This window comes from Paenibacillus sp. Y412MC10, from assembly GCF_000024685.1.
Lineage (GTDB): Bacteria > Bacillota > Bacilli > Paenibacillales > Paenibacillaceae > Paenibacillus_AQ > Paenibacillus_AQ lautus_A.
Genome location: NC_013406.1, coordinates 6,105,285 through 6,161,870, shown reverse-complemented (window position 1 = coordinate 6,161,870; position 56,586 = coordinate 6,105,285). Strand labels below are relative to the sequence as shown.

Here is a 56,586-nt window from a genome sequence, read left to right as displayed (position 1 = left end):
CCGATCGAGACCACAATCTCCGGAGATTCTGCATCCAGCACAAACCCCCGCTGTTCCGCCAGCTTGTGAAACTGCTGGGTCAGCTCGACAGACAATGGGTCACCGCGGTCCAGAACATAATATCTCAAGTTGATAAGCTCCTTTGTAAGGTTATATAAAGATGATAATCAATCTTGGAGAAGAACACAATGTTCACCTTGGGAATTAGCGGAATTTCTGCTGCAGTCCTCGAAGGATCTGAATAAACAACGCAACTGCAATCAGGAAACCGAGCAGGATGCAGAAAGCCGCCATAATATGGGTATACCCGTTTAGGGCGGAATCCGAAACAGACGGCACCGCCAGCGTCGGTATCGAAGACCCCATGACGCTTCTCCACAACAGCAACACGGCGGTGGCCGCAATAATGCCGTGGATCAGCCTGGCTACGACAAACGGAAAATACCTAAGGTTGGTAGAGTTCAGGATGCTGATGATCTGGGCATGAACGGACAGGCCGCCCCAAGACAAGATAAAGGCTGCCGCGGCCGCTTTGTATGGCAGAGGAATAGCGGCACCCGCTTCCCCGGCATAGCGTGCGCCCAGCGTCACTTCAAACAGTCCCCCCACGATGGCAGTGGATAAGGATTCGGGCATGCCAACGAGGGATAACAGCAAGCTGATGACCTCCGTTAGCGCGGGCATGACGCCGGCCCGGGTCCAGAGTTCAAGAAACACGGAGAAGAAAACCACAAGACCGCCGACAACGATAATCAGCTGAAGCGATGATTGAATCGCTTGTCTCAGCAGCGTGCCGAGATCACGGCCGTCCTGCTCCCGCGCAGCATGCATGGCCTGAAAGGCGGACTTGAGCCGGCTTGTCTTCGTTTGGGACAGGAGGAGCGAATCGGTTGATGTATTGGACTCGCGCTTGCCATGAAATCTCATTAACAGTCCTACGAGGAATCCTCCGCCATAGTGGGCCAGGGCCAGAATGAGACCTATTTTGGGATCGTGAAAGAAGCCGATGGATACCGCTCCTATCAGAAATATGGGATCCGAGGAGGTGGTAAAGGCAACAAGTCGTTCACCTTCCTCCCGATTTACCATTTTTTGCTCCCACAATTTGGCGGTTAATTTGGCTCCGACGGGGTAACCTGAAACATATCCCATCGCGGCCACGAATCCCCCTGCGCCCGGAATTCGGAACAACGGTCGCATCATGGGGTCCAGGAGCGTGCCGATCAGATGCACCACGCCAAACCCCAACAGCACCTCTGAAATGACAAAGAACGGGAACAGGGATGGAAACAGCACGTCCCACCATATCGCCAGGCCGCGGAGTGCGGATTGGAGCGCCGCTTCGGGAAACAAAGCCATCAGGACAATCACGCTGATCAGAGCCGATACGAGCATGAGCCAGCCCATTTTTTTCATGGTCATATAAGGAATACGCCCCCTGGCATCGTTGTGAATGATAGAATATGGTCCGATATTTAAAATCTATGCAGCATATAGGACAAACAGTATAAAAAACATGAGAAAGCGGTTACATTTGTGCTTTATTTTCGGGGATATTGTGCTATAATAAAAACCATCAAAGCACATCTTTCGTATTATGTTTGGATGGAGTGATGATCATGAGCATAGTCGCAGGTATCCTGGTATGCGCCTTCGTTTATGTTATACGTGCTTCTCTCGTCCAGAGTGAAGAGGACTGGCGCAGTTATTAATAAGTTCTAAAAGGTGCTAACCATCGCTTAGCGCCTTTTTTTGTTGTTTTTTGCTATAATGGACAGGTACATCCAATCGAAAGCGAATCATAAACAGATGGGAGAATTAGCGGATATGAATCCGAACTTAAGCATCTATGATAACCTCGGGGGTGCCGAGGGTGTACGATCGCTCGTCGAAGCTTTTTATCCGAGAGTGCAGCAAAATGAACTGCTTTCGCCATTGTTTCCGGAAGATATCTTGCCGGTGATGGAGAAGCAATATATGTTTTTGAGCCAGTTTTTCGGGGGGCCGGCCTTGTTCTCGGAAGCGTTCGGACATCCGATGATGCGGGCCAGGCACATGAAATTCCCGATTACCGACCGTCATGCCGAAGAATGGCTTGGCTGCATGGCCGGAGCCTTAATCGAAATCGGCGTGGAGGATGATTTACGTGATTTTGTGCTGCAGCGTCTTTCGGGTCCCGCCCACCATTTCGTGAATACTCCGTAGTGCCTTAGATCTAGAAACGGACAGGAATTAGACGCGAATGAAGGGATGGCGAATGGCGTGAAATTGGAACCCTTGTATTCCATCAAGGTGGCTTGTGCGCACTGTGAGCATGAATACTTAACGTCCAGGGTGAGACCAAGCTTTAAGAAAGCATTCCGTACGGATACGGATTTCTGCGCTTACTACAAATCGGAGAACCCCGATTTTTACGTGGTTCGGGTCTGTCCCGAATGCGGATTTGCTTCGACGGAACACTCGACCCTGAAATTGAATGAACGGCAGAAGACGCTCTTCTATGACCAGGTTGGATGCCGCTGGGAGAAGAGGGATATGGGAGGTCCCCGCAATCTGGAGGATGCCCTGGAGTCGTACAAGCTGGCTCTCCTCTGCGCCCAGGTGATCGGGGAGCGGGACCGCATCGTGGCCAGCCTGCTGCACCATATCGCATGGCTGTACCGGTATCAGGGCAACGAGGATCAAGAGAAGCGGTTTTTGGGGTATAGCCTGGAATCCTATATCCGGGTGTTTGAGTTGGAAGGGGTAGGGGCGAATGATGCCCGTCTGCTGTACCTGATCGGAGAGATTCATCGCAGGCTGGGACAGTTCCAGGAGGCGGTCCAGTGGTTCTCCAGAGTGGTCCAGGACGAGAAGATCATGGATGCTGCCATGATCCGAGCCTCCAGAGAGCAGTGGAAGCTGATAGCCGAACAGATCCGGGAGCAGAAGAACGCGGCGATTCAGGCGGAGTCATAAATGCAAACAGCCCGCTGAACGGTGGGCCAGCAGGCTGTTGATTTGCAATTTGCAGCGATGGCTTGCTTTAAGATAGAGTCAGCGCAATCGCTGATCCGTGAGCAAATAGTCGATGTCGCTGTCCAGCACGGTAACTTTGTTGTGGCAGCAGGGGAAGATGAGCAGCTTCTTTTTCCCTTCCCTAACGCTCACAAGCTCCTTAGGCTTCATGGGAAGCAAGACATTGTCTGTCCCGCAGAAGGGGCAGCTGTGTACATATACGTCGTTGCCAACGACATCATAAGGCCACGTATTCGAAAAAGGAATCATGAGTTCTCCGATGAATGGGACTCATCGTCTTTCGGGGTTGCTTTCGCTTCCTCATTCTTGGCAAGCTCGGCAATCTTCTGCATTAATATATGCTGAGGCATATGCATCAGCTGTTCCAGCGGAACGCCCAGCTGCTTGGACAGTGTAACCGCCGTCTCCGGTGAAATTTGCAAAGGTCTCATGGCTTCTAGCTCCTCCAGCAGTAATTTGTTTGATCAAGAGGGAAAACAGTATTTTAGTTATATATAGTTATACACTTTTCCCTAAGTCCACACAAATGGTATTCCGTTTGAATTCATATTTTATCTCGAAAGGTGATGAATGTTCGATGGCACTTCAACAAACTTGGGATTTGGAATCGATATTTCCAGGAGGCTCCTCCTCGCCGCAGCTCGGGAGCTTTATTGAGGCTTTGGAGCAGGATGTACATCAACTTCAGCAAGACGTCAAGGCATTGGCTGTTCCAGAGACCATCGAGAGCGCATCCAGTCTGGAGCGCTTCCTTGAGCAGTTCCAGAGCGCCTATGCAAGGATCCGCGAGGTTTCTGCCTTCGTAGGCTGCCTGACCGCACAGAACGTGAATGACAAGAAGGCGGTACAATTGTCCGGGCGGGTAACTACGATGTCTGCGGCCCTGCAGTCGGTGAAGAACCAGTTCGATAACGTGCTTCGCGGAATGAACGATGAGCTCTGGACCGCATGGACCGGTACGGATAAGGTGTCCGAGCTGGAATTCGTCCTGAACGAAAGCCGCAATCTCGCGAAGGATAAGATGAGTCCCGAGCTGGAAAGCCTGGCTCTGTCGCTGGGGGTAGACGGTTATCACGGATGGGGGGAGTTCTACGACACCATCGTGAAGAAAATCCAAATTCCGTATGAGGAAGACGGAGAGACGGTCATGCTGTCGGCAGGGCAAGCATTCAATAAAATGCATGATCCACGCCGGGAAGTGCGCCAATCCATGTTTGAGAAGTGGGAGAAGGCTTGGGGAGATTCCGCTGATTACTGCGCGGATACCTTGAACCATCTATCCGGCTACCGCCTGAAACTGTACGAGAACCGCGGCTGGAACGATGTCCTGAAAGAACCGCTGGCGATTGGCCGGATGAGCCGCGAGACGTTGGACACGATGTGGGCCGTCATCCAGGATACGAAGTCGGTGCTTGTGGAGTACCTGAACCGCAAAGCGAAGCTGCTCGGTCTGGACGGGTTGTCCTGGACCGATGTGGATGCTCCGCTCCGTACTTCGGCAACCAAGATCTCGTATGACGATGCCGCTGTTAACATCGTGGAGCAATTCCGTAAGTTTAGCCCGAGATTGGCTGATTTTTCGCAGATGGCGTTCGACAAGAGCTGGATTGAGGTCGAGGACCGATCCGGGAAGCGACCTGGCGGTTTCTGCACCTCCTTCCCGGCAAGCGGCCAGACGCGGATTTTCATGACGTTTGGCGGAACGGCCTCGAACGTCTCGACCCTGGCTCATGAGCTGGGTCATGCCTATCATCAGCATCTGATGGGCGGAATTCCGGTGCTTAACCAAAAGTATGCGATGAATGTCGCCGAGACGGCATCCACCTTCGCCGAGATGATTGTTTTTGATGCGATGGTGAAGGGGGCAGGCAGCGAAGAGGAGAAGCTGGCTCTGTTGGAAGAGAAAATTCAGAACAGCGTGGCCTTCTTTATGAACATTCATGCACGTTTCTTGTTCGAAACCCGCTTCTATGACAAGCGGAAGAACGGTCTGCTGAGCAGCGAGGAGATCTCCGATTTGATGGTGGAGGCACAGAAGGAAGCATACTGTGATGCCCTGACATCGTACCATCCGCATTTCTGGGCATCCAAGCTTCATTTCTATATCACGGGCACCCCGTTCTATAACTTCCCGTATACCTTCGGTTATATGTTCAGTACGGGCCTCTATGTTCGGGCATTGGAAGAAGGTCCGACCTTTGCGGACAAATATGATGCTTTGCTTCGAGACACAGGCGTAATGTCCGTGGAGAACCTGGCAAAGAAACATCTGAATGTAGATCTGACCCAGCGCGACTTCTGGCAAAGCGCGGCGGACTCCTGCGTAAGCGATATTAAGCAGTTCTTACAAATGACAGAGCATTTAGCATAAATTGTTGGTTATCCTCGAAAAAACAGTTAAAAATGCAGTTTCTGTTATGGCGTTTGATCTCCGACTGCAGATTTACTCCCATATTCGAAAGAAGCTCCTTCGGGGCTTCTTTTTTTGTCGTAAAAGAAAGAAAGTTGACGCAATAAAGGAGCGGAAAACTAAAATATTTGTGCAATTTTAGTAATAAATACCCAAATGTGTTGAATATTGTTGATCCAATGATTTCTATCCCCTATAATGAGTCATAAGCCCTAATAATAGGGAAGATTTACTAATAAAGGAGGGGAGAAGGGATGGTAAAACTAGATCAATTATCACTGGCTAGGCAGCTGGACATCGTGTTTAAAGAGCTGGAAGAAGAGTTGGGAGGTCTAAGCTCGGGGACGGTTTTTGTACAAATACGAAACAATGTAATTGGTAAATTTGGCATACGGCATAATCCATTGTCTGGGCGTAACGGGATCATAGCTCCGCAAGAGGAGGGGCTAAGTGAGGCTCAACAATTCTCTTTTCGTTCGATGGCGCTTGAAAGTCTGAAACATAAACGCCATTGGACACATGGCGAAATCAGTTATGAATTCATGGTACGACAAGGCATCGTCGTTGTGGATGCTGTGCTTGAATCCAACTATAACATGGCCAACTTGATGATACGGTACCCTCGTAATACATATGCCGAAGCTGCTTCGGAATCCTGAAATCATTTATTATATAGAACATATAACGAAAGAGGCGATCTTTGGGGAGAAGATCGCCTCTTTCTATTTACGGCTGGAGGGAAGAGATGCTAATTACAGGTTCGAACGACCCGATAATTGCTGCTCAGCCAATTGTACCAGACGTTTGGTGATGTAACCTCCCAAAGAACCGGTTTCACGGGAAGTATAGTTTCCGTAGTAACCGTCTTGTGGAATCGTTACGCCCAGTTCTTGAGCAGCTTCCATCTTCAATTGTTGAAGAGCTGCAGTTGCTTGAGGTACGACAAGATTGTTAGAAGAACGACCTTGAGCCATGTCATGTCACCTCCTTTGGTGTTGTATGAGGATATTATGACCTGATTGATAGGGATCTCATTCGTGCAGGAGGCAGATCGTCTGCTGGTAAAATTACCCGTAGGCATTGTTCATAGATCAAATAAAAGCAACCCTTTGATATTCAAAGGGCTGCTCTTGCTGAAAAGTTAAGTATATGAGGATGTTATGTGTCAATGGAGACACTGGCTTAGTCTTGCTCTGCCTCCGGTGACGTATTCTGAATGCTGATCTTGGTCGTCAGATTCACGGTCTGTCCCGGTTCCAAATGAATCAGCCCGGTTTCTTCGTTCGGGAGATTCAAATTGGGTGCGTTGGGAAGCCAGGTGTACGGTTCGATGCAGAGGAACTGCTCGGCAACACCTTTGGTATAGAGCACCCAATGCTTGAAGAAGGCACGGTCTGCCGAATAATGAATTTGGTAACCATCGTCCCGCTTCAGCAAGGCCTCGGCAGGTTTGCCCTCAGGGATCTTTAATATCGTATCCAGGTCGGCATCCTTCAGGTTTAGTCCCGAATTCAGTTGTTCCAAATGGCCGAGAGGTGAAAGATCGCCGGTCGGGATCAGTTCGTTATTCAAAGTATAAATGCCTTCAACTGGCAGATCCAGCGTCCAGCGATGCGGTTCGCCGTCCAGCAGGAACCACGTATGGTAACCCATGCCGAACGGAATGGGGCTAGCGCCAAGATTCGTTACGCGAAGGCTCTGCGTTAAGCGTGTCCCCTGAAGACGGAAGGTCATCTCCAGCTTCAGCGGCACAGGAAATTGGGCAATCCATTTCGGATCATCCGATGAGATGAACTCGGTCGAAACGGCGCAGCCGTCATCCTCCTCCTCTATGTCGCTGACACACCAAGCCTGTGATCGGTGGAGGCCGTGGATATGATTGTCGTTCGCGGTATTTTGGTCAAATTGATACGACGTTCCGCCATATTCGAAATGGCCCTTGGAAATCCGGCCTGGCGGTATGAGCATCGGAATGCCGAAGTGGTAAGGCTTCTGTAGATAGAATGCAAGCTCGCTTTCATCTGGTTTTCGGAGGATTTCGCGTGAGTTTTCATTGTCTTTAATCCCAATGACGTTATTACCTAGACGAGGAAGGAGAGTCACTTCAAGACGGCCGCTGTTTAAAATATAGGTGTCGTAACCATTCCACTGGCCTTTGGTCACTTGATTCATATCGATGCTCCTTTACTAACAGAAATCATGGTCTGGACGATTAACCACATCATAACAGATTTTTGTGGAAAGGGTAAAAGAAATGCTTCAAATAGGCCCGGACATCTTGATTCCAAATTGGAATTGACAAGGCAGAGCAAGAGTTTTATCATTGCATGTAATAGTGATCCATGATGATTGAAACACGATGACAAGGACAAGTAAGCAGGTGCGGCCCATCCTTCAGAAAGCCGGTGGTTGATGCGAACCGGCGGATCCGCTTTGCTGAATGGCCCTTCGAGTGCCGGGCTGAACGGGATAATGCTGTTATTCCTTAATATGCCGGCCGGGTATTCTCCGTTACAAGAATGGAAGGCTGCAGCCTGCGTAGGATGATGCTTGCAGCGAATAAGGGTGGCACCACGGTCTCACGTCCCTTGCGGATGTGAGGCTTTTTTGCGTTCCTATATGCTCCCGCAGGACGGGGCAGACTTGGATTAAATGACAATATAAATAAATGGAGGGCTAGTCATGAAAACCGTATTATCGGGAATTCAGCCAAGCGGTAATCTAACGCTCGGCAACTACATCGGAGCCATTAAAAATTTTGTGAAGCTGCAAAACGAGCATGACTGTTATTTTATGGTGGTCGATCTGCACGCAATAACGGTACCGCAGGAGCCTAGCTCGCTGCGGGATCGCTCGGAATCGGTCGCGGCCCTGTACGTTGCCGCCGGAATCGACCCGAACCGCGCCAATATCTTTTTGCAGTCCCATGTTCCTCAACACGCCGAGCTGGGATGGATCATGACCACCCTGGTGAATATGGGCGAGCTGGAACGGATGACCCAGTTCAAGGACAAATCGGAAGGCAAGGAATCGGTTGGGGCCGGCTTGTTCGTTTATCCTGCGCTCATGGCCGCAGACATTTTGCTGTATAATGCAAATCTTGTGCCGGTGGGAGACGACCAGAAGCAGCATTTGGAAATCACGCGCGATTTGGCTGCACGCTTCAATCATCGGTTCGGTCCGTATTTCAATATTCCGGAGCCGTTCATCCCTGAAGTCGGTGCGCGAATCATGTCGCTGGACGACGCCTCCAAAAAGATGAGCAAGAGCAATCCGGTTGAGGGCAGTTATATCGCGATGCTGGATACGCCGGATCAAATTCGCAAGAAAATCAGCCGGGCTACAACCGACTCCGGAGCCGAAGTGGTGTATGATCCTTCCGCTAAGCCTGAGGTGAGCAATCTGATGAGCATCTATTCGGAGTGTGCTGGGGTGTCTTTGCAGGAAGTGCAGTCTCGTTTCGAAGGAAAGATGTACGGGGCATTCAAGAAGGAGCTTGGCGAAGTTGTCGTAGCCGCTCTGGAGCCGCTTCAGAACAGATACCACGAAATTCGCCAAACCGGTGAAATTCATGACATTCTCGCCAAGGGAGCCGAGCAGGCGCAGAAGACCGCTGCCCAAATACTCGATGGCGTGAAGGACAAGATGGGATTTCTGGCTCCTAAATAAACAAGGGTCTTCTAGGAAGGCTTGCGCTTGGATTTAATAATGAATCCCCAGCCTATGTTGAGGATGGAGAGCAGCGCCAGACCGACGGCCAGAAATCCGTTGTAGCTGATGGATATGGCGGAGGCGGTCAACAGGACGATGGAAGAGACCGCAAACCATAGGGATAAGCCTTTACTCATTATGAAAAAAACCTCCAAAGATTAAAATTTTAAAAATACGTATAACGTTGCAAGAAGGAGCCATAATAAGTTTGCAAGCTTGCACTGGAAAACAGACATTCAGTGAAGGGAGATTTTTAATATGGCACGTCGCAGCAACAATTTGGTTGTACCTCAAGCTACTGCAGCATTACAACGTTTGAAACTCGAGGCTGCTCAAGAACTAGGCGTAACGATTCCTCAGGACGGTTACTATGGTAACTATACTTCCCGTGAAACAGGATCCCTGGGCGGATACATTACTAAACGTTTGGTACAGCAAGCTGAACAGGCTCTTTCGGGGTCTGGCCGCACGCTGTAATTTCTCTCTCATAACGTGAGTATGGAAGCCCGGAGCGCTATGTCAGCGCTCCGGGCTTTGTATTCATATCAGGGGCCCGACAGGCATCCTGCTACATAGACAAATTGTGCCTTAAACAACGGCGAAACGTCAAGGTGATATCCCTTCCAAATGTCACTGAATTGTCATATAGATGGAATGAATTCCGAAGGATTGCTAAACACTTTTTACTAATGATATGATAAACTTTATAGCGGAGGCAGTACTTCCTCCATAACGACAGATACAAGGAGGAACGTTAACACGTGGATAATCACTTGAGATACCAGGCTCCTTCAGAATCCGCAGCACTGGCCTCGGCAGCGCCTGCACCTCCCGATAAGGCGGGGACTTGGAAAGATTTTATCACGGTGACGAAACCCGGAATCATCCGGTCAAATTTGATAGCGGCTTTTGCCGGATTTTGGCTGGCATCGCGTTGGGATATCCAATTTGGATTGATGATTATGACACTTCTCGGAACTGTGCTTGTCATGGCTTCGTCCTGTGTTTTCAATAACTATTTCGACCGGGAGCTCGACATGAAGATGGAGCGTACCCGGAATCGCTCCCTTCCAACCGGGCGTTTGACACCCAAGGTTGTTCTTTGGTATGCCGTCATTCTGGGGGTCGTGGGACTAGCCGTGCTGTTCCTGTTCTCAGGCGTGCTGGCAGGCCTATTCGGAGCCGTCGGAATGTTCGTTTACGTTGTGGTGTACACTCTCTGGCTTAAACGTTCTTCTACATGGAGCACGTCGGTCGGAGCGATCTCCGGTGCCATGCCTCCGGTAATCGGCTATGTGGCCGTAACCGGAAGCGTAGATATGGCAGCCGTCCTGCTCTTCGCCCTGCTGTTTCTCTGGCAGCCGCCGCATTTCTGGGCGCTGGGCATTCGCCGGGTGGAAGAATACCGTGCAGCGGGATTCCCTTTGTTGCCGGTTGTCAAAGGAATTAAACGCACGAAGTATCAGATGATTCCTTACCTGGTGCTTCTCATACCGATCCCCATCCTGATGTATGCATACGGATATGCCGGTATATTCTTTCTGGTCATCGGACTCCTTCTGGCTATTTGGTGGCTCTACGCCGCACTCCAAGGTTTCCGTGCCAAGGACGATGAAGCTTGGTCCAAAAAAGTATTCATTATCTCCATCAACTACTTGACCTTGAGCCTGATCGTTCTCATACTCAATACCACCTTTTAACAGGTGGCTGGGCTTTTAGCGATACACTAAAACCTGATAGAACAGGGATTGCCTGAGACGAAGGGAGAACGGGGAAGGTCATGAATGCATTCAAACGTTACAAATGGACTTGGGTACTGCTCGCTATATGCGTAATAGCAGCCATCTACCTGGTATACAACTCGCTTGGATTCGGAAAGGAGAAGTTTCCGATCGTTCGTGAGGTTGCTGCCTATTCCATGGAGAATGTAGATGGGAAAACGATCACGTCGGAGGATACCAAAGGCAAGGTGAAGCTTATGTACTTCTATTTCACCAGCTGCCCGGATGTGTGCCCGATTACGACGCTGGTTCTGTCTCAGATCCAGGAGGACTTGAAAAAAGAAGGTTTATTCGGTAAAGAAGTTAACTTTGTGTCCATCTCCTTTGATCCGGAGACCGATACGAAAGAGAAGATTAAGGAGTTCGGAGACCGATTCTATGCCGATTACAGCGGCTGGTACTTCCTGCGTGGAGACCAGGAGGAAACGCGGAAGCTGATGCAGGAGTCTTTCAAAATTCCGCTGCTGGGCAACAATTCGACGAATTTCACGCATGGCAATTCCATTGCCTTGGTGGACCGGGACAATAATATCCGGAAGACCTATAATGCTGCGGATCCATCCGAAGTGAAGACCGAGGATATCGTGAAGGACATCAAGGCTTTGATTAAGGAATAAATTGCAGGTAAAACCAAAAGGCGCGCTCTATCGTTAAAGATGGAGGACGCCTTTTTTATTTAAATAGCGAAAATTGAAGCCATTCAAGATGCTCTTGTGATCCTTGACAATAGACACGGTTCATCAAAATACGTCAGGGGGCGGGTAGATGATGAATTCCTCCAGCCCTGCCTTCTCCAGCTGGGCAATCAAGTATTCGTCGGGAGTTCCTTCAACGCCGGCATATCCCCGGCGGGTATAGATTTGTTCGGCATCTGGAAAGACGTCGCGCAGAGCCCCGCGAATTTTTTTGCCGGAGCTGTCGTTATCCATAAAAAGGTACACCTCTTGATCCTTCACCTGTTTATGCAGACTCTCAAGCTTGGCGGTGTTTAACGTTCCGAATGTGCACAGGATGGTTATATCCGAAGTCAGCAGCCGACGCAGCCGGCTCCGGTCGTTCTTGCCCTCTACAATAAGAAATATCGGCATCTTTTTATCACCTCTGTCATGATACGGAGATCCTTGGCAGCATTCCCCGGGAAATGTTGATCTGCCGTCGAATGATGTAGGTATAGTGTAACTTGTTTTCTGCCGATCATGCAAAAGGAGGCATAATAAACGGCCATCCAGTGGATGGCCGCAATAAGATTAATCCATGTATTCTAGTTAGAAACAGCTCAGAATGATGACGAGCAGAATGTACAATACAAGAATCATTCCTACGGAATTTCCATGGCCCCCATGGCAATGTTTATGATGAACATGACTCATGATTACTTCACCCCTTGGTTAAATGTTCGTGGTCATTTGCCACACTGTATCTTATGTGGGTTTACCCATATGGACTGTGTATTGGCCCATCCGCGTTGATTTGGGCGCTGTTTTTAGCATGGTACAAATTCATCAGACGGTTGAGATTGGGGTTTCGGGCGAGATGGCTGTCAAAGGTGCTTCACGATTGCGTTTGGGGAGCAGCAGCAGGACCGTCATCAGCATAAGAAACGCAACAAAATAAGGGGATATCACCGTGCGCAGTTGTCCAGCCGCGATCGGGCCGACAAAGGATCCCAGCGACATGGCGATGGACTGAAATGAGAACACTTTGCCAAGCCTGCCTCCGCCGCTGAGCTGAATGAACAAAGAGGATAAAGCCGGGAATAGCAAACCTTTGGCAAGTCCGAGCGTAAACAGGATAATCATAATCGGTACATGGTCTGCTGCAGCGAGGGCGTAGAAGCATATGGCCAGCCCGAATACGCCGATGGTCACCCTGATATGAGGCGCATAACGGTTGAGGAACAGCATGCTTAGCGTGACCAGGGCTCCAAGGCTAATGACGGAGAAGAGAAGCCCGGTGGACATAATGCTTGCCAGCCCGCTTTCCCGAAGCGGTATTTCAAAGAACAGGATTCCCTGAGAGCAAGCGATCGCAAAAGGAATCAAATATAAGCGCAAGCTAAACGGAAGCCGTGCCGGCTTCTCGTTGTTGATCGGTTCAGCCTGCTGATCCTTATGTTTAGCAGCGGCCGACATCGGCTTCGGGAGACTGAGAAACGCCATCAAGCCTGTGAAAATCAAAAGCCAGCCCAGACTCTGGAATGTGCCGGAAAATCCCGCATTGGCGACGATGAAAGCTCCTGCAGCCGGCGACAAGACAGAGGCAAGGGTGTGGATCACGCCATGACCGGACATATATTTGCCCTGCGTAACGGGATCCCGGGAGAGCGACGCCAGCAGCGCCAGGCAGGCCGGTGACAGAAAGGCCAGCACGAAGCCGCTGATCGAGCGGAGCACGAGCAGCTGCCAGGGCAATTGGACATGGGCCTGAAGAAGCAGAATGATACCGGCGGCGGTTAGGCTGAAAATAATGTAGCGTCTGCTGCCGTGACGATCGATCAGACTGCCCGCAAGCAGGTTGCCGGGCAGATGGGTTAGAGCATAAATGCCCATCATCCAGCCGATAAACGTAGGGGCTGCTCCAAGTGAAATGGCAAAGGGCGTCAGTACAGGATACTGAGCATGCAAATCAAAAAACGCCAGAAACAAAAACATATAGAGCCATAAAGCGGTTTTCAATATGGCACCCTCCTATCCGGCTAAAGTTGATATGGTACTACTACTTGTACGTACGAAAGGTCAAGCTTAGACCTTTTTGTGAAAAGACCCGGTTGGCTGACAGCTTTGCGGGGTATCATGTATAATTAACAAGACGGCCATAAACCGCCGCTTTTGAAACGATTGACGGGAGTGAAAACGAATTGGATACTCAGGTCTGGATTGAATTTCTTAAACAAAATTGGCTGGTCATCGCCATCGCCTTAATCATCTTGTTTATCGTGCTGAACGTGGTGAGAACCGTCATTAAGTGGGCACTTGCCGTGCTCATCATCGGGGGATTGTTGGTGTACAGCGGAATTTCCCTGGACAAAATCGGCGAGGTTGTAACCACGGTCAAGGAAGAGACGGTGGATACGATAAAAAAAGAAGCGCTGAACATGATGATGAAGGAAGCGAAGGAAGCACAATATACTTCGAATGGAGACGGCACGTACTCCATTAAAGCGCCCAATCTCGAGTTGAAAGGAAGCGCCGGTTCGAAAGAGGTGGAAGTCACCTTCCGCGGTGTTTCGGTAGGGAAGTGGGACATCAACGATACGATTCAGAGCTTTATCGATGATGCCAAGAGCAATTCGGCATCGAAATAACAAATGATGAACGCAATCGGATGCGGATGTAAGCTGGCAGCATGTCCATGAGCGGTTAAGCTTACGTCCGTTGACAAGACATCATGGGATAGGAGGGGATACCGTTTGATGTCGGCATGGAAGGAAAGTGTGCTGGATGGGAACGGAATCACCATCTTGCTGCTGCTGATTGTGGCTTTTTCACTCATTCAGGGATGGAGTCGCGGAGCCTCCCGCTCAGCCGGGAAGCTTGTTTTTTTTCTGGGGGACGCGGTGCTTCGCCTGGTCGGGCTTGCGATCTCCGTTCCTTTTACATTATGGCTGTCGCCTAAGGCAGGCGATTGGCTGGGCACGGTCTCCGGTTTACCGAATCGGGAGCTGCGCTTCTGGGAGCAGATTTATTATACGGCCGTAAAATCGCTGGCGGATTTCCCGCTGCTTCGGTTTGCGGTCCTCTTTATGCTGAGTTATGCCGTTATCGTGTTTATGCTGCGGCTGCTGGTTTCCCTGATCATGGGAGGCGGGCTGGGACTCTTCGGAACGAAAAAAGAAACCTCGGCATCGCTGCTGAGCCGGCTGACCGGTGCCGGAATCGGCGTCGTCATGGGCGCAGCGCGGAGCATTATTGTGATTGCTATCTTATTCATCTTCGTCAGTCTGAATCCTGATCACGGCTTCAGCCGGTATGTCGAGGCTTCTCCGGTTTATCAGCAGGGGGCGCGGGCTGTGATCGAGCCCTTGTCGGGTTCTCTCGTCAAGGAAAAGCTGCCGGTGTTTACCCAGTCGGTTCAGGAAGAATTGAATGGGATCATTCAGCGAAAGTACGAGGTCATCGACCATCAAATCCCCGAGGGCATCGAGCAGACGGCTGCCCATGTCGTGAAGGGGGCATCAACCGATGAAGAGAAAGCGCGAAAGCTTTATGATTGGGTAGGCAGCCGGATCGCATACGACCACGACAAAGTGACGCTGTATGAAGAGCAGCGGATATGGAAAGAGCAGACGCCGCAGAATACCTACGATACGAGGTTAGGGGTATGCATTGATTACGCCCGGTTGTATGCCATGATGGCGAGGTCGCAGGATCTTAAAGTCAGAGTGGTTACCGGCAGGGGATATAACGGACAAGGCGGTTATGGTCCGCACGCATGGAATGAAGTCTACTTGAGCGAAGAGAAGCGCTGGATCCCTCTTGACCCGACCTGGGCACAGAGCGGCAACTGGTTTAATCCGCCGCGATTTAATGAGACGCATATTAAAGAGCAGGTATTTTAATAGAGTGATAGAGGCAGGGGCGGCTTTCTAGCAAGGAAGTCCGCCCTTGCCTATCCGATGTGCCTTCAGATGAAGTGGGGGGGCGTTTATGTTAATATGGGTTTATGTGATTGTGGATAAAGGGGAGAAGCTTACGTGAAAGGGTTTAGGCCGGACAAGCGCAAACAAGAAGAACAAGATGCCGGCAGTCAGTTTAACTTGCGGGTTAATCTATTTTTTTTCAGCACGTTTATTATATTCTGCGTCATTATTATACGTCTTGCCATACTGCAGTTCGTGGAAGGTCCTGAGCTGAAAGAGCTCGAAACCGGCGGGCAGGTTAAAAATTTCCCGCTTCAGCCGATTCGGGGCAGCATCATCGATGCTTCCGGAACGCCGATTGCCTACTCGACACCCTCCCAAGCCCTGTATTTAACGCTGTTAAAGGATTACAGTTCATCCGAACGAGGGAAGAAGAACCGTCCGGAAATCGAAAAGCTGGCCGAGGAAATGGTCAGGGTCTTCGATCAATACGGTGATCCGAAAGCAGAGAAATTAACGGTGGATGATGTAATCAAAGCGATGGACCTGGAATTTAACAAGCAGCCGGGTTATGAGCCGAGACGCATCAAAGCGGATCTCTCGACTAAAGAAGTGGCTTACTTTATGGAGCATAAGAACGAGTATCCCGGAGTCGAGGTCGTGGAAGAGAGCCAGCGTCAATACAACCCGGACAAAATCGCCGTTCAAACGATTGGATATTTGAAAGAGTTCCGCGGCATTAAGACACTGGACAAATATAAAGAGATTGATGAGCAGAACAAGAAGCAAAAGGATCCGGGACTCATCTACACGGAGCAGGAGAAGGTCGGCGTAGACGGACTCGAAATGATGTTCCAAGATGAGCTGCGCGGCAAGAACGGATATATCGGCATTCCGATTAATCCGCAGAACATGGCGGACGGGGTACCGACCATGATTGCCCCGGAGAAGGGTTACAACATCCATACGACGATTCATAAGGATATCCAAAAAGCTACGCAGCAGGCGATCATCGATCAGCTGAAATGGCTGCACGCCAATCCGGTTTCCGGCAAAACGCATCCGAATGCGCTCACGGGTTATGCGGTAGCGATGGAAGTGGATACCGGCAACATTGTCGCCATGGCCAGTATGCCAGATTATGACCCCAATGTATGGGAGAATGGAACCGACGATTGGGAATCCGTCATGAAGTATTACGGTAACGGTACGATCTCTCCGTACAGTTCCGGGCGCTCCGGCAACAATCTGGAATCGGTCGTGCTGCTTGGCTCGACGATGAAACCTTTGTCGGTGCTGATCGGGCTTAACGAAAACTTGTTCGGGCCGAACGATTACTATTATGACGGCGGCGCGGCATTCTTCGGTAAGGATAATACGAGGGTTCGGAACTCCGGCGGTAAAGCCTACGGGTCCCTGAACGCAAGAAAAGCGATCGAGCATTCCTCCAATGCCTTTATGGTTGATTGGATCGGGGAAAAGCTGTACAACAAGTATGGCTCCGAATCCGTTGAGGTATGGGATAGATACATGAAGAAATTCGGGCTTGGGGTATCCACCGAATCCGGTCTGCCAAAGGAGCATAAAGGCATCATCGAATATACCAACATCGAGCAGGCGGGAAGTTATTTGGCTGCCATGGCGTACGCCTCCTTCGGACAGTCGGGCAAATATACGACGCTCCAATTGGCGCAGTATGCCAGCACGCTTGCCAATCGGGGAGAACGCATCCGTCCGCAGCTCGCCAGCAAGATTGTGGATCAGGACGGCAATGTGATCAAGGAGTTCAAGCGCGAAGTATTGAATAAAGAGGAATTCCCGCAGCAGTACTGGAATGAAGTCATTGCAGGGATGAACACGCAGGGACTTCGGGCTTTCGAGGATTTCAAATATGATTTTGCGCGGAAAACAGGAACATCCGAGCAGGATATTTATAAAAACGGCACTCGGATCCGGGTGGAAAACGGGGTGTTCATCGCCTTTGCACCGCGACAAAACCCGAAACTGGCCGTTGCCGTAGTCATTCCGGAAGCAGGCTTCGGTTCTCAGAGTGCCGCGCCGGTTGCACGTAAAATTTTCGACGCTTATGACGAGATTTACGGACTGGACGGTACGCCGCACCCTAAAAAAACCGAGGGTGAGAATGAGGACGGCAGTACGAACGAATAATCGACAAACGGCAGCCAATAGCCCTGCAGGGTTGGCTGCCGTTTTTTTGTCATACATGGGCGTCCGGGGCCTTGTCCGCCACGAGATTCAGAACAACGCCAAACTCCAGCAGCGCTTTGAGGCCGCAGAGCACCATGGTGTATCCTCCCATGGAATCAATGGCCCCATGCAACATCTCATCATCATTTCCTGTAAATCCGGAATGGGTAATGGCAACGAAGGTCTCATGTTCGCCCCGCGGGGTGAATATCCACTCGGTCCTGGTTTGATCGGAAGATTCGATGGCGATGCGGCGGTTCTCCTCGATATCGTGCACATACAAGTCATCAAACACGCCATACATTTCCCAATCCCAGCGGATATGCCGGCCCTTCTCAAGTCTGCCGCTGCTTTTGGTAAACCAGAACTTGGTTGTGATATCAGGGTCGATGAAAGCCTCGAAAACTTCTGAAACGGGTCTACGAATCAACATCTCTGCCGTGACGACGGGATTCTGATTGAGCTTGGTCATTGGGGTGCATAACTCCTTTCGGGGTTGTCTTCATACTCATCCTAGCATACCGTAATGAGTATTCTTTCTTTTACATTGCTTATTTATTTCAAGGGGCTTGTCGTTTGTTCGAGCACCCTCGAGGAAATCTTGCGTCAGGCCGGGTTCTGCCTGGTTTGGCATGCATCGAGGGGCTGCTCATTCAGGGGAATGTTTTGACGCCCGGCCTTTTGTGGTAAAATGTCGTTATGTTTGCTTTGATTCGTAAGGGGGTTAATACCATGAAACATAAATATCGGTTGTTGGCACTGGATATGGACGGTACGCTGCTTCAGGACGACCATGAAGTATCCGAGGAAACGGTGAAGTGGATCAAGGAGGCGGTGCGGCACGGCATTCACGTCTGCCTCTCGACGGGCCGGCCGTTTCAGGATGCTTATCCGTATGCCAAGCAGCTTGAACTGACGACGCCGATGGTAACGGTGAACGGCGGCGAAGTATGGCGTGCGCCGTATGAATTGCATCGCCGCGCGCTGCTCGACAGCAAGCTCGTGGAACAAATGCATGCACTCGCGGTTGAAACCGGATCGTGGTTCTGGGCGTATTCAGTAGATAGATTGTATAACTCTGAGAACTGGACCGACGATGTCGCGAATCAGGAGTGGCTGAAATTCGGATATAACACGAATGATCATGAGGTACGCCACAATATCATGATGCGACTGCAGGATATGGGCGGACTGGAGATCACGAACTCTTCGCCGGACAACCTGGAAATCAATCCGCAGGGCGTCAACAAAGCAACCGGGATCGGACAGGTGTGCGAGCTGCTCGGTATCAGCATGTCCGAGGTTGTAGCCGTAGGAGACAGCCTGAACGACCTGGCCGTCATCCAGCAGGCCGGCCTCGGCGTGGCCATGGGCAATGCCCAGCAGACCGTGAAGGATGAGGCGGATCTTGTGGTTTCCAGCAACAATGAGGACGGCATCGTCGAAGTCATCAGGGATCATATTTTGATCGAAGGGTGAGATGTTGATGGACGTATTGGGCTGGATTATCGTCATCGCTCTGTTTATCATTGGGATGGCCGGAGCGATATACCCTATTCTGCCGGGGGTTGTCGCCATTTACCTGGCGTTGTTCGTTTACGGCTGGTTCTTTACATTCGAGCATTACAATGCATGGTTCTGGATTATCCAGACCATCATTCTGGTGGTGCTCTTCATTGCCGATTATGCGGTTAATGCCTGGGGAGTCAAGAAGCTCGGCGGTTCCAAAGCCTCGATCTGGGGCAGCACGATCGGACTTATTATCGGACCGTTCGTGATACCGGCCTTCGGGTTGATTATCGGACCGTTCCTCGGCGCATTTTTGGGTGAAATGCTGGCAGGCTCGGGAGCAAGCAAATCCATGAAGGTTGGCTTCGGATCGGTAGTTGGATTGTTTAGCAGCATTGTGGTGAAGATTATATTGCAGCTTGCGATGATCATCATTTTCTTCATCTGGATTTTCTAATAGAGCATAGCAATCGCTGTAAGAGGCGCTTTGGAGGAGAAAGAAGGGTACGGTTTTGTCTAAGAAAGAGTCATTTATTAAAGGCACCATCATCTTGGCCGCTGCTGCGCTGGTAGCCCGGGTGCTGGGCCTTGCTCAGCGGGTGCCGCTGGAGCATATGCTGAATGATATCGGGGATGCCTCGTTTACGATCGCCAATAACGTATATCTAATGCTGTTAACGGTAGCAACGGCCGGCATTCCCAGCACGCTCAGTAAAATGGTATCGGAGCGCCATGCTTTGAACAAGCCTGCGGAGGCTCGGCGCGTCTATCATGCTGCGCTTATTTTTGCCGGGGCAGCGGGCGTTGTCATGACGCTGCTCCTTTACTTCGGAGCTCCTTTTTATGCCACTCATATAGCCAAGCAGCCGGAGGCCGCCGCTGCCATTCAAGCGCTCGCTCCGGCGCTGCTGCTGTTTCCGGCCATCGCCATGATGCGGGGATACTTCCAAGGGCGCAATAATATGACGGCTGGCGGCATATCGCAAATTATCGAGCAGATTGCACGGGTTCTGACAGCGATCGGCTTGGCCTATGTGCTGCTGCGTTTGGGATATGACGATACCTGGATCGCGGCAGGTGCCTCCTTCGGGGGCGTCCTCGGCAGTATCGGGGCATTTGCGGTCATGCTGTATTTTACGGTGAAGCTTCGCCGAAACGATCGTGAGCTCAAAATGCCGGCGGCGGACCGCTCGATTCCGCTTGGCGGGATATACCGGGATATATTCACGCTGTCTATACCGATTGTGCTGTCTTCCCTGGCTGTTCCGGCGGTCAACTTCATTGACAGCTCCATTGTGAAGCCGCTGTTGATCGGGCAGGTTGGTCTGGGAGAGGCTACTGCAGCCCTCGCGGTATTAGGAAACCGAGCGCAAAGCGTAGCGGGCATTCCGCCGATTCTAGCCATTGCCCTCAGCACCTCGCTCATTCCGATCATCTCTGCCGCTTTTGCGAGGAAAGATCAGGAACATTTGGAACAGCAAGTATCGCTGGCCATGCGAGTTGCCATATTGACGGGTATGCCGATGGTGATTGCGCTCTGCGTTGCATCCTATTCCATCAACGGATTGCTGTTTAGTTCCCTCGGCGGAAGCGGGATCATCGGGTTCCTGACATTCGGTACGATTTTTCAGATCACGATGATGACAACGAACTCCATTCTTCTTGGAATCGGCAAGGCCAAGCTCTCGATGGTTCACGTGATGATCGGGATAGCGGTCAAGCTTGTTGCCAGCTTCCTGCTTGCTCCGTTGTTTGGCATTTACGGCATCATCGGGAGCACGGCTCTCTGTTTCCTTGTCATTACGATGCTGAACGTCAGATCGATCAAGGCGATTGTATCCTTCTCGATCCTGGGCAAACGCTGGATGGGCTTCATACTAACGGTTGCTGCCGCAGGAGGGATCGGTTACGGCCTGAATCTGGCGGGTATTCAGATGGTCGATGTCATGCCGGCACGTTTGGCATTCCTGCTGACCTGTCTGGTTGTAGGCGTAGCCGTAGTCATTATATATCTTGTGCTGCTGGTGGTGTTTGGCGTACTGCGGCAATCGGAGCTTAGCAGTTACCCGCGTCCTTTGCAGAAGGTATTCCGTCCGCTGATGAGACTGCAGCCTGCGCGTATGCGGGAACGGGGATAAACCTATGATTCAAGAACAGCACATCTATTCATTCATCCGTTAGAGAAGAGACCATTCCGGCCGTATCGGAATGGTCTTCTTTTATTGCCGGTGGAACGGATCGGATACGTCATGGGCGATGGAGGTTTTCTCCAGAACGGCCCGATGGGCGTGGGTGATATCCGGCAACATCGGCGGTTTCGGTTTGCGAATAAACTTAAACATCGCGTGGCCCTGATACCAGTCGTACCGGGGAATCGGTTCCGGGGGTTCATCCTGCCAGATCTCCTCGAGACGGGGGCTATACAGACGACGGCCGTCCGGCAGCCATTCCGATTGGATAAGCTCAAGCCCCTCGTGGCCGTGATTCATGGCTTGATCCCGCGTCGGCGTAAATAACGCCGGCCAATATTCAGCGCGCGAGCCCTGATGCTTGGTGGAACGAGCGAATGCCAGCACGGCATGGTAGATATCCTCGTAACCGAACAGTAAAGCGTACAGCGAGCGGCCTGCCTTGATCCGGATGGACAGGTCGTCAAACTTGGGGATGGTGAGTCCGGCCAGCGGCCGGGTAGGGGAAACGGGATAATCGGCAGAGTCTGTGCTTGTCTGATGGCTTTGACCCAGCGGGAACACGATTTGATTCAACCGAGACAGCTCATGCACCCGGAAGAGGGGATCCTGCAAAATATGCTGACGGTAAAAAGGATGTCTTGCCACGCGCCCCTCAATATAGTTCTGTTCATTAATGATGAGGGCGACCGTAAGCAGCGAACTGCCTTGGTCGTGCCAGAACCGTTCCCAGAACGGCGTCATGAACGATGAAACATGGAAGCGGGGGAGCAAATGGAATAAGGGCTTTCCTATTTTTCGACTGTGCATATAGAGAAGCAGCTGCGGATAGGCATCCTGAAAAATCAGCGCATTGCAGCGCTCCAGGAAACTGTACAGATGGTTTTGGAATGGGGGGGCGATGAGATCCGACATCAGCCCGCCCTTCAGATCGCTCATATTCCATCCGGCATTGCGTGATACCATATGGGCGAGCAAGGCCCAATGCAGCTCCGGATGCGACTCGTAACAGTCCAAATAGGCCTCTGTTCGGGTCACGTTGCTTCGATTGGCGACGGCAGCGGCCTCCTGAATGCGATGAACCAGCTCTTGCTCCTCATCCGTTGGCTGCAGGTCCGGTTCATGACCGCGAATATCGCTGTGACCTTCTTGCAGAGGGAGAAACGAAGAAATGCCCTGCGGCAGATAGGGATGGGAGGAGAGAATGTTCTTGAGCTGCCTGCGAATGGCCCTAACGGCTGTAGGATCCCACTGCAATTCATGCCTGTTTGTCCGAAGCTTTAAGGAATATCGCCAAGCTGCCATCATACCCGACCACGATTCTGCCAGGGCCTGCGGAATGGCGGCCGTCCATGACTCGTAATTCCTGCCCCGATTTGGTTTGTCCTTGGCTCCGTGCGAGTGCATGCCGGTTGTCACCTGCACTTTCTGATGATAATTCCAGACCGTGAACCTCATACAGTCAGTATGCTCTAAAATTTGACTTCCACTCAACAATTTGATTCACTAGGGGGGAAGGAATTCGACGTAAAGGGGAGATAATCAATGGAAAAAATCACTTCAGAAGCAGAATTTCAGGTTGCAATCCAGTCTCCACGACTGACCGTTGCCGTATTTAAAGCGGACTGGTGCGGCGATTGCAAGTTTATCGATCCATTCATGCCGGAGGTTGAGACGAAGTTCTCCAACCAATTGACTCTGGTGGAAGTTGACGTCGATGCTGTCGGTGACGTGAGTCAGCAGCAAAATATTCTGGGCATCCCTAGCTTTGTTGCATACTCTGACGGACGCGAGCTGGTTCGCTACGTTAACAAACTCCGCAAATTGCGCGAGGAGATTGAAGATTTCCTGCAGCGTGCCGTGGACGTATACGGTACGATTCACAAGTGAGCAGTGACGATAGCACCGCCGCCTTTGAGCTATAACGGGCGGCGGTGTTGTTTTTAGCATTGGATATTATGGGGGAATTGCGGAGTCAAGTACCTTGAGCATGAAGGTTTTGTTCATTTTTGAACATTTTGTCACAATCGCTCAAGTGACCGGGGCTGCAGAATCAGGTATAATGAAATGTGGACTGTATATGATGCGATCCTGTATAGGTTTTGAATAGTGAATGATTATGAGCAGCAGGTGAGATAAGTGAACGATAAACAATTAAAGTGGCTGAGTTACATAACATGCTTAATTATGTTCTGCGCGACTTTCGGGGGCATGGTTGTGACAAAGACGGGGTCGGGGCTTGGCTGCGGCCAAGAGTGGCCGCTGTGCAACGGTAAATTTGTTCCCGCTTACACGGTGTCCTCGATGATCGAGTATTCCCACCGGGCCGTAAGCGGAATGGCCGGCTTGGCCGCCTTGGCTTCGCTGATCGCGTTCTGGAAGTACAAGCGGGACCGCCGGGATTTGATGGCTTACGTCATCGGAACCTCGATATTCGTCGTGGTACAAGCCATCATGGGGGCCCTCGCGGTGGTTAAACCTCAGTCGGCTGCGATCATGGCGCTGCATTTTGGCTTCTCGCTGATTGCTTTTGCCAGTTCGGTCATGCTGGCTTTGGGCATGCGCCGAATCGAACAAGCGAAGGGGCCCGTTGACCTGGAGCGTTTGCCGCGGGTGGGCAAGGGCTTCCGCAATTTGGTCTGGGGCACAACGTTGTACAGCTACATCGTGGTGTATATCGGTGCATTCGTCAGCCATACCGATTCCCGGGAAGGCTGCTCCGGCTGGCCGTTATGTAACGGAGAAGTGATACCGGAGCTGAGCGGAGGGGTCGGCATCGCCTTTATGCACCGCGTGGCCGCGCTTCTGCTGCTGATCGTGGTGGCGGTGATGGGACATTTTGCATATTGGCGCAATCGCGATAACCGTGAAATCCAGATGCTGGGCATTTCGGCAACCATGCTGTGCCTGCTGCAGGTGTTCAGCGGCGCTCTCATTATGGCTACGATGCATAACGAGGAAGTTTACGTATTCTCCGCACTGGGGCATACGCTGCTGATCTCGGCGCTGTTCGGCGTACTCTGTTATTTAAGCGTCCGGGTATGGCAGCTCAGCAAGCCGCTTGAAGCCGAAATACGGAAGGGCCACGACGTGCCCCGCGAAAAGATCGTATAAGGAAGAACGCCGATCATTCCGTAAAGAAAATCCAATATTCTATAGCATACATGCATGCAAAGTCCCCGGACCGGAGTTCGAGGGCTTTGTTGTATAGAAAGGAGCTGCCGGCAGCGGTATCGAAAAGGTTTGATAAGGCAACGAATTTGTTTATATTTAATAACACCGGAGAAATCACAAGTCGCTCCATGCTCCATGCTATGGAGTTGTCTTCCCGTTTCGGGGGCATCCTAACAGGACGAACCCAGATTGGCGCAGCAGATGATGGGTCATCTGATAGTCATGGGATGCCGAAGGGCCTGATGGCGATCCGGATGAGTTGCCCCCGCGCGAGGATATCGCCGTGAAGACGGCCGCTGAGCGCTGGAATGAGTATATTGGCATTAGCACAATCGAGATCAAGAACCAAGGTTAATCTGATGACGCGAGGGGGTACCGCCATGCTTCGAATGTTACTTGGGGAACAGCCCCGGCAGAATAACGGCCTGCTTGAGGAAGCCATCGAATCGATGGTGAAGACAACCCGGCTGCTGCAGAAGGAAATGGATAAAAATCAAGATCCGACGCATGATTTTCGCAAGCTGGAGATTTGGACCCGGGGACTGATCGTCTCCCTGGATGAGCTGGAGCAGAGCTGGAATGCGGCCAAGCATTTCAGTCAATCGGTCCAATCGGGTTACATCGATGATATGTCGATTCAGGAGCAAGGGGAATATCAACGATATGTGTATTTTTACAAAAACGGCTTCATCCGCGTATTCTCGATCCTTGACAAGCTGGGCACGGTGCTGAACGATTTGTTTGATCTGCATACCTCCAAGGTTAAGGCGCATTTTTCTTATTTTACGGTCCTGCGGCAGTTCAGATTTTTGAAGGCCCACGGTGAGCTGGCTGAAGAGCTGGAAGCGATCAAGGATCGCTACAAAGCACCGCTGAACGCGCTCAGGAAAAGGCGCAACGCTGAAATTCACTACATGAACTCCGAGATGCAGGATGATTTGTGGCAGCGCCATCAAGGGCTGTCCGACAAAATCGAGCTGGAGGATATCGACAAGCACCTGGACGATCTCCAACAGGGCATCGATATGGTATGCCGCAGCCTGGCCGCCTCGTATAAATATACGAACAAGCTGTGGACTGAAAATGGAGTGCGGGCTTAGGCACAAAATCGCCATGAAATTCCTTTTGACAAAAGCCTGAAAAGAATCTATACTAACTATTGCATTCATTAAATGTTATCAAATCAGATCAATTTAATCGGAAAAATTTCATATCGATGTTTTCTTATCGAGAGAGGCGGAGGGACAGGCCCGATGAAGCCCGGCAACCGACTTCTTGCGCACCATTGCTTAATGCGATGACGCTTGGAGTGACATGGTGCTAATTCCTTCAAAGCTATGGAATACCTTCAGCTTTGACAGATGAGAAAAGGCGTTGACTTTTACGTAAAGAGGGCCCTTTTTGATTCTACAAAAAGAGGCTCTTTTCTTTTGGGTAAATAGATATGAAGCTAAGGAAAAAGGAGGATTATCGGATTGATTGAGCTCAAGCAATTGACGAAGCAGTACGGAAAAGCCGGGTCATTAACAACTGCGTTGTCCGAATTGGATTTGTCGATTGAAAAAGGAGAAATTTTCGGAGTGATCGGACACTCCGGTGCAGGGAAAAGTACATTGATCCGCTGCATCAATTTACTGGAGCGTCCCACCTCGGGCGAGGTGTGGGTGAACGGCAAAAATTTGACGTCGCTCGGCAAGAAGCAGCTTCAGGCGGAGCGCCGTAGAATCGGCATGATCTTTCAGCACTTTAACCTGCTGTCTTCCGCGACGGTGTACGATAACATTGCGTTTCCGCTGCGTCTGATCAAGACGCCGAAGGCCGAACTGGAGCGCAAAGTATCCGAGCTGCTGGCTTTGGTCGGCTTGGAGGCGCATCGCGACAAATACCCGTCCCAGCTGTCAGGGGGCCAGAAGCAGCGGGTAGGCATCGCCAGGGCGCTCGCGAGCGATCCCGAAGTGCTGCTGTGCGACGAGGCCACTTCGGCCCTTGACCCGCAGACGACGGATTCGATTCTGCGCCTGCTGCTGGACATTAACAAAAAGTTTCATCTGACGATCGTACTGATTACCCATGAGATGCATGTAATCCAGAGCATTTGCGACCGGGTCGCCGTTATTCATCAGGGCGGCATCGTAGAGCAAGGACCGGTAGCGGAAGTGTTCCTGAAGCCGAAGCATGAAGTGACGCAGGAATTCATCCGCCAGGAGATGGACAGCGGCGAAGCGCTGCGGCTGGCTATGCAGGGTCAGGTAAACGGCCCTTCAAGAGCGGTTCAAATCACGTTCCTAGGGTCGAAAACGTACGAATCGATCCTGTCCCATACCGTTCATGAGACAGGCGTGAATTTTGCGATTCTGCAGGGTACGATCTCTACGATCAAAGATACGCCGTACGGCCAGCTCATCGTCCGTTTCGAAGGGGAAGAGCGCGCGATTGAAGATACGATCCGGAAGCTGCTTGAACAAGGACTAGACGTGGAGGTGATTCATTGATGTTCGGACTTGATTTTACCCAGATCGACTGGAAAGAGATATGGACGGCAACATTGGATACCCTGCGGATGCTGGGAGCTTCGGCCTTGTTCAGCTTCATCATCGGACTTCCTGTCGGCGTGCTGCTCTACATGGCCGCAAGGTCCACGTCCGGGTTGGTACGCTTCGGCTACACGATTCTGTCGTTCATTGTAAACATTCTGCGCTCGGTTCCGTTCATCATCCTGATCGTGGCGATGATCCCGATTACGAAGTCGATCGTAGGAGTTTCGTACGGCGTGCTGGGCACCATTCCGCCGCTCGTGATCGGCGCTGCTCCATTCTTTGCAAGGCTCGTGGAAACGGCTTTGAATGAAGTGGATAAAGGCGTGATTGAGGCGGCTCATGCCATGGGCTCTTCGACAAGCCAAATCGTATGGAGGGTGCTCCTTCCGGAGGCGCGTCCGGGTCTGCTGGCCGGGATGACCATCACGATTGTAACCCTGGTATCTTACACCGCGATGTCCGGTCAAGTCGGGGGCGGCGGTTTAGGGGATTTGGCCATTAAGTATGGCTATTACCGTTATGAGACCGAGATCATGATTCTGGCTGTCGTGCTGATGATTGTCCTGGTCCAGCTGCTGCAGATGGCAGGAGATCGTCTGGTGCGGCATTTTACAAGAAAATAACGGATTGATGAGGCTTCAAGAAAGACAATATATAAATAATATATTTTTCGGAGGGAGAGTTTTAGAATGAAAAAATGGACATTGGCATTGATCAGCTTGACCTTGGTTACGTTGCTGGCTGCATGCGGCAGCAAGCCTGCGGATAACGCATCCGAGCCAGGGGGAACAACGGGAGGCGGCGGTCAAGAGACCGTGACCTTGAAAGTAGGGGCTTCGCCATCACCGCATGCCAAGATTCTCGAGCATATCAAGCCTGCGCTTGAAAAAGAGGGCGTAAACCTGGAAATCGTAGAATTCACGGATTATGTGCTGCCGAATACGCAAGTGGATTCCAAAGAAATCGACGCGAATTTCTTCCAGCACAAGCCTTACCTGGATAACGAAATCAAAGAGCGCAAGCTGGACCTGGAGTCCGTGATCGCCGTGCACGTGGAGCCGCTGGGTGCGTACTCCAAAACCATTACATCTGTGGATGAGCTGAAGGATGGAGCGGTTGTAGCCATTCCGAATGATCCTTCTAATGCTGGCCGAGCATTGACGCTGCTGTCCAAGAACGGCGTGATTAAGCTGAACGACGAAAGCAAGCTGGAAGCAACCGCCAAGGATATCGTAGAAAATCCGAAGAACCTGGAGTTCAAGGAAGTTGAAGCCGCCATGCTGCCTCGTATGCTGGATGAGCTGGATCTGGCTGTCATCAACACGAACTACGCGCTGGAAGCGGGACTGGACCCAACGAAGGACGCGCTCTTCATCGAAGACAAGGACAATCCTTATGCCAACCTGCTGGTAGCCCGTCCGGACAACAAGGACTCCGACGCCATCCAAAAACTGGCGAAGGCGCTGACTTCCGAGGACGTGAAAACTTTCATTGAAGAAGAGTACAAAGGTGCCGTCATCCCGGCATTCTAATTCAGCAGTAAAGCTCGATATGCTGTATATGAATTCATCGTATATGTAAAGAAAGGGCATTATCCAAGAGACCCATCGGTCTTTGCGGATAGGCCCTTTTTTCTTTCTTTTTCTGTCGAAGGGCCATTCCTGGTCGGAAGCAAGTTGTTCGGCCTTATCAAATCTTTTATACTGAAGGAAGGATATCCATCTGAGGAGGGAAAGCCTTGAAGGGAAAAGTGGCGCTGATTACAGGCAGTGCGACAGGTTTGGGGAAAATGACGGCACTGTCGTTAGCCCGGCAGGGATGTCATATAGCCATAAATTATGTAAACAGCAAGGATGAAGCGGAGGCGCTTTCCCGTGAAATCGAGGGGTTTGGCGTGAAATCCATCGCGATTAAAGCCGATATCGCCAGCGAGCCTGAGCTGTATTCATTGGTGGATCAGACGGAGGAGCGGCTGGGCAGCGTCGATATCCTGGTTAACAATGCAGGACCGTTCATTCGGGAACGCCGTCTGTTCTCGGAGTACAGCCGCGACGAAATCGTACATATGGTGAATGGCAATTTAACCGGCGTCATGCTGCTGGACCATCGCGTTCTGCCTGCCATGCGGGAGAAAAAATGGGGGCGCATCATCCACTTTGGTTTCGGGCATGCCGGTGAAGCCCGCGCATGGCCTCAACGCTCCGCCTACGCGGCTGCGAAAGTGGGCCTGGTCTCCTTTACGAAGACGCTGGCCGTGGAAGAAGGGCCGTATGGGATCACCGTGAATATGATCTGTCCGGGGGATATCCGCGGGGCCAACAAAGAGAAAACCATCGATGAAGTATCCGGCATTCAGGACGGGTTGACTCCTCGTGGACGATCGGGCAGCGGCGAGGACGTTGCCAGGGTGATCGAATATTTATGCCTGGATAAATCGGATTTCATTACCGGCAATATTATGGATATATCCGGCGGGCTGGACCCGATTCGCCCGTTAATCAAGCCGGAATAAAACATCCCCACAAAGTGGAGTCTATGCTTCGATGCTTATTCCCAATACTTTGCGGAGACCCATAACATATAAATGCGACTCAAGAATTGCTAACGCTTCGCTGAAAACTTATACCTTCTTTAATCTCAAAAAAAGAGTCTTGGTCCCGCGAGGGAAACCAAGACTCTTTATAGTTAAAGAAGATTTAGAATACTTGAACTACTTCTTGGATGCCTTCTACTTCTTCAACCAGGGCGCGCTCGATCCCTGCTTTCAGAGTAATGGTGGAGCTTGGGCAGCTACCGCATGCACCCATCAATTTCAGCTTAACGATGCCGTCTTCAACGTCAACCAGTTCCACGTCACCGCCGTCGCGCTGCAGGAACGGACGAAGTTTATCAAGCACTTCAGCCACTTCATCATATACAGTGGTTTGCGTGTTTTCACTCATCTTGTTCAACTCCTTTCCTCCCTATATTATAGTACATAAACCGGCAAAATAAAATGCCAATCTTAAGGCAGGTCTAATAACAATGTCCATTATCATTGAGTTTTGCACAAGCAATTCCTATTTCGGCACGGATAAAGTGCTGCAGACGCTTGAAGGCAAGTACGATTGCCAAGTCATCGAATATGGCTGCCTGACCAGCTGCGGCCAGTGCTATTTGATGCCCTTCGCTTACGTGGATGGCGATTGGGTTGAAGCCCCTACGGCTGAAGAGCTGCTTGAGGTTGTCATCCGCAAGCTCGAAAGCTTTCGGGACGGCGGAGAGGAAAGCTGACTTTCCGATCTCCTCCACTGTCGTCCCCCTCCACAGGAGCATCATAAGCGCCCATAACCGTCCGACTAGTAATGACGCTTGGATTTCCAGAGCACGCCGCTCTTTAATATCCTTGGTACCCGGCCCATGACCGACGTGCTGCCCATGAGTCCAAAGCCCGCATGTTTGCCGAGGGAACCCAGCGTTCCCTTCAGCTTCAGCGGAGATACCTTAGGCGTATCGTCGCGCCATAAAGCTTTCATGACATGTCCCACTTGCTCGGCCTGAGCCCCTGCCGCTTGCGCGCTCGGGACGAAGGGGAGGCTGGCGCAGTCGCCGATCACATATACCTCGGGATGGGACGGAACCTGGTACCATTCGTTCAGCAGAATGCGTCCGCTGCGGTCTTTTGGCAGATCCAGATCCTGCACGACCTTTACGGGCTGAATGCCGGCCGTCCATACCGCCAGATCGGTTGCGATCGGCACATCCAGATTGTACACGGCGTCCTTCTCCACTCGGGATACGGATACGCCGCTGTGGATGTCCACGTGGTGCTCCTCAAACCAGCGATGAATATAAGCAGACAAACGGTTAGGAAAAGAAGAAAGCACCCGTTGTCCCCGGTCCAAAATGGCGATATTCAGGTCAGGCCGGCTTTCCCGAAGATCGGCAGCGAGCTCGATGCCGCTTAAGCCTCCGCCAATGATATGAACTTGACCATATGGTCTGAGGTTGTTCAGGTTCAAATAGGTTTCCCGGGATGCCGCAAAAGATTGCAGGCTGAACGTGAATTCTTCAGCGCCCGGTACCCCATGATAACGGTCCGTACATCCCAGGGCAATGGCCAGCTGATCGTATTCCACCGGATCGTTGTTCGTCAGGTTCACAAGCTTCTTCTCAAGATCAATGGATAGGACTTCACCGTATACAACATGGAGGCGGTCATACACCGGGAATTTAACACGAACAGCGGTATCGGCCACGGTACCTGCTGCCAGCGCGTAATATTCGGTTTTGAGTCCTTGGTACGGCATGCGGTCGATGAGCACGACCTCCACGTCCGGAGGAAGATAGCCGCTGAACAATTCTTGAATTAGGGCAAGACCACCATAGCCTCCGCCGAGAATGACGAGCTTTTTCATAAATTTCTTCCTTTCTCAAGAGATAAGAAGGTGAGCGCCGATTCGCAAGAAAAACGCCGCTGAAAGCGGCTTAGGTTACCCACGCTATATTATCTCTTTAACCTGTTTTCCGTTTTTTGGAACGTCTGCTTTGCTTGCGTCTTTGCTGGTATGACTTATTCGTAAACCTTGATCTCGTTATAGAAGGTATCGCGTTCGACCGGAATGCGGCCGGCGCCTTGGATGAGCCACACAAGCTCTTTGCGGGTCAGCCCTTCTGGCGTCAGCGCTCCTGCGGCATGGCTGATGCGTTCCTTCAGGATCGTGCCATGGACGTCCGATGCGCCGAAGCTGAGAGCGACCTGCGTCAATTGCGGCCCGATATTAATGAAGTAAGCCTTGATGTGGTCGATATTATCCAGCATCAATCGGCTGATGGCAATGGTTTTCAAATCTTCGTAAGCCGAATTGCGGCGCATGATGCCCGCATTCTTATTCTTCGGCTGCATGGACAGCGGAATGAATACCATGAATCCGTTCGTTTCATCTTGAAGATCCCGAATTTGCAGCATATGGCGGATCCGGTCCTCATGGCTCTCGATCGAGCCGTACAGCATGGTCGTGTGCGTCTTCATGCCGAGCTTATGCGCGGTACGATGAACGTCGAGGTATTGATCCACGTTGGCTTTATCCACTTTCATCTTCTGACGGTACTGGTCAGACAAGATTTCGGCTCCGCCGCCCGTCAAGGATTGAAGACCAGCCTTCTGCAGCTCCTGCAGCACTTCCTTCGTGCTGAGTCCGCTGATGCGGGTGAAGAATTCGATCTCCGCCGCGGTATAGGCTTTCAGGGTAACTTCAGGGAAACGTTCCTTCAATGCCTTCAGCGAATCTACATAGTACTGGAACGGGACATGGTTATTATGTCCGCCAACGATATGAAATTCACGGATGCCGGGGTGAATATGCTGTTCCACATACTCGATCATTTCCGCGCCGGAGAGGGTATAGGAGCCTTCCTCGCCTTGGTCTTTCCGGAAATTGCAAAAAGCGCAGCGGGATTCGCATACATTGGTAAAATAGAGACTCATGTTCTCAATGAAGTAAACTTTTTTCCCGTTCTTGCGCAAATTGGCTTCATTAGCCAGCTGCCCGAGGGTCAGCAGGTCATCGGTTTGATACAAATACACACCGTCTTCAAGATTCAGGCGTTCGCCGCGTTGGACTTTCGCAACGATCTCGGCCATTCTCTGATCGGTAAATGGTGTCACAATCGTGGACATGTTCAATCCTCCTGTTCACACTTTGATCTGCCGAATATTCGGCAGATCAAGTGATCATAAAGTGGATCACTCCCCGCGGGGAACGGTCCTTTTATAGTCGTGTAACAACGAAATCAATGAATGGGCTGAATAAATAAATAACTTTGTGAAAAAATATACAACTGTGGACCAGCCATAACCTTTGCCGCATTTTAGCCGGGGGATGTGACAATTATCCAACAGTTGCCGCCCATGTTCCTTCCCTATTATAAACCTGACCCCTCGGGGTAGCAATACATATAGAGGAATTGAAATAGGTTATTGACCATATGGTAAAATGGCCATCATCTCAACCTTGAGCGAATTCGCGAAGAGGAGTATACTTAAAGAATGAACGAAAAGGAGGGTGACCTATGATATCAATCAGCGAAACAGCTGCAGAACGTTTGAAAGAAATGCTTGCTGAACAGGAAACGCCCAATATGTTCCTTCGACTGGGTGTCACTGCCGGCGGATGCAGTGGTTTTTCATATGCAATGGGCTTCGACGATCAAGAAACGGAAGCGGACGTATATATGGACCTGCAGGATATGAAAGTCGTTGTCGAGAAGGACGATCTGAAATACCTGAACGGTCTCGAAATCGACTTCGAGGAATCCGGCATGACGGGCGGGTTCACCATCCACAACCCGAACGCGACCGTAACTTGCGGCTGCGGATCATCCTTCCGCACGGCAACGGATGCGGGCAAACCGAACGAAGAGCCTTGCTAAGCAGCGGGTTTTCGGGGAGTGAACTCTGAATCCAGCATATAAAAAGACCTCTGCGACCCTGTTGTCGCGGGGGTCCTTTTTTTGCTGCCGCCCATAAGAAAATGAAAAAATGCAGCGGACTCCCAAACGGGGCAGCTGCATTTTGTTGTTCTTCCTATCCGAATCAGACCGGGAAGAAGAAGGTATCGTTCAGCATCAGCACGATCATGCCGGCAGCTACGAGCGAGAACACGATGCAGCCGGCCCCGAGTCCGCGGCGCTTGTCTTTGATGAACTTGAAGCCCATGACAAAGATCAGAACGGTGATGGCTGCAAGGGCAACCGACATGCCGACAATGGCAATCCAGTACAAAACTTCAAACAATGCTGCCAAGGTGACAAAGCCTCCTTTATGGTTATCCATGGATGGATTTATTACGGACAAAGCTCTGCTCTTACTATACGATAGATCACCTCATTTGCAAAGGGAAGCTCGCTTCGCGGCCATGAATACGTCAAATTATTAGGCATAACGATCCCGGACAATCATCCAAGACAAAGTGCGGATAAGAGAATAGGATAACGTATGTCATGAATAAAAGGAGGCGAAAGCAGCATGGCGGGAAGACAATTGGCCAGCAAGTGGCTGAAGACGGAAGCGCTGCTGACCGATCCGCAGGTTGCTCCCTACATTCCGGCGACCCAGTCGTATGGAGGGGATACCCTGGTCTCAATGCTGGATGAACACGAAATGGTCGTGATCAAGCCGATTGTAGGCACCGGTGGTAACGGAGTCATCCGAATACAGAAAGACGGAACGGGATACTTGGTAACCCATAAGAGGCGTACTGTTCATGTAGATACATTGAATTCCCTGTTGCACGTATTGAACAGAATGAAACTGAAACGGCGCTACATGATACAACAGGGGATTCATCTGGCTAAAATTCAGGGACGTCCGCTGGATTACCGCGTCAAGGTAGTCAAGGAAAGAGGAAGATGGGAATTCCGGGCCATGCTAGGACGGCTCGCGAGTCCGGGGCTGTTTGTGACGAACATTTGCAAAGGGGGGACGCTGCTTCGTTGCCGCCATGCTCTGAGGCTGTCGCTGCCCCATATCAATGCCAGGGAGAAGCGTAATGAAATGCGCTACTTAACCAGACAGTGCATCACGATCCTGGAATCGCGCTTTCCCGGGATCGGGGAACTGGGATTCGATTACGGACTCGACGTCGAAGGAAAGATATGGATTTTGGAAGTAAATACAAGACCGAGCTGAATTTTTGTTTAATATTCCCAACAGAAGTCGTTTATATGATTTTTTAATAGGGTAATAAAAAAATAACCGTAATCTACCGATATAATAATTGATCAATTTTTTTTATGGTAGATTTACCCCATATCCTGTGTATAACATTTATCCCCATAATCCACTTTGATATGACCTTGTTTCTTACACTTACCAACAAATTATACACAGGATTTCCACAAGAGGTTGTGGATAAGCGAACAGTTGTTCCGTTTTCGCATGTCTGATATGATAGATTCAGGAAATATGAGGAAGGGGTGTGAGGGGATGGCTATGTTGACGGATGAGATGCTTCTCGATTCCTATCATATGGCTGTTGAATTGAAGTTGGAACGAGAGTTCATCACTCTACTGCTGGCCGAAATTCATAAACGGAACTTGGACACCGATTCCGGCAGCATCCTGCATTAATCAGATTTTCGTATATAGAATAGATAACTTACGACATGATACGCATATAATGTGGGAGCTTTCAACCAAGTTCTACATATGGTTTGAAGAAGAATTAGAAAAGGTATCTTCCGTTCTGAGCGGCGCATCGCCCTCTGGAACGTTAGATACCTTTTTTTCTGTATGTCGAAGTGTTAGGAAATTCCGAGTACCTCTACAATTTCATGTTGCTGCTGTGTCCCGGAGCCAATCTGGCTTCAGGATCAAAGTATACTTTGGCATTGTTGACGGCGGTTGGCGCTTCGCCGAATCCGACGGCAATGAGCTTGACCTTGCCAGGATAGGTCGTGATATCGCCCGCCGCAAAAATACCCGGGATGCTGGTTTCCATGCGGGAGTCCACGACGATGGAGTTGCTTTCGATGGCGATGCCCCACTCGGAGATCGGACCAAGGGAGGAAACGAAACCGAAATTGACAATGACATCGTCAACTTCAATCTCTTGCGTCTCTTTGGTCTTAATATGCGACAGCGTCACCTTCGTAATGGCATCTTCACCATGCAGTTCCGTGATTTCGGTTGGTGTCACGATGTTCACCTTCGAGGCCATCAGCTGCTCCACGCTATGCTCGTGGGCACGGAACTTGTCGCGGCGGTGAACCAGCGTAACCTGCTCGGCGATCGGTTCGATCATGAGCGCCCAGTCTACCGCGGAATCGCCGCCGCCGCTGATGAGAACCTTCTTGCCTTTAAAGCGGCTGAGATCGTTGACGAAATAATGAAGGTTCGCCTTCTCGTACTTCTCGGCACCTTCTATCTCCAGTCGGCGGGGTTGGAACGCCCCGACGCCGGCCGTAATGATGACGGCTTTGGCATGGTGTTCCCCCAGATTCGTTTTCACGACAAAATGGCGTTCTTCAAGCTTTTCCACAGCTTGGACTTTCTCTTCAAGACGGATGTCCGTTTTAAAGAGCTCCATTTGCGCGGACAGATTGTTCACAAGCTCCTGAGCGGTAACCTTTGGGAAGCCTGCTACGTCATAGATATATTTTTCGGGATACAGCGCAGCCAATTGGCCTCCGAGCTGGGGCATGCTCTCGATAAGTTTAACCGAGGCTTGGCGCATTCCGCCGTAAAAAGCGGCAAACATGCCTGCAGGTCCGCCACCGATAATCAAAAGATCCGTCATATTGTTGTCTTGTGGCATCGTTGTCATGCGGTAAGCACCTCCATAAAATGAGTTTATATTCGAATCAGACAGACGTTCTTGTCCGGATAAAGCTGATTCATGAATTCCTTACCTATTATAATCGTCCCGAACCGGCATGAAAAGACGAGAATTGAGTTAAAATACCTAACATTGGAATGGTTGCGCTTACTTAGCAAGCAGGGGGGGAAATGGCGGAATGATTTGCATATTTAATGGCAAAAAAATTCTTGATATTTGCATGGTTTATGCATATGATTAACGTGATAACTTGTGTTCATTGCAGGGTTCTCATATCGATTGGTTACGGCAGCAATCATAAGGAAACCGCAGGATTACAGCTGTTTTTGAACCGTAATGAACCATCAGGTCAAATGATGAAACGGGCTCTGATAAGGGCTCTTCTCTTTTTTTGGATGCAATTTCACAGAATGTTAACATGTGTACCATACTGTATATATAAAGAGTAAGCTGGAAGGAGCAGTAGAATGAGCAGCATACCGAAGATCGTAATCCTTGGCGCGGGTTACGGGGGCATATTGACAGCGCAGCGGCTGCAAAAAGAGCTGAATTATAATGAGGCCGATGTTACATTGGTGAATCGCCATGATTATCATTATATTACAACGCATTTGCATATGCCGGCAGCAGGAACCGACAGCATTGAGAATACCCGGGTATCCATATCCAAGTTGATAGACGAGTTCAAAATCGATTTGGTCAAATCCTCGGTTCAGGAAATCCGCCTTCACGATAAGAAGGTTATCCTTGAAGATGGAACGTTATCCTATGACTATCTTGTCATTGGACTCGGCGGCGAGCCGGAGACCTTCGGGATCCCGGGACTCGCAGAGCATGCGATGACGATCCGAAGCATCAACTCGGTACGATTGATTCGAGAGCATATTGAATATCAATTTGCTTTATATAAGAATGAACGCAGACCGCAAGAGCGCATCAACTTCGTGGTTGGCGGAGCCGGGTTCAGCGGCATCGAGTTTGTAGCCGAGCTGGCGGACCGCATTCCGAGACTGTGCAAGGAGTATGACGTCGATCCGACATTGGTGAACATTTATAACGTAGAAGCCGCGCCGTCGGCGCTGCCGGGGTTTGCCCCCGAGCTGGTGGAGTACGCCATGAACGTTCTCGAGAAGAAGGGCGTTACCTTCAAGATGGGCATTGCGATCAAGGAATGCCTGCCGGGCGGGGTCGTGCTGAACAACGGCGAAGAAATCCGGGCGGCAACGGTCGTATGGACCGGCGGCATCCGCGGGAACCGCCTGGTTGAGTCGGCCGGCTTCGAAACGATGAGGGGCCGCGTGAAAGTTGATGAATATTTACGCGCTCCGGGATACGAGAACATTTATATTATCGGCGATAACTCCCTCATTTTTAACGAAGAAGGCAGACCTTATCCGCCGACCGCCCAAATGGCGATGCAGCAGGGCGTATGTTGTGCCCAGAATATCGTTGCGGCGATCCGGGACAAGTCCATGCGCAAATTCGAGTTCCATAATAAAGGCACGGTCGCTTCCCTCGGCCGGGGCGAAGGCATTGCGGTTGTAGGGGATAAGAAATATCAGGGATGGAAAGCGGCCCAGCTGAAAAAATTGGTTGATCTTCGCTACCTCTTCATTATCGGAGGCATTCCGCTCGTCCTGAAAAAAGGCAGGTTCCTATAAATGAGACATTGCAGCGTTCAAGTACGGGGGCTGCTCACAAGAGATGAACTGGATCGCTACAACGCCCTGATGGAGGTCGGCTCCTACCTGGAGTCGCAAGAGCGGTACGATCTGGCTTATACCGTTCAGCAGGAAGTCGACATTCTCATTCTTCCTGCCATTGAGCGCCTCAAGGATAAAGGGCGGGCCCGGGACCGGGCCACCGCTGAATATCTTGAAACCTTGCGCAAGCAAGAGCAAGATGAGGAAGACGGCGAATAACAGAAGAAGGGATGCTCTCATTCGGAAGAGCATCCCTTTTTTTGATATGCCATTTATGTGCAGAAGGAATTATACCTTCATCAAGTCGGTGAAAGAAGCTTGGTCGAGCAGGTTGCCGACATAGAAAGGACCGAATTCGCCGAAGCGCGCGCTCACTTCGTCAAATCTCATTTCGTACACGAGCTTTTTGAATTGAAGCGCATCGTCGCTGAACAAGGTAACGCCCCATTCCCAATCGTCGAAGCCGACGGAACCGGTGATGATCTGCTTGACCTTGCCGGCATAACCGCGGCCGATCATTCCGTGGCTCTTCATCATGGATTTGCGGTCATCCATGCTCAGCATGTACCAGTTGTCCGCCAAATCCCTCTTTTTGTTCATCGGGTAGAAGCAGATATGCTTCGATTTTGGCAGGACCGGCTTCAAGCGGGCAATGACATGCGGGTTCTGCATCGGATCCTCATCGGAGGAGCCGGCCAAGTAATTGCTCAGCTCGACGATGCTGACATAGGAATAAGCCTTGGTGGTGAACTGGGCGAACGTCGTTTTGTTAAAAGCGTTCTCGATCGCGTTCAGCTCTTCCAGCGTCTCGCGCAAATGCATGAAAACAAAATCGGCTTTCTGGCCGACGATGGTATATACGGCGGTGCTGCCCTGCTTGGCGGTCTCGACGGCATCCCATTCCGCAAGGAACGCATTCAGCTCGTCCAGCGCAAATGCGCGTACTTCTTCGTCTGCAGCTTTCCAGGCCGGCCAATTGATGGTGCGGAAATCATGCAGCGCATACCAGCCCTCGAGCGTCATTGCAGCTTCGTTCATGTGATCACTCCTAAACATTATGTTCGTTATAATTGAAGCGGATGGCCGCTTGCATTAACTTCCTATATTGTACTGTAAGCGCAGTCGGAAGGGCAAACGCCGACACAATGTATTCACGATTGTTCGTTGATCTGTGACATGATTTTTAGTAAACTAGCTATTAGCTAAAGCTTGGTGTGCTGTTTCTTGCTGCAATAAAGTAGGATAGCTGCTATGCGTAGGTGATAAAGAAGAGGTGAAAACAGCGATCATGCTTCAATTTATTCCTGTGCTCGTGCTGATGATTTTGTTTTTTGTCATGATGTTCGGTATCGGTTTTATCCTAAATATGTTGATGAAGACGACCTGGTTTCCGTGCTTTCTGTTCGTGATTGTCATTCTGCCGGTCGTTGTATACAGCTTGTGGGATCGGGGCCAAATGTCGTTCTGGACTCACGTCGGATCGTTCCAGTTGGTGGATTACTTAACGGGAGTTGCGGGTCTGATCGGGGCTTACATGAGCGGATGGACCATTAAGACATTGCGTATTAAAGGGTTTAGAATGTTTTAATCGCGCTTGGCGCAAATTGAATGTAATGTTAATGGCGGCTCTTCGATACCTGGGGGCCGTCATTTATATTTATGGAAGCTCTGCCAAAAGGCAGATGCAAGAATTCCATAATTTTTGATGCGAAAGAACCGACTTCTGAGCATCGGATTTATGATAGAATAGAGGAAGTCTATTTTTGGGCGACAGGGGGAGCATAAACGATGCGCATGACTAATTTTTTACATTTTACAGAGAATCACCGTTACTGCGTATACCGTGACTTCTGCTTAAGCGGCCTGGACGACAAAATGCTTGGTTCGATATATCAACCGATGGTCGGCGCGTTTGCGGTCAGCTTGTACCGTCTTCTCGTATCGCATGTGCCGCTGGAGAAGGTGGGTTATTCGGCCATTGAACAGCAGCGAAGATTATTCTTGACATTAGGGCTTGAGCCCAGCGAAAAAGGACGCCGCTATCTCATTGAGCAAACCTCCAAGCTGGAAGCGGTAGGATTGCTGCAGACCAGCCGGATGTTCGTCCCGGAAACGGACGACCATGTCTATGAATATGAGCTGCAGGCGCCGCTCAGTCCGGCGGAGTTCTTCAATACCCAGCATCTGACGCTGCTGCTTCGCGACAAGGTGGGGAAATTCGCCGTCCTGTCGCTGAGGGAAGAGCTTTGGAGCAAGGAACCCCTGGAATGGTCCGGCATTTCCCTGAACAAGGAGAACATCTCGGTTCCCTTTTACGATATTTTCGAGTTGAACACGCATGTCATTGATTATGAACTGGAGCAGGCGCTGGAAGAGGTAGCGGTATCAAGGAAGTCGGTGCTGCCGCCGAATCCGCAGGGAGAAGGTCTGAACTACGCGGACATTATTCTGCGATTCCCGCGCGAATCCCGCAATCGCGTCTTTGTGGAGCGTCTTCGCTATGACCATGAACAGATGGGCATCGTGAATTACGTCGTACGCAAGTACGATCTCAGCACGCAGGATTTGTGCCGCCTGCTTGACGAGGACGGCATCTTTACCGAGCACGGCGAGGTTGTCCTGGACGATTTGCAGCACAAAGCCAGCCTTCACTTTAGGCAGGGAATGAAGATGCAGGAGAAGCGGCAGATTACGGCGGGCAAGGTGGTTGCCCTGCATCAGGAGATGACGGCCGATCCGGACGAGCCTGCGCAGGAGCATGCCGTACAGATGGAATATTATGTCGAGGTTCCGGCCCAGTTCCAATCCAAATGCGATATTCACCAATATAATATGATGCTTCGCAACGAGCCTTATACACGGCTCCTGCAGACGTTCTTCCCGGGCTCGGTTCCCGCGCAGTTTCTGGACATCTTCGAAAAGATTGACCTGAGCTACAAGCTGCCGGGCGAAGTCATCAACGTGCTCATTCATTATTTGATGTCGCTCATTGCCGCAGGCGGAGAGCAGCGGATCAACCGCAACTTTGTGGAAGCCATCGCTTCCAACATGCTGCTGAAGCAAGTAAACAGCTATGAGAAAGCCGTTCAGTATATACGGGATCAAGCCAAAATGAAAGGCAAGCAGAAGGCAGCCTCGCAGCGCACGCGTACATACGCTAAAGGCGGAAAGGCGAAGCCGGAAATTCCAGTGGCTTTGGAGACCGATCAGGCGGAGGCCGTATCGGATGAGGAGTTCGAAGAGATGATGCGGTTTGCGGCAGAAATGCAGGCTGGCAACAAGAAGGGCGGATAAGGAAAATCCCGCTTAAGAGAGGAGGGAACAGGTGATGGAGTCCCTTGGTGAACTGCTGGAAAGCATGAAAAGTACTGCGCTCCTGCGCAGAACCGAGCAGATTACGGAGGATTTGCTCAGGAATCCGCTGATTCAAGCACTGCGAAGCGAATATCCGGAGATCGATGACCGGGTCATACGATTGAATTTAAGCAAGCTGTATCAATATGCGGGAGACCAGGCCCACTGCCAGGCATGCCCGGGTCTGGACCGGTGTCCGAATGATTTCCAGGGACATTTCAGCAAGCTGGATATCCAGCGGATGAACGGCACGGTGGAGATCTATGAACGGAAGGCGCCGTGCTCCCTGCAGATTGCAAAAACCAATGAGGATCAGATCAAGAAGCGGATTCGCAGCTTTTATGTTGACGAGCATGCCTTGAGCGAAGGGTACGACAACATGGAGATTATGGCGAAGGACCGCTTGCGGGCACCTGCGGTGCACCAGGTCTTCAAATATATCCGGGATACGAAGGAGAACGGCTTGTCCCCGCGCGGCTTGTATCTGACCGGTTCGTTCGGTACCGGGAAAACGTACCTGATGGGCTACCTGATGCATGAGCTTGCCAAAGCGGGCCACTCCGGCGTGATCGTCTATATGCCCGATTTCGTGGAAGATCTGAAAACCATGATGCAGGACGGCCAGAAGCTGAAGGACATGGTCGAGACGATGAAGCATTGCGACCTGCTGATCTTTGACGACATTGGAGCGGAGAATTTGAATCCGTGGGTACGGGATCATGTCCTCGGCTCCATTCTGAATTTCAGGATGAACCGGCTGCCGACCTTTTATACGTCGAACTATCCGCTCGACGGGCTGGAGCAGCATCTCAGCTTCACGAGCAAGGACGGCGAGGAGCTTCACAAAGGGCAGCGGTTGATGAACCGGATCGCGCCTTTCGTGGATGTCGTTCATTTGTTCGGAGAGAACCAGAGAGGGAAGTTCTAGACGTTTGCAACGAGCACATGAACAGAGTGGACAAACGTCCCTTGAAGCGTAAAAAGTCTGATCCCGCTTGCGCATGGAGCGCGGCAGGATCAGACTTTTTATCTGTGCACAAGGAATCATCAAATATTAACCGACCAAGAACTTGATAATGACGAATCCGAAAAAGATGATGGTCATGAAACCGAACATCCCCACGAAGCCCATCATCAAATCGCCAAAGTCATTGCGTGGTTCTTCATTGATGTGCTCCCGTGGATCGTTAACGCGTACGTTTACATCCATGGTGCTTGCCTCCTCAAAAGGTGAACATGCCGTGCGAACGAAAAACTTGACAGTCACCCGACTTGTTACTAGTAGTATACCCAATGCGCAAATCATTTGTAAAGATTGCATAAAAATCCCGTGAAAACCTCTTTCTTTAGGTGAGTATATTTCACTTTTTCCGGCCGATTGTGGTATACTAAATTCGTCGACCCATTCGACAATTATGATTCGCACTTTACTCGATCTTATCCTGTGAGGAGGAGAATACAATGGCTATCGTCAATGTTACCGACCAAACCTTCGTCAATGAAGTAGAAGGACAAGGCACGGTTGTAGTTGATTTCTGGGCGCCATGGTGCGGCCCTTGTAAAATGCTTGCTCCGATTCTGGACGAATTGTCTTCAGAACTCGGCGATGATGTAAAAATTGCAAAGGTGAACGTGGATGAGAATCCGGAATCCGCAGCACGCTTCGGCGTCATGAGCATTCCGACCATGATCTTCTTTAAAGACGGCCAGCCTGTCGATAAAGTCGTAGGTCTGAACTCCAAAGAAGCCTTGAAGGGCATCATTGCAAAACATCAATAAGCAGGATTTGCCCATAGACTGCAATCCGCTTTCATACAGCGCCTTCGGTGTAACCCGGAGGCGCTTTGTGTGGTTCATTATCATGGTATATATTTATAACGTTAATATTATAAATCTCCTTGGAGAGGAGGAATAGCATGGACGATTCTGCCAAACGGCTTCAGGAGCAAGAGAAGGCGCAGGAGAATATTCGCCACAAGCTGGCATTGCTGCCGGATCAGCCGGGCTGCTACCTGATGAAGAACCATGAAGGCACGATTATTTACGTGGGCAAGGCCAAAGTGCTGAAGAACCGGGTGCGCTCGTATTTTACCGGGAGCCATAACGGGAAGACCCAGATGCTCGTTTCGGAAATCCGCGATTTCGAATACATCGTGACGGGCAGCAACATGGAAGCGTTAATTCTGGAGTGCAATCTGATCAAAACCCATCAGCCGAGATTCAATGTGCTGCTGAAGGACGATAAAACCTATCCCTACCTTAAAATAACGAATGAAGAGCATCCCCGCCTGGAAGTGACCAGAAGGGTGCTTAAAGATAAAGCCAAATACTTCGGTCCTTATCCGAACGCGTATGCGGCGCAGCAGACCAAAAAGCTACTGGACCGGATGTATCCACTGCGCAAATGCGGCGTTATGCCCAAAGAGGTCTGCTTGTATTACCATATGGGACAATGCTTGGCTCCATGCGTGAAGGAAGTGCCGAAATCCGCCTATGAACAGATTACAGGAGAGATTACTTCATTCCTGAGCGGCGGGCACGAAGAGATCAAGAAGGAACTGCAGCGAAAGATGCAGGAGGCCGCGGAGGATTTGTACTTCGAGCGTGCCAAGGAGCTGCGGGACCAAATCATCCATATCGATACCCTGATGGAGAAACAGAAGATCACGACAACGGATACCCGGGATCGCGACGTATTCGGTTATGCCGTGGACAAAGGCTGGATGTGCGTGCAGATTCTGTACATGCGCCAAGGCAAAATGGTGCAGCGCAACAAGTCCGTTTTTCCGTTCTACGGGGATGCGCACAGTGATTTCATGTCGTTCATAGCCCAGTATTACAGCGATAATCCCGCATTGCCGCAGGAAATTCTGCTGCCGGGGCCGCTGCTGGCAGAGGAGGCCGGCTCCGAGACGGCAACCGGAAGCGCCGGGGAACAAGGTGCCCGTAACGCAGGCGAAGCCGCGGAAACGGAGAAGAAGCTGACCACGGATATATCCGAAGAACAGCATGAAGTCCTTGTCCAAGCCCAGGCGGAGCAGGCGGAGGCCGCGGGTCTCGTGGATGCTGCCGGGGGCGCTGCTGCCTTGCAGGAATGGCTGGGCGTGAAGGTTCACGTGCCGCAGCGGGGCTTGAAGAAACAGATGGTCGGCATGGCGTCGGATAACGCGAAGGTGTCCCTGGACGAGAAATTCCGCTTGATTGAGCGCGATGAAGAACGGACCTCGGTTGCAGCGGCCAATCTGGGCGAGGTGATTGGCCTCCAGTCGCTTAACCGGATCGAGGCGTTTGATAACTCGAACATTCAGGGCTCCAACCCGGTATCGGCCATGGTGGTATTCACCAACGGAAAACCGGATAAGAAGGAATATCGCAAATATAAGATCCGTACCGTGCAGGGGCCGGACGATTACGATACGATGCGTGAAGTGATCCGGCGGCGGTATGAGCGTGTATTGAAGGAGAACCTGCCGCTTCCGGACCTCATTGTCGTCGATGGGGGGAAGGGACAGATCTCAGCAGCCATCGACGTGCTGGAGAATGAACTCGGGCTGTTCGTCCCGGTCTGCGGGCTTGTGAAGGATGCCAAGCATAAAACGGCGCAGCTGATGGTCGGAGATCCGCCGGAGCCGGTGTCGCTGCCTCGGGACAGTCAGGAGTTCTATTTGCTCCAGCGCATTCAGGATGAGGTTCACCGTTTCGCGATTTCCTTCCACCGCGAGCAGCGCGGGAAATCGATGGTGACGTCCAAGCTGGATTCGATTCCGGGCATCGGGGAGAAGCGCCGCAAAATGCTGTTGAAGCATTTTGGCTCGGTCAAAAAAATAAAAGAGGCTTCAGTCGAAGACTTCAAGCCCCTTTCCATCGGTGAAAAATTAGCAACGGATATTCTTAATGCACTTCGTGAGGAGGAGTCGTGACATACGGCTTCTCTTTTTTTGTCGGGTTGAAACGGTAAATCGCATAGGCGACAATCGCCGGAAGCACCATGTAAAAAGCGCCGGTCAGCAGGTTGGCGGCATCTTTGAGCATGATCAGGCTGATGCCCATCAGGATGCTGTTGAAGATGACATGGGAGAACATCGCAGCCAAATACCCGTATTTCAAAAAGATGTAGCTGAACAGCAAACCGATGATGACCAGCTCAATCGGCCGGGAGATCACGGGGTATATCGGATAGAGCGTATGTCCCAGCGCCCAGATGAGCGAGGTGATCAAGCTTGCGACAAAGGTATTGCGGACGATCTTTTTCACCATCTTGATGCCGAACAGCCGGTACACGGCCTCCTCGGATATGCCGGCCAGCCAGGCCATCAACGGAAACAGCCAAGGATACAGCATGTTGTAAGGCGATTGCGTCGCATCCGTGGTGGACCATGTATTCAGGGTCAGACCAAGACCGATAAAGATGACGGATTGGACGCCAAGCAGGATGAAGGCCCACATATACCCCAGCTTCATGCTGTCCAGCACGTAATGCCCGTATCCGGGTTCTTTGGCGCGCGGCCATGGATTGAGCCCGTCTTCTTTATGCCACAGCCCGCTGCCGCCGACAAGGGAGAAATAGAGCAGGGCGGAGAAGACGAGCGAATAGACGGCATAGAAAATCATCATCCCGAGCACGCCGGTTTGCGACATGCCTTCGGATTTGAAAACGGGAATCAGATTGTACGTATTCAGCATCTGAATGACGAACAGCAGCGCCGATAAGAACAGGCCGCGCTTAAACGAGGTGTAGGCCCTGGTCTTCACGCTGTACACAATCGCAAGAATGCCCAGGATTAGGGTGAACAGGCCGTACCCTGCGAGCGTCAGCAGGGTGGCATCCTGCGTCTGCTTGTTGACATAAGCAGAGTGGGCGGCTGGCACCGAGAAGGAGGGCTCATAAGAGCGCAATTTCCCCTGCTCGAAGGTGAAGCGGTGCTCCAGCCTGGAGTCCCCGATCCTGGATTCAGGGTCCACATATTTGAGACGGGGATCCCCCTCCTTCGTAACCAGCTCCAGATTCGACAGGTCATAACCCGCCCGCTGAAGCCATGGCTCCGCCAGCGCCTGCTTCTCGGCCAATGTCATGCCGTCCTCAACGACGAGCAGCATCTGCCTCTGAATCTCGCCCTTGTTTAGCTCGATCCGATCAAAGCTGGAACGGGCATAATCATACGAGAATCCGACGATGCCGGAATTTTGCATGTGAACGTCCACATTGAGGGCATCCCCTCCAGGCTCGCTGAAGCGAACGCGGTATACGTCATAGGGATATTTGGCTTCATAGGTTTTGTTATATTCCGAAAGTCTCTTCTCCTTCGCCAGATATCCGTAAAGTTCCGATTTGGATTGATATGTAACCAAGGTTTCGTCCGTGTCCGCAGCCGCAAACTGCAGATGCTCCTGAGCAAACCTTGAAGCTGCCTGCCGAGCCTGCTCCTTGGAAATGATATCCGGTGAGGCCATCTCGGTATCTTCCGGATTCGCCCACGGAAATACCTGAAATAATAGGAACAGAATCAGGCCGACTGCGGCAGGCGCGATGAGCTGCTTCAGATTGGGCTTCAGCTTCAAGGGCTCTCTTGCACGATTCATGAAATTCCTCCTCTAAGAAAGTTGATACTCCCACTGGTATTCGATATGCCTGATTAAGAACGCATAGAGTCAATATAACATAGTATGAAAGCCATAAGCAGCTTATCCCAATTATCGGAATATTGAAATAAATCGATGAAAATGAATGAAAGGTTTCGAAAACGTTAGAGAACCCTACGCTTGTATTCTTGAATATGCCCAATTCGCGCTCTTTTAAAGATATTTCGGGCGAAAAACAGCATTGGGTTACGTAACGGATTGAGTTATAATCACATCATGCTTGAAGGAACCGAATATTCCAGCCGAATTTCGTAATGAAAATGGGGGAACCATGTAATTGGGGTGAATTTCATTATTCCCGGAATAATGAATAGGGCGACCTGTGGAAATGCCCGAATCCGTCAGCTAACCTCGTAGGCTGTTGCACAGGAACCAGACCGAAAGGCACTGCGTTTTCCAGTGTCTTTTTTCGTTGATTTTTTTAAAGAAGGTGTCCGATTGAACGCTAAATTAAACTGGCTTACATTGTCTCCGCCCCAAATTCTCGTGCTTGGTTTTGCGGCCATCATCTTCATCGGGACCGGGCTGTTAATGCTGCCAATCTCGACGACGACGGGCGAACCGCTTGGATTTACTGACGCCTTGTTCACTTCGACCTCGGCAACGTGCGTAACGGGCCTGGTCGTAGTGGATACGGGAACGACATTCAGTTCCTTCGGAGAAGTCGTGATCATGCTGCTGATTCAAATCGGCGGGCTCGGATTCATGACGATGGCTACTTTATTCGCCTTGGTTCTGAAGAGACGCATATCGCTCAAAGACCGTCTAATCTTGCAGGAAGCGATGAATCAGTCCTCGATGGAAGGCATCGTAAGGCTGATACGCAGAGTATTGCTGTACTCGCTCGTCATCGAGGCCTGCGGCGCAGTCCTTTTATCGGTTCGTTGGGCGTTTGATATGCCGCTGGGCCGGGCGATCTATTACGGTGTTTTTCATGCGGTGACGATGTTTAACAACGCCGGCTTCGATTTGTTTGGCGATTTTCGGAGTTTGACCGGGTATGTATACGATCCGGTAGTCAACTTCGTTGTGATGTTCTTGATTGTTTCCGGGGGCATTGGATTTATTGTGCTGTCCGATCTGATCGATTATCGAAAACAGCGGAGGCTCTCCCTGCACTCCAAGGTGGTGCTCACGATGACGGCTGCCTTGCTTGCGGTCGGATTTATCGTCATTCTCATATTTGAATTTACCAATCCGAGAACGCTGGGTTCCCTGAACTGGGGCGGAAAATTCTTCGGCGCGTTATTCCAATCCGTAACGCCGCGTACGGCGGGCGCGAATACTATAGATATTACGGGGCTCAGACAGGCAACGCAATTTTTTATCGTCATCCTGATGTTTATCGGAGCATCTCCAGGGTCAACCGGCGGCGGCATCAAAACCACGACCTTTACCATTATGGTAGGGGCGGTCATTGCGATGATGCGCGGGCGGGAAGACATCGTTATGTTCCGTTATCGCCTGGCCCAGGAGCGGGTGCTGAAGGCACTGACCATTGCCTTGCTGGCCCTGCTGCTCGTTCTAACCGTCTCGATGATTCTGTCGACGACAGAGGAAGGGGACTTCCTGGAGATTCTATTCGAAACGACATCCGCCTTCGGTACGGTAGGTCTCTCCATGGGCTTAACGCCCGATTTGACCGTGTTCGGGAAGATCCTGATCAGCCTTACGATGTTTGCGGGTCGATTGGGGCCATTGACGCTTGCTTATGCATTGGGGCCGAAAAAGGGTAAAGAATTATATCGTCATCCGGAAGGCAAAATGATAATTGGATAAGGGGTATAGGAGAGACATGAAACCAAAGCAATTTGCAATCATCGGTTTGGGGCGATTTGGCGCCAGTCTGGCGCTGGAGCTGATGGAACAGGGATATGAGGTGCTCGGCATCGACCGGAACGAAGAGGTCGTCGAGGACATGAGCGAGCTGCTGACGCATACGGTGGTGGCGGACGCGACGGATGAGGAAGTGCTTAAATCGCTCGGCATCCGCAACTTCGACTGCGGGATCGTTGCGATCGGGAACGACATTCAGATGAGCATCCTCTCCGCCATCCTGTTGAAAGAGCTGGGTGTCGCGATGGTCGTTGCCAAGGCGATATCGGTGCTGCACGGCCGGGCGCTGGAGAAGCTTGGCGTGGACCGGGTCATCTTTCCCGAGCGGGATATGGGGATCCGGGTAGCGCACCAGCTCGTGACGCCGAACCTGCTTGATTATATCGAATTATCCAAGGATTATCTGATTGTGGAGATGACGGTCACGGACTGCATGGACGGAAAAACGCTGAGCGAGCTTAATACGAGGGTCCGGTACGGCGTCAGCGTGGTGGCGCTGAATAAACAGTCCGGCATTATCGTAGCTCCGACGGCCATGGACGTCGTGAACTCCGGCGACATTATGGTTGTGATCGGCTCCAATGACAATGTGGACCGCTTTGAGTCCGAAGTCGTGAATATGCTCGAAAAATAAATATAGTAGAAAAAAACTGACGATTGCGAAATATCGTCAGTTTTTTTTCGATTTATCTTCCTCCAGCTTGCGGAACAGGATCTCCGTTTCTTCGATCCAGCGGCTGGCCGCCTTGCTCAGCTCCGAGGCTTGACCGTAGATCAGCGAAGTCGTTCGCCGGGTTTCGATGAGTGCCGGAATATGAATGTCGACGAGCCCGTTATCGGACAGCAGCTGCGGCCTCAGATAGGATTTGGGCAGCAGTGCGGCCGCCTTGCAGGTCGGGATCAGCCTGACGATCGCTTCGAAGGAGTCGATCTCCATCCGGATATCGGGCATGATGCCCCAGCGGTGAAACAGATCGTCCGTCAGCTTGCGGTACCAGGTTCCGGTCGAAAATATGATCATCGGCAAGCCTTGAAGCTGTTCGATGCCCACATCCTCGATTTCCGCCAGCGGATGTGAAGACGGGATGACAAGCTCCAGGTGGTCATCGAACAGCGGGATGCAGTTCAAGCCCGGCTGGTTGATGGATGAAGCAACAATGCCGACATCCACCCGTTTATCCCTTACATAAGACACGATTTCGTGGGTCTTGCCGGTGATGAGCTTGATTTCGGCTGACGGATGACGTTCCATGAAGGCATTGACCAGCGGGGGCAGGGTGGTCTGCAGCGTGGTCAGACTGGCGCCCAGGTTAATCGAGATTTGGTCCCCTTCCCGGTAATGGGCCAAGGTCTGCAAGAATTTGATCTGCTGCTGGCGCTGCTCCAGGGCGAAGGTATACACAATCTGCCCGATGGAGGTAAGCTCCAGCCTTTTGCCGCGGCGGTTGAACAGCTGCAGTCCGAGCTGGTCCTCCAGTTTGGCTATTTTTCGGGACAGGGCCGGCTGTGACAGGTTGAGCAGCTTGGAGGCTTGATTGATGCTGGATTGCTCCACGACGACGGCGAACACGTCCAGTTCTTCGAACATGGAAATCCTCCTATTAAAATAGACATGCGTGCAAAACGTTGCTTATGCGTATAGATTATAACGATTAATAATTATATTGCAATTCCATTATAAGAAAAAAAGGAGTAACATGAAACATGACACAAGTTGTTCACACGATTGCTGAAATAGGCAACTTTTTGTCGTTGCAAGGCTTTTTGAACAACCTCTTTTAGGGCAGGGGAAGTGTAATTGTTCTGAAAATAGGAAAGATTGAAAATGAAAACGCTGTACATTGGAAAGGGGAACGTCAACTGATGAAAGGGTATTATTCCAGAAAGCTGCATTCTTTGCTCGGTGTCATACCGCTTGGGGCATTTTTGCTCAGCCATATGATTTCCAACTTTAAGGCTTTCGAGGGTGGAAAGGAAGGCTTCGCGAGCGCGGTGCATTTTTTGAACAGCATGCCGCTGATTTTTTTCCTGGAGCTGTTCCTGATCTGGCTGCCATTGCTATATCACGGCGTCTACGGGTTATACATCGCTTACCAGGCGAATAACAACGTGGGCAACTACAACTATGAACGGAACATCCGCTTCACCATCCAACGGATCACCGGCGTTATTACGTTCGTTTTTGTCATCTGGCATATGTACGATACGCGCTTCCAAATCATGATCGGCAAAATCACGCATGACGATTTGGGCGCCACGATGCACGGCATCATGAACAATCCGGTTCTGTTTATTCTGTACGTCATCGGCGTTGTTTCCGCTACCTTCCACTTCGCTAACGGCCTGTGGGCGTTCCTCGTCAGCTGGGGCATCACCGTCGGTCCGCGCGCGCAGAAGGTATCCACTTACATCTGCATGGGCTTGTTCGTATTGATGAGCGTGCTGTTCGTTCTTGCCATGACAGCATTCCGCGGTTCCGAATTCCAGGCGGCGACGGCAGCGATCGATGTAGTTAAGACAGTCTTAAGTTAAAGGGGAGTGAACGAAAAATGGCATCTAATATTATCGTAGTGGGCGGCGGCCTCGCCGGGCTGATGGCAACCATCAAAGCGGCGGAAGCAGGCGCTCACGTTCATCTATTCTCGCTTGTACCCGTTAAACGCTCTCACTCCGTGTGCGCGCAAGGCGGCATCAATGGAGCCGTAAATACGAAAGGTGAAGGTGACTCTCCTTGGGAACACTTTGACGATACCGTTTACGGCGGCGACTTCCTTGCGAATCAGCCTCCGGTCAAAGCGATGTGCGAGGCGGCGCCGGGCATCATCCACTTGATGGACCGCATGGGCGTTATGTTTAACCGCACGCCGGAAGGCCTGCTCGATTTCCGCCGCTTCGGCGGAACGAAGCGCCACCGTACCGCGTTTGCCGGCGCGACCACCGGCCAGCAGCTGCTGTACGCGCTTGACGAGCAGGTTCGCCGCTGGGAAACCGCGGGTCTTGTGACCAAATACGAGAACTGGGAGTTCCTGAATGCGGTCATCGACGACGAAGGCGTATGCCGCGGTATTGCCGCCCAGGATCTGCGCTCGATGGAGATCAAGTCGTTCAAGGCTGAAGCCGTCATTCTCGCCAGCGGCGGTCCCGGCATTATTTTCGGAAAAACAACCAACTCGGTGATCAATACGGGAACAGCGGCTAGTGCCGTGTATCAGCAAGGCGTTCATTATGCGAACGGCGAGTTCATCCAGATTCACCCGACGGCCATTCCGGGCGACGACAAGCTCCGCTTGATGTCCGAGTCGGCACGCGGCGAAGGCGGACGGATTTGGACCTATAAAGACGGCAAGCCTTGGTATTTCCTCGAAGAGAAATACCCTGCTTACGGAAACCTGGTGCCGCGCGATATCGCTACGCGCGAAATCTTCTCCGTCTGCGTTGATATGGGACTCGGCATCAACGGCGAGAACATGGTTTACCTGGACCTCTCCCATAAGGATCCGAAAGAGCTGGACGTCAAGCTCGGCGGCATCATCGAAATCTATGAGAAATTCATGGGCGACGATCCGCGCAAAATCCCGATGAAAATCTTCCCGGCAGTCCATTACTCCATGGGCGGCATGTGGGTCGATTACAACCAAATGACCAACATTCCTGGGCTGTTCGCAGCCGGCGAATGCGAGTATCAATATCACGGCGCGAACCGTCTGGGAGCCAACTCCCTGGTATCCGCCATTTACGGCGGCATGGTGGCCGGACCGAAAGCGATCGAATACGTCAAAGGACTGAAGAAATCCGCAGAGGATGTATCCTCCACGGTATTTGACCGCGCAGCGAAAGAGCAAACCACCAAGTACGAAGGCCTGCTCAAGATGGAAGGAACCGAGAATGCTTACGTGATCCATAAAGAGCTCGGTGAATGGATGACCAACAACATGACGGTTGTTCGTTACAATGACAAGCTTGAAGCAACCATCGGCAAAATCAAGGAATTGAAGCAGCGTTACCGCAATATCAATATGACGGATACCTCCCGCTGGAACAACCAGGGCGTGGCGTTCACGCGTCAGCTGTGGAACATGCTGGAGCTGTCCGAGGCCATGACGCTGGGTGCGCTTCTCCGGAACGAAAGCAGGGGCGCTCACTACAAGCCGGAATTCCCGGATCGTAACGATGAAGACTTCCTCAAGACAACCAAAGCAACCTGGACGCCGGATGGACCACAGATTTCATATGAAGAAGTGGATGTTTCCTTAATCCCGCCGCGGATTCGCGACTATTCGAAAGACAAGTAAGAAGGAAGGGGGATTTACGATGTCTCAAACGGCAGCTGCCTCAAAGAGCGTTAAATTTATCATTACACGTCAGGACAATCCGGAGACGAATTCCTATACCGAGGAATTCGAAATTCCGTACCGTCCCGGCATGAACGTCATTAGTGCGCTGATGGAAATTCAGCGCAATCCCAAAAATGCGCAGGGCCAAACCACCGCCCCCGTATGCTGGGACTCCAACTGCCTGGAAGAAGTGTGCGGAGCTTGCTCCATGGTCATCAACGGGAAGCCGCGCCAAGCATGCGCGGCCTTGATCGATAAGCTGGAGCAGCCGATTCGGATTCAGCCGATGAAGACGTTCCCGGTCGTGAGAGACTTGGTGATCGACCGCAGCCGCATGTTCACGGCCCTCAAGCGCGTGAAAGCGTGGATTCCGATCGACGGCACCTATGACCTTGGTCCCGGCCCCAAAATGGCGGAGAAGAAGCGTCAGTGGGCTTACGAGCTGTCCAAATGCATGACCTGCGGCGTATGCCTGGAGGCTTGCCCGAACGTCAACGAAAAAACGGACTTTATCGGACCGGCCGCGATCTCCCAGGTTCGCTTGTTCAATGCTCACCCGACAGGCGAGATGAACAAGGAGGAGCGTTTGGAAGCGCTGATGCAGGACGGAGGCATCGAGGGCTGCGGCAACTCGCAGAACTGCGTGCGTTCTTGTCCGAAGGGCATTCCGCTGACAACGTCCATTGCGGAAATGAACAAGGATACGACCAAACACCTGTTTAAGCGCTGGCTTGGCGTTTAATCGGTTAACTTCAATACCAAGGCGTCTGACCGGGGCATGGGCTTCGGTACAGGCGCTTTTTGTTGTGTGCTATAATTTATGTGTTTTTTTTATAGGATAGGAAATCTTCGAATTGAATCTGAGGTGAGTCACTTGATCATAGAAAGACCGATTACGATAAAGGATATTAGCGATGATTTGGCCGCTTTGGGCGTCCGGAAGGGCATGACCTTGCTCGTCCATTCTTCGCTCAAGAGTGTGGGCGGGTGGATCGTCGGCGGTCCGGAGGCCGTCATACTGGCACTCGAAGACGTGCTGGGGGAAGAAGGGACGCTGGTGATGCCGACCCAATCCGCGAACTTAACCGATCCAAAGACATGGGGAAATCCGCCGGCCGATCCAAAATGGTGGAATCTGATTCGCGAGGGCATGCCGCCCTATGATCCGGATCTGACGGTCACTTCGGGGATGGGGATCATTCCGGAAGTGTTCCGTAAACAAGAAGGGGTTATCCGAAGCGCTCATCCGCATGTGTCGTTTGCGGCACGCGGCAGGGAGGCCAGGGCCCTAATGCAATCCCATCCGCTGGACCATAGCTTAGGCGAAGCTTCTCCGCTGGCACGCTTGTATGAGGCGGGCGCGTACGTGCTTATTCTGGGCAGTGGTTATGGCAACAATACGTCGTTCCACCTCAGCGAATACCGCGCGAATTGGAAGGGCAAGGAGGCGGTCACCGCCCACGCGCCAGTCCGCAGGGTGCAGGGAGTGACAGTGTGGGAGGCGTTTCAGGATATCAACTATCATTCGGACGACTTCGAGGCATTGGGGGCTTCGTTCGAAGCGCAGTGCCCCGATGCGTATATCCATGGACGCGTAGGAAAGGCCGACTGCATATTGGCTGAACAGCGGGCCATGGTGGATTATGCCGTGTCGTGGATGGAGAAGAACCGTTAAATGTTAGCGGCGCATCGCACAAGCTTTCGGAATTACCGCAGGCGTGTGTTGGAGCCGACGCAGCGCAAGATATCCAGACTTCGACCAGGACTAAAGTCAGCTCTTGCCAGCTGCCAAGCTGCCAATGACCTCCAGGTGCAGAGGTGCCGTTTCGAGGGTAATAGGACGTAATGGCACGGCCTGCAGGTTGCGGGCCTCAAGGAGGGACTAGAGATGTCTTGGTGGATGTGGCTGCTCAATTTGGCGGGCTTGCTGTCGTTGATCTATCTGTTTTACAGCATGGACAAGAAGTGGTCCAGCAGGCCTTTGCTGTTGGCGCCGCTGCTCATTTATGTCCTGATATCGGTCGAGGATTTGCTCGGCTGGATTGATCTCATGCATGTCGTACCCGGCGAAGGTGGCATGCGGGCCTTGATCCTGCTGTTTTCATTATGTTCCGTTATTTTCTATGTGCTGTATATCTTCGATAAGATTGCAGACTCTGTCCATCAGCATGTCGATATGAAAACGACCCTGGTTCGGATCAGCATGGCGGCGGGGATGTGCATTCTATTTTTCACGGTGGTGTATATGTCGATTTATAAGCTGTTCGGAGGCGTTTCCTTCGAAGGCGAGAACCTCGGTCAGGATTTGCTGAGCCAGTTCATTACCTTCCTGTATTTCAGCATGGCGACGTTTGTCACGGTCGGGTATGGCGATGTAGCCCCTGTCGATAATACGTCCCGGCTTGTCGTGGTGCTGGAGATTGCTTTCAGCTTCGTTACCGTTGCTTATGCGCTGTCCATGCTGGGGACGCTGCGCCGGATCTTTAAGCCCGGCGACGACGGACTGGAGACGGAAGGCGGCGAAGTGAAGACAAAGGGCAATATGCCGCATCGCAGAAAACATTCATCCAAGTGAAACAGGCGCGCCGACAACGGTGCGCCTTTATTAGTTATAGCTAACGGGGCAGGAAAGCGAAGGCTGGATGAAAGCTAAGGCTTCATCAGCTTTTTTAAAATGCCCAGCCCGTTCTTGGAAGGATAACGGAATTTAAAATCAAACCGGTTGGTTTGCTTAAGCACGCTTTTTCTATGGGAGAACGAATGGAAGCTGTATTCCCCGTGATACGAGCCGATCCCGCTCTCCCCGACGCCTCCGAACGGAAGGAAGGGGGTTGCCAGGTGCATCAGCGTGTCGTTGACGCAACCCCCGCCAAAAGAAACCGAGGAGAGCACGTAATCCTGTACATCTTCATTCTCGGTAAACAGGTAAAGCGCGAGCGGTTTGGGACGGGCTTGAATCGCTTGGACCGCCTCGTGCAGATCCTCATAAGTCAGGATCGGACACAGCGGGCCGAAGATTTCTTCCTCCATGATCGGCATATCCCAGGTGATATCGTCCAGCACGGCGGGCTCGATGAGCAATTTATCCCGCGACGTGCCCCCGCCGTGGCGGAGGGTTCCGTTGTCCAGAAAGTTGGAAAGCCGGTCAAAATGCTTCTCCGAAACGATGCGCCCATAATCGGGATTGGTTAACGGGTTCTCGCCGTAGAATGAAGTGATGGCATCTTTCAGGTGCGCGATGAACTTCTCTTTCACCTTGCTGTGCACGAGCACATAATCGGGAGCG

At 51.3% G+C, this 56,586-nt stretch carries 60 protein-coding genes, 2 riboswitches and 1 other annotated feature (2 of these 63 running past the window's edge); of the genes, 39 read left to right on the top strand and 21 right to left on the bottom strand.

Annotated features, from left to right (window positions below; all coding sequences use genetic code 11):
* Together GYMC10_RS27115 and ylbJ are read right to left on the bottom strand one after the other, a co-directional pair.
* Positions 1-128, bottom strand: partial view of an NAD kinase gene (locus tag GYMC10_RS27115; RefSeq protein WP_009591431.1) — the start only. It extends 676 nt beyond the left edge of the window; 128 of the gene's 804 nt are visible here — the first part of the coding sequence; the start codon lies at positions 126-128; the stop codon falls past the left edge of the window.
* A gap of 76 nt (positions 129-204) precedes the next feature.
* Positions 205-1,422: a sporulation integral membrane protein YlbJ gene (gene ylbJ / locus GYMC10_RS27110; protein ID WP_015737438.1), complete on the bottom strand. Its 1,218-nt coding sequence runs from the start codon at positions 1,420-1,422 to the stop codon at positions 205-207.
* A 405-nt stretch (positions 1,423-1,827) separates the two neighbouring features.
* On the opposite strand from ylbJ, the gene GYMC10_RS27105 reads away from it, so the two are divergent.
* Positions 1,828-2,205, top strand: a complete 378-nt coding sequence (locus GYMC10_RS27105) for a globin (RefSeq protein WP_015737437.1) — start codon at positions 1,828-1,830, stop codon at positions 2,203-2,205.
* A gap of 57 nt (positions 2,206-2,262) precedes the next feature.
* A complete protein-coding gene (locus GYMC10_RS27100) occupies positions 2,263-2,958 on the top strand; it encodes a DUF2225 domain-containing protein (RefSeq protein ID WP_015737436.1) in 696 nt (231 codons plus the stop codon).
* A gap of 78 nt (positions 2,959-3,036) precedes the next feature.
* Here GYMC10_RS27100 and GYMC10_RS27095 read toward each other — a convergent pair whose 3' ends face one another.
* A complete protein-coding gene (locus GYMC10_RS27095; RefSeq protein ID WP_009591425.1) occupies positions 3,037-3,267 on the bottom strand; it encodes a hypothetical protein in 231 nt (76 codons plus the stop codon).
* Positions 3,264-3,449: a YycC family protein gene (locus GYMC10_RS27090; RefSeq protein WP_015737435.1), complete on the bottom strand. Its 186-nt coding sequence runs from the start codon at positions 3,447-3,449 to the stop codon at positions 3,264-3,266. The genes GYMC10_RS27095 and GYMC10_RS27090 overlap by 4 nt, the downstream gene beginning before the upstream one ends.
* A gap of 146 nt (positions 3,450-3,595) precedes the next feature.
* On the opposite strand from GYMC10_RS27090, the gene GYMC10_RS27085 reads away from it, so the two are divergent.
* Entirely contained in the window at positions 3,596-5,389 is a 1,794-nt protein-coding gene (locus GYMC10_RS27085; protein ID WP_015737434.1) for a M3 family oligoendopeptidase, read from the top strand.
* Positions 5,390-5,682: 293 nt separating this feature from the next.
* The gene (locus GYMC10_RS27080; RefSeq protein ID WP_009591435.1) at positions 5,683-6,087 is read left to right on the top strand and encodes a hypothetical protein; all 405 of its coding nucleotides are present in this window, start codon (positions 5,683-5,685) and stop codon (positions 6,085-6,087) included.
* 93 nt (positions 6,088-6,180) lie between these two features.
* Here the strand turns inward: GYMC10_RS27080 and GYMC10_RS27075 are convergent, their stop codons facing one another.
* Positions 6,181-6,402, bottom strand: a complete 222-nt coding sequence (locus GYMC10_RS27075; protein ID WP_006212633.1) for an alpha/beta-type small acid-soluble spore protein — start codon at positions 6,400-6,402, stop codon at positions 6,181-6,183.
* Positions 6,403-6,610: 208 nt separating this feature from the next.
* Positions 6,611-7,600 carry an aldose 1-epimerase gene (locus GYMC10_RS27070; RefSeq protein ID WP_015737433.1) on the bottom strand — a complete coding sequence of 330 codons (990 nt, stop codon included), beginning with the start codon at positions 7,598-7,600 and terminating at the stop codon, positions 6,611-6,613.
* 178 nt (positions 7,601-7,778) lie between these two features.
* Positions 7,779-8,020, top strand: a binding site (T-box leader).
* Positions 8,021-8,110: 90 nt separating this feature from the next.
* Between GYMC10_RS27070 and trpS the strand changes: the two genes are divergently transcribed.
* Positions 8,111-9,097 carry a tryptophan--tRNA ligase gene (gene trpS, locus GYMC10_RS27065; protein WP_015737432.1) on the top strand — a complete coding sequence of 329 codons (987 nt, stop codon included), beginning with the start codon at positions 8,111-8,113 and terminating at the stop codon, positions 9,095-9,097.
* 11 nt (positions 9,098-9,108) lie between these two features.
* Here trpS and GYMC10_RS32680 read toward each other — a convergent pair whose 3' ends face one another.
* Entirely contained in the window at positions 9,109-9,276 is a 168-nt protein-coding gene (locus GYMC10_RS32680) for a hypothetical protein (protein WP_009592873.1), read from the bottom strand.
* Between the two features lie 121 nt (positions 9,277-9,397).
* Here GYMC10_RS32680 and GYMC10_RS27060 point away from each other — a divergent pair, with 121 nt between their 5' ends.
* From GYMC10_RS27060 to GYMC10_RS27050, 3 genes are all read left to right on the top strand, one after another.
* Positions 9,398-9,616: an alpha/beta-type small acid-soluble spore protein gene (locus tag GYMC10_RS27060; RefSeq protein WP_015737431.1), complete on the top strand. Its 219-nt coding sequence runs from the start codon at positions 9,398-9,400 to the stop codon at positions 9,614-9,616.
* A gap of 284 nt (positions 9,617-9,900) precedes the next feature.
* Positions 9,901-10,839, top strand: a complete 939-nt coding sequence (cyoE, locus tag GYMC10_RS27055) for a heme o synthase (protein WP_009592896.1) — start codon at positions 9,901-9,903, stop codon at positions 10,837-10,839.
* Between the two features lie 80 nt (positions 10,840-10,919).
* Positions 10,920-11,537 (top strand): SCO family protein, encoded by a 618-nt coding sequence (locus GYMC10_RS27050; protein ID WP_015737430.1) that lies wholly within the window; start codon positions 10,920-10,922, stop codon positions 11,535-11,537.
* A gap of 123 nt (positions 11,538-11,660) precedes the next feature.
* Here the strand turns inward: GYMC10_RS27050 and GYMC10_RS27045 are convergent, their stop codons facing one another.
* Complete coding sequence (locus GYMC10_RS27045; protein ID WP_009592860.1) at positions 11,661-12,008, bottom strand: toprim domain-containing protein; 348 nt, start codon at positions 12,006-12,008, stop codon at positions 11,661-11,663.
* 414 nt (positions 12,009-12,422) lie between these two features.
* Positions 12,423-13,595 (bottom strand): MFS transporter, encoded by a 1,173-nt coding sequence (locus GYMC10_RS27040; RefSeq protein ID WP_015737429.1) that lies wholly within the window; start codon positions 13,593-13,595, stop codon positions 12,423-12,425.
* A 182-nt stretch (positions 13,596-13,777) separates the two neighbouring features.
* Between GYMC10_RS27040 and GYMC10_RS27035 the strand changes: the two genes are divergently transcribed.
* From GYMC10_RS27035 to GYMC10_RS27025, 3 genes are all read left to right on the top strand, one after another.
* Positions 13,778-14,224: a hypothetical protein gene (locus GYMC10_RS27035; protein ID WP_009592905.1), complete on the top strand. Its 447-nt coding sequence runs from the start codon at positions 13,778-13,780 to the stop codon at positions 14,222-14,224.
* A 105-nt stretch (positions 14,225-14,329) separates the two neighbouring features.
* Positions 14,330-15,478, top strand: a complete 1,149-nt coding sequence (locus tag GYMC10_RS27030) for a transglutaminase domain-containing protein (RefSeq protein ID WP_085982515.1) — start codon at positions 14,330-14,332, stop codon at positions 15,476-15,478.
* A 135-nt stretch (positions 15,479-15,613) separates the two neighbouring features.
* Positions 15,614-17,668 (top strand): peptidoglycan D,D-transpeptidase FtsI family protein, encoded by a 2,055-nt coding sequence (locus GYMC10_RS27025; RefSeq protein ID WP_015737427.1) that lies wholly within the window; start codon positions 15,614-15,616, stop codon positions 17,666-17,668.
* A gap of 49 nt (positions 17,669-17,717) precedes the next feature.
* On the opposite strand, the gene GYMC10_RS27020 is transcribed toward GYMC10_RS27025, so the two are convergent.
* Positions 17,718-18,179 (bottom strand): SRPBCC family protein, encoded by a 462-nt coding sequence (locus tag GYMC10_RS27020; RefSeq protein ID WP_015737426.1) that lies wholly within the window; start codon positions 18,177-18,179, stop codon positions 17,718-17,720.
* A gap of 260 nt (positions 18,180-18,439) precedes the next feature.
* Between GYMC10_RS27020 and GYMC10_RS27015 the strand changes: the two genes are divergently transcribed.
* The 3 genes from GYMC10_RS27015 to GYMC10_RS27005 are packed head-to-tail and all read left to right on the top strand — an operon-like array spanning position 18,440 to position 21,354.
* Entirely contained in the window at positions 18,440-19,186 is a 747-nt protein-coding gene (locus GYMC10_RS27015) for a Cof-type HAD-IIB family hydrolase (protein WP_015737425.1), read from the top strand.
* A 7-nt stretch (positions 19,187-19,193) separates the two neighbouring features.
* A complete protein-coding gene (locus GYMC10_RS27010) occupies positions 19,194-19,673 on the top strand; it encodes a DUF456 domain-containing protein (RefSeq protein ID WP_009592909.1) in 480 nt (159 codons plus the stop codon).
* Positions 19,674-19,728: 55 nt separating this feature from the next.
* Positions 19,729-21,354, top strand: coding sequence for a polysaccharide biosynthesis protein (locus GYMC10_RS27005; RefSeq protein WP_015737423.1), 1,626 nt, complete (start codon positions 19,729-19,731; stop codon positions 21,352-21,354).
* 81 nt (positions 21,355-21,435) lie between these two features.
* On the opposite strand, the gene GYMC10_RS27000 is transcribed toward GYMC10_RS27005, so the two are convergent.
* A complete protein-coding gene (locus tag GYMC10_RS27000) occupies positions 21,436-22,812 on the bottom strand; it encodes a DUF2515 domain-containing protein (RefSeq protein WP_261979430.1) in 1,377 nt (458 codons plus the stop codon).
* A 138-nt stretch (positions 22,813-22,950) separates the two neighbouring features.
* On the opposite strand from GYMC10_RS27000, the gene GYMC10_RS26995 reads away from it, so the two are divergent.
* The 7 genes from GYMC10_RS26995 to GYMC10_RS26965 all read left to right on the top strand — a co-directional run bounded on the left by GYMC10_RS26995 (position 22,951) and on the right by GYMC10_RS26965 (position 29,628).
* The gene (locus GYMC10_RS26995) at positions 22,951-23,295 is read left to right on the top strand and encodes a thioredoxin family protein (RefSeq protein ID WP_015737421.1); all 345 of its coding nucleotides are present in this window, start codon (positions 22,951-22,953) and stop codon (positions 23,293-23,295) included.
* A 249-nt stretch (positions 23,296-23,544) separates the two neighbouring features.
* Positions 23,545-24,519 (top strand): COX15/CtaA family protein, encoded by a 975-nt coding sequence (locus GYMC10_RS26990; protein WP_015737420.1) that lies wholly within the window; start codon positions 23,545-23,547, stop codon positions 24,517-24,519.
* 440 nt (positions 24,520-24,959) lie between these two features.
* On the top strand, positions 24,960-25,679 hold the full coding sequence (locus GYMC10_RS26985; RefSeq protein WP_015737419.1) for a Cthe_2314 family HEPN domain-containing protein: 720 nt from the start codon (positions 24,960-24,962) through the stop codon (positions 25,677-25,679).
* A 121-nt stretch (positions 25,680-25,800) separates the two neighbouring features.
* Positions 25,801-25,947, top strand: a riboswitch (SAM riboswitch).
* 107 nt (positions 25,948-26,054) lie between these two features.
* Entirely contained in the window at positions 26,055-27,071 is a 1,017-nt protein-coding gene (locus tag GYMC10_RS26980; protein WP_015737418.1) for a methionine ABC transporter ATP-binding protein, read from the top strand.
* A complete protein-coding gene (locus GYMC10_RS26975; RefSeq protein ID WP_009592866.1) occupies positions 27,071-27,739 on the top strand; it encodes a methionine ABC transporter permease in 669 nt (222 codons plus the stop codon). Before GYMC10_RS26980 ends, GYMC10_RS26975 begins: the two co-directional genes overlap by 1 nt.
* A gap of 66 nt (positions 27,740-27,805) precedes the next feature.
* Positions 27,806-28,648 (top strand): MetQ/NlpA family ABC transporter substrate-binding protein, encoded by an 843-nt coding sequence (locus tag GYMC10_RS26970; protein WP_015737417.1) that lies wholly within the window; start codon positions 27,806-27,808, stop codon positions 28,646-28,648.
* Positions 28,649-28,854: 206 nt separating this feature from the next.
* On the top strand, positions 28,855-29,628 hold the full coding sequence (locus GYMC10_RS26965) for an SDR family oxidoreductase (RefSeq protein WP_015737416.1): 774 nt from the start codon (positions 28,855-28,857) through the stop codon (positions 29,626-29,628).
* Positions 29,629-29,812: 184 nt separating this feature from the next.
* Here GYMC10_RS26965 and GYMC10_RS26960 read toward each other — a convergent pair whose 3' ends face one another.
* On the bottom strand, positions 29,813-30,058 hold the full coding sequence (locus tag GYMC10_RS26960) for a NifU family protein (protein ID WP_006212609.1): 246 nt from the start codon (positions 30,056-30,058) through the stop codon (positions 29,813-29,815).
* An 82-nt stretch (positions 30,059-30,140) separates the two neighbouring features.
* Here GYMC10_RS26960 and GYMC10_RS26955 point away from each other — a divergent pair, with 82 nt between their 5' ends.
* On the top strand, positions 30,141-30,389 hold the full coding sequence (locus GYMC10_RS26955) for a YuzB family protein (RefSeq protein WP_015737415.1): 249 nt from the start codon (positions 30,141-30,143) through the stop codon (positions 30,387-30,389).
* Positions 30,390-30,454: 65 nt separating this feature from the next.
* Here the strand turns inward: GYMC10_RS26955 and GYMC10_RS26950 are convergent, their stop codons facing one another.
* A complete protein-coding gene (locus GYMC10_RS26950; RefSeq protein ID WP_009592908.1) occupies positions 30,455-31,513 on the bottom strand; it encodes an NAD(P)/FAD-dependent oxidoreductase in 1,059 nt (352 codons plus the stop codon).
* 155 nt (positions 31,514-31,668) lie between these two features.
* Positions 31,669-32,775, bottom strand: coding sequence for an aminofutalosine synthase MqnE (gene mqnE, locus GYMC10_RS26945; RefSeq protein WP_009592862.1), 1,107 nt, complete (start codon positions 32,773-32,775; stop codon positions 31,669-31,671).
* 392 nt (positions 32,776-33,167) lie between these two features.
* Here mqnE and GYMC10_RS26940 point away from each other — a divergent pair, with 392 nt between their 5' ends.
* Positions 33,168-33,527, top strand: a complete 360-nt coding sequence (locus tag GYMC10_RS26940; RefSeq protein WP_009592872.1) for a HesB/IscA family protein — start codon at positions 33,168-33,170, stop codon at positions 33,525-33,527.
* A 163-nt stretch (positions 33,528-33,690) separates the two neighbouring features.
* Here GYMC10_RS26940 and GYMC10_RS26935 read toward each other — a convergent pair whose 3' ends face one another.
* Positions 33,691-33,900 carry a hypothetical protein gene (locus tag GYMC10_RS26935; RefSeq protein WP_009592898.1) on the bottom strand — a complete coding sequence of 70 codons (210 nt, stop codon included), beginning with the start codon at positions 33,898-33,900 and terminating at the stop codon, positions 33,691-33,693.
* A gap of 222 nt (positions 33,901-34,122) precedes the next feature.
* Here GYMC10_RS26935 and GYMC10_RS26930 point away from each other — a divergent pair, with 222 nt between their 5' ends.
* Complete coding sequence (locus GYMC10_RS26930) at positions 34,123-34,785, top strand: YheC/YheD family protein (protein ID WP_015737414.1); 663 nt, start codon at positions 34,123-34,125, stop codon at positions 34,783-34,785.
* A 297-nt stretch (positions 34,786-35,082) separates the two neighbouring features.
* Complete coding sequence (locus tag GYMC10_RS26925; protein WP_006212600.1) at positions 35,083-35,226, top strand: sporulation histidine kinase inhibitor Sda; 144 nt, start codon at positions 35,083-35,085, stop codon at positions 35,224-35,226.
* A gap of 193 nt (positions 35,227-35,419) precedes the next feature.
* Here the strand turns inward: GYMC10_RS26925 and GYMC10_RS26920 are convergent, their stop codons facing one another.
* Entirely contained in the window at positions 35,420-36,421 is a 1,002-nt protein-coding gene (locus tag GYMC10_RS26920; RefSeq protein ID WP_015737413.1) for an NAD(P)/FAD-dependent oxidoreductase, read from the bottom strand.
* Positions 36,422-36,900: 479 nt separating this feature from the next.
* Between GYMC10_RS26920 and GYMC10_RS26910 the strand changes: the two genes are divergently transcribed.
* Both GYMC10_RS26910 and GYMC10_RS26905 read left to right on the top strand, forming a co-directional pair.
* Positions 36,901-38,094: an NAD(P)/FAD-dependent oxidoreductase gene (locus tag GYMC10_RS26910; RefSeq protein WP_009592911.1), complete on the top strand. Its 1,194-nt coding sequence runs from the start codon at positions 36,901-36,903 to the stop codon at positions 38,092-38,094.
* On the top strand, positions 38,095-38,355 hold the full coding sequence (locus GYMC10_RS26905; RefSeq protein WP_009592851.1) for a hypothetical protein: 261 nt from the start codon (positions 38,095-38,097) through the stop codon (positions 38,353-38,355).
* Positions 38,356-38,424: 69 nt separating this feature from the next.
* Here GYMC10_RS26905 and hemQ read toward each other — a convergent pair whose 3' ends face one another.
* The gene (gene hemQ / locus GYMC10_RS26900) at positions 38,425-39,174 is read right to left on the bottom strand and encodes a hydrogen peroxide-dependent heme synthase (protein WP_015737412.1); all 750 of its coding nucleotides are present in this window, start codon (positions 39,172-39,174) and stop codon (positions 38,425-38,427) included.
* Between the two features lie 250 nt (positions 39,175-39,424).
* Here hemQ and GYMC10_RS26895 point away from each other — a divergent pair, with 250 nt between their 5' ends.
* The 3 genes from GYMC10_RS26895 to dnaI all read left to right on the top strand — a co-directional run bounded on the left by GYMC10_RS26895 (position 39,425) and on the right by dnaI (position 42,418).
* Positions 39,425-39,724, top strand: a complete 300-nt coding sequence (locus GYMC10_RS26895) for a YuiB family protein (RefSeq protein ID WP_015737411.1) — start codon at positions 39,425-39,427, stop codon at positions 39,722-39,724.
* A 200-nt stretch (positions 39,725-39,924) separates the two neighbouring features.
* The gene (locus GYMC10_RS26890) at positions 39,925-41,430 is read left to right on the top strand and encodes a helicase DnaB (RefSeq protein ID WP_015737410.1); all 1,506 of its coding nucleotides are present in this window, start codon (positions 39,925-39,927) and stop codon (positions 41,428-41,430) included.
* Positions 41,431-41,464: 34 nt separating this feature from the next.
* Entirely contained in the window at positions 41,465-42,418 is a 954-nt protein-coding gene (gene dnaI, locus GYMC10_RS26885; protein ID WP_009592849.1) for a primosomal protein DnaI, read from the top strand.
* Between the two features lie 126 nt (positions 42,419-42,544).
* Here the strand turns inward: dnaI and GYMC10_RS32115 are convergent, their stop codons facing one another.
* Positions 42,545-42,700 (bottom strand): hypothetical protein, encoded by a 156-nt coding sequence (locus GYMC10_RS32115; protein ID WP_006212594.1) that lies wholly within the window; start codon positions 42,698-42,700, stop codon positions 42,545-42,547.
* Positions 42,701-42,951: 251 nt separating this feature from the next.
* Here GYMC10_RS32115 and trxA point away from each other — a divergent pair, with 251 nt between their 5' ends.
* Both trxA and uvrC read left to right on the top strand, forming a co-directional pair.
* Positions 42,952-43,269 (top strand): thioredoxin, encoded by a 318-nt coding sequence (gene trxA / locus GYMC10_RS26880; RefSeq protein ID WP_009592891.1) that lies wholly within the window; start codon positions 42,952-42,954, stop codon positions 43,267-43,269.
* 137 nt (positions 43,270-43,406) lie between these two features.
* The gene (uvrC, locus tag GYMC10_RS26875) at positions 43,407-45,410 is read left to right on the top strand and encodes an excinuclease ABC subunit UvrC (protein WP_015737409.1); all 2,004 of its coding nucleotides are present in this window, start codon (positions 43,407-43,409) and stop codon (positions 45,408-45,410) included.
* Here the strand turns inward: uvrC and GYMC10_RS26870 are convergent.
* Entirely contained in the window at positions 45,382-47,070 is a 1,689-nt protein-coding gene (locus GYMC10_RS26870; RefSeq protein ID WP_015737408.1) for a CPBP family intramembrane glutamic endopeptidase, read from the bottom strand. The genes uvrC and GYMC10_RS26870 overlap by 29 nt on opposite strands.
* A 290-nt stretch (positions 47,071-47,360) precedes the next feature.
* Positions 47,361-47,505: riboswitch (cyclic di-AMP (ydaO/yuaA leader) on the top strand.
* A gap of 63 nt (positions 47,506-47,568) precedes the next feature.
* Here GYMC10_RS26870 and GYMC10_RS26865 point away from each other — a divergent pair.
* Together GYMC10_RS26865 and GYMC10_RS26860 are read left to right on the top strand one after the other, a co-directional pair.
* Positions 47,569-48,909, top strand: coding sequence for a TrkH family potassium uptake protein (locus GYMC10_RS26865; RefSeq protein WP_015737407.1), 1,341 nt, complete (start codon positions 47,569-47,571; stop codon positions 48,907-48,909).
* Between the two features lie 16 nt (positions 48,910-48,925).
* Positions 48,926-49,600 carry a potassium channel family protein gene (locus GYMC10_RS26860; protein WP_009592874.1) on the top strand — a complete coding sequence of 225 codons (675 nt, stop codon included), beginning with the start codon at positions 48,926-48,928 and terminating at the stop codon, positions 49,598-49,600.
* 36 nt (positions 49,601-49,636) lie between these two features.
* On the opposite strand, the gene GYMC10_RS26855 is transcribed toward GYMC10_RS26860, so the two are convergent.
* Entirely contained in the window at positions 49,637-50,554 is a 918-nt protein-coding gene (locus GYMC10_RS26855) for a LysR family transcriptional regulator (RefSeq protein WP_015737406.1), read from the bottom strand.
* Positions 50,555-50,829: 275 nt separating this feature from the next.
* Between GYMC10_RS26855 and GYMC10_RS26850 the strand changes: the two genes are divergently transcribed.
* The 5 genes from GYMC10_RS26850 (at position 50,830) to GYMC10_RS26830 (ending at position 55,875) form a co-directional block, all read left to right on the top strand.
* Positions 50,830-51,498 (top strand): succinate dehydrogenase cytochrome b558 subunit, encoded by a 669-nt coding sequence (locus GYMC10_RS26850; RefSeq protein ID WP_015737405.1) that lies wholly within the window; start codon positions 50,830-50,832, stop codon positions 51,496-51,498.
* A 17-nt stretch (positions 51,499-51,515) separates the two neighbouring features.
* Positions 51,516-53,258: a succinate dehydrogenase flavoprotein subunit gene (gene sdhA / locus GYMC10_RS26845; RefSeq protein ID WP_015737404.1), complete on the top strand. Its 1,743-nt coding sequence runs from the start codon at positions 51,516-51,518 to the stop codon at positions 53,256-53,258.
* 19 nt (positions 53,259-53,277) lie between these two features.
* The gene (gene sdhB, locus GYMC10_RS26840; protein ID WP_015737403.1) at positions 53,278-54,042 is read left to right on the top strand and encodes a succinate dehydrogenase iron-sulfur subunit; all 765 of its coding nucleotides are present in this window, start codon (positions 53,278-53,280) and stop codon (positions 54,040-54,042) included.
* Positions 54,043-54,174: 132 nt separating this feature from the next.
* Positions 54,175-54,975, top strand: a complete 801-nt coding sequence (locus GYMC10_RS26835; protein WP_015737402.1) for an aminoglycoside N(3)-acetyltransferase — start codon at positions 54,175-54,177, stop codon at positions 54,973-54,975.
* 213 nt (positions 54,976-55,188) lie between these two features.
* Positions 55,189-55,875: a potassium channel family protein gene (locus GYMC10_RS26830; protein ID WP_015737401.1), complete on the top strand. Its 687-nt coding sequence runs from the start codon at positions 55,189-55,191 to the stop codon at positions 55,873-55,875.
* Between the two features lie 74 nt (positions 55,876-55,949).
* Here the strand turns inward: GYMC10_RS26830 and GYMC10_RS26825 are convergent, their stop codons facing one another.
* A protein-coding gene (locus GYMC10_RS26825) for an aldehyde dehydrogenase (protein WP_015737400.1) crosses the window boundary here: on the bottom strand, positions 55,950-56,586 show its 3' portion. It continues 743 nt past the right edge of the window; 637 of the gene's 1,380 nt are visible here — the last part of the coding sequence; its start codon lies beyond the right edge, outside the window; its stop codon occupies positions 55,950-55,952.

Coding starts and splice junctions, on each gene's coding strand:
- ylbJ (WP_015737438.1), bottom strand. CDS start 1,422: ATGACCATGAAAAAAATGGGCTGGCTCATGCTCGTATCGGCTCTGATC.
- GYMC10_RS27105 (WP_015737437.1), top strand. CDS start 1,828: ATGAATCCGAACTTAAGCATCTATGATAACCTCGGGGGTGCCGAGGGT.
- GYMC10_RS27095 (WP_009591425.1), bottom strand. CDS start 3,267: ATGATTCCTTTTTCGAATACGTGGCCTTATGATGTCGTTGGCAACGAC.
- GYMC10_RS27090 (WP_015737435.1), bottom strand. CDS start 3,449: ATGAGACCTTTGCAAATTTCACCGGAGACGGCGGTTACACTGTCCAAG.
- GYMC10_RS27085 (WP_015737434.1), top strand. CDS start 3,596: ATGGCACTTCAACAAACTTGGGATTTGGAATCGATATTTCCAGGAGGC.
- GYMC10_RS27080 (WP_009591435.1), top strand. CDS start 5,683: ATGGTAAAACTAGATCAATTATCACTGGCTAGGCAGCTGGACATCGTG.
- GYMC10_RS27075 (WP_006212633.1), bottom strand. CDS start 6,402: ATGGCTCAAGGTCGTTCTTCTAACAATCTTGTCGTACCTCAAGCAACT.
- GYMC10_RS27070 (WP_015737433.1), bottom strand. CDS start 7,600: ATGAATCAAGTGACCAAAGGCCAGTGGAATGGTTACGACACCTATATT.
- trpS (WP_015737432.1), top strand. CDS start 8,111: ATGAAAACCGTATTATCGGGAATTCAGCCAAGCGGTAATCTAACGCTC.
- GYMC10_RS32680 (WP_009592873.1), bottom strand. CDS start 9,276: ATGAGTAAAGGCTTATCCCTATGGTTTGCGGTCTCTTCCATCGTCCTG.
- GYMC10_RS27060 (WP_015737431.1), top strand. CDS start 9,398: ATGGCACGTCGCAGCAACAATTTGGTTGTACCTCAAGCTACTGCAGCA.
- GYMC10_RS27050 (WP_015737430.1), top strand. CDS start 10,920: ATGAATGCATTCAAACGTTACAAATGGACTTGGGTACTGCTCGCTATA.
- GYMC10_RS27045 (WP_009592860.1), bottom strand. CDS start 12,008: ATGCCGATATTTCTTATTGTAGAGGGCAAGAACGACCGGAGCCGGCTG.
- GYMC10_RS27020 (WP_015737426.1), bottom strand. CDS start 18,179: ATGACCAAGCTCAATCAGAATCCCGTCGTCACGGCAGAGATGTTGATT.
- GYMC10_RS27015 (WP_015737425.1), top strand. CDS start 18,440: ATGAAACATAAATATCGGTTGTTGGCACTGGATATGGACGGTACGCTG.
- GYMC10_RS27010 (WP_009592909.1), top strand. CDS start 19,194: ATGGACGTATTGGGCTGGATTATCGTCATCGCTCTGTTTATCATTGGG.
- GYMC10_RS27000 (WP_261979430.1), bottom strand. CDS start 22,812: ATGCACTCGCACGGAGCCAAGGACAAACCAAATCGGGGCAGGAATTAC.
- GYMC10_RS26995 (WP_015737421.1), top strand. CDS start 22,951: ATGGAAAAAATCACTTCAGAAGCAGAATTTCAGGTTGCAATCCAGTCT.
- GYMC10_RS26985 (WP_015737419.1), top strand. CDS start 24,960: ATGCTTCGAATGTTACTTGGGGAACAGCCCCGGCAGAATAACGGCCTG.
- GYMC10_RS26975 (WP_009592866.1), top strand. CDS start 27,071: ATGTTCGGACTTGATTTTACCCAGATCGACTGGAAAGAGATATGGACG.
- GYMC10_RS26970 (WP_015737417.1), top strand. CDS start 27,806: ATGAAAAAATGGACATTGGCATTGATCAGCTTGACCTTGGTTACGTTG.
- GYMC10_RS26960 (WP_006212609.1), bottom strand. CDS start 30,058: ATGAGTGAAAACACGCAAACCACTGTATATGATGAAGTGGCTGAAGTG.
- GYMC10_RS26955 (WP_015737415.1), top strand. CDS start 30,141: ATGTCCATTATCATTGAGTTTTGCACAAGCAATTCCTATTTCGGCACG.
- GYMC10_RS26950 (WP_009592908.1), bottom strand. CDS start 31,513: ATGAAAAAGCTCGTCATTCTCGGCGGAGGCTATGGTGGTCTTGCCCTA.
- mqnE (WP_009592862.1), bottom strand. CDS start 32,775: ATGTCCACGATTGTGACACCATTTACCGATCAGAGAATGGCCGAGATC.
- GYMC10_RS26940 (WP_009592872.1), top strand. CDS start 33,168: ATGATATCAATCAGCGAAACAGCTGCAGAACGTTTGAAAGAAATGCTT.
- GYMC10_RS26930 (WP_015737414.1), top strand. CDS start 34,123: ATGGCGGGAAGACAATTGGCCAGCAAGTGGCTGAAGACGGAAGCGCTG.
- GYMC10_RS26925 (WP_006212600.1), top strand. CDS start 35,083: ATGGCTATGTTGACGGATGAGATGCTTCTCGATTCCTATCATATGGCT.
- GYMC10_RS26920 (WP_015737413.1), bottom strand. CDS start 36,421: ATGACAACGATGCCACAAGACAACAATATGACGGATCTTTTGATTATC.
- GYMC10_RS26910 (WP_009592911.1), top strand. CDS start 36,901: ATGAGCAGCATACCGAAGATCGTAATCCTTGGCGCGGGTTACGGGGGC.
- GYMC10_RS26905 (WP_009592851.1), top strand. CDS start 38,095: ATGAGACATTGCAGCGTTCAAGTACGGGGGCTGCTCACAAGAGATGAA.
- hemQ (WP_015737412.1), bottom strand. CDS start 39,174: ATGAACGAAGCTGCAATGACGCTCGAGGGCTGGTATGCGCTGCATGAT.
- GYMC10_RS26895 (WP_015737411.1), top strand. CDS start 39,425: ATGCTTCAATTTATTCCTGTGCTCGTGCTGATGATTTTGTTTTTTGTC.
- GYMC10_RS26890 (WP_015737410.1), top strand. CDS start 39,925: ATGCGCATGACTAATTTTTTACATTTTACAGAGAATCACCGTTACTGC.
- dnaI (WP_009592849.1), top strand. CDS start 41,465: ATGGAGTCCCTTGGTGAACTGCTGGAAAGCATGAAAAGTACTGCGCTC.
- GYMC10_RS32115 (WP_006212594.1), bottom strand. CDS start 42,700: ATGGATGTAAACGTACGCGTTAACGATCCACGGGAGCACATCAATGAA.
- trxA (WP_009592891.1), top strand. CDS start 42,952: ATGGCTATCGTCAATGTTACCGACCAAACCTTCGTCAATGAAGTAGAA.
- uvrC (WP_015737409.1), top strand. CDS start 43,407: ATGGACGATTCTGCCAAACGGCTTCAGGAGCAAGAGAAGGCGCAGGAG.
- GYMC10_RS26870 (WP_015737408.1), bottom strand. CDS start 47,070: ATGAATCGTGCAAGAGAGCCCTTGAAGCTGAAGCCCAATCTGAAGCAG.
- GYMC10_RS26860 (WP_009592874.1), top strand. CDS start 48,926: ATGAAACCAAAGCAATTTGCAATCATCGGTTTGGGGCGATTTGGCGCC.
- GYMC10_RS26855 (WP_015737406.1), bottom strand. CDS start 50,554: ATGTTCGAAGAACTGGACGTGTTCGCCGTCGTCGTGGAGCAATCCAGC.
- GYMC10_RS26850 (WP_015737405.1), top strand. CDS start 50,830: ATGAAAGGGTATTATTCCAGAAAGCTGCATTCTTTGCTCGGTGTCATA.
- sdhA (WP_015737404.1), top strand. CDS start 51,516: ATGGCATCTAATATTATCGTAGTGGGCGGCGGCCTCGCCGGGCTGATG.
- sdhB (WP_015737403.1), top strand. CDS start 53,278: ATGTCTCAAACGGCAGCTGCCTCAAAGAGCGTTAAATTTATCATTACA.
- GYMC10_RS26830 (WP_015737401.1), top strand. CDS start 55,189: ATGTCTTGGTGGATGTGGCTGCTCAATTTGGCGGGCTTGCTGTCGTTG.